At 62.3% G+C, this 57,671-nt stretch carries 49 protein-coding genes and 2 tRNA genes (1 of these 51 running past the window's edge); 30 read left to right on the forward strand and 21 right to left on the reverse strand.

Annotation, left to right across the window (positions count from 1 at the left end):
* Positions 1-171: 171 nt before the first annotated feature.
* The 3 genes from dld to ACN0X6_RS20985 all read right to left on the reverse strand — a co-directional run bounded on the left by dld (position 172) and on the right by ACN0X6_RS20985 (position 4,805).
* Entirely contained in the window at positions 172-1,884 is a 1,713-nt protein-coding gene (gene dld / locus ACN0X6_RS20975) for a D-lactate dehydrogenase (protein WP_417706957.1), read from the reverse strand.
* A 4-nt stretch (positions 1,885-1,888) separates the two neighbouring features.
* Entirely contained in the window at positions 1,889-3,028 is a 1,140-nt protein-coding gene (lldD, locus tag ACN0X6_RS20980; protein ID WP_192980665.1) for an FMN-dependent L-lactate dehydrogenase LldD, read from the reverse strand.
* A gap of 82 nt (positions 3,029-3,110) precedes the next feature.
* Complete coding sequence (locus ACN0X6_RS20985; protein ID WP_417706960.1) at positions 3,111-4,805, reverse strand: L-lactate permease; 1,695 nt, start codon at positions 4,803-4,805, stop codon at positions 3,111-3,113.
* 295 nt (positions 4,806-5,100) lie between these two features.
* On the opposite strand from ACN0X6_RS20985, the gene ACN0X6_RS20990 reads away from it, so the two are divergent.
* Positions 5,101-5,874, forward strand: coding sequence for an FCD domain-containing protein (locus tag ACN0X6_RS20990; protein ID WP_417706962.1), 774 nt, complete (start codon positions 5,101-5,103; stop codon positions 5,872-5,874).
* Between the two features lie 219 nt (positions 5,875-6,093).
* On the opposite strand, the gene smpB is transcribed toward ACN0X6_RS20990, so the two are convergent.
* Positions 6,094-6,576, reverse strand: a complete 483-nt coding sequence (gene smpB, locus ACN0X6_RS20995; protein ID WP_017675350.1) for an SsrA-binding protein SmpB — start codon at positions 6,574-6,576, stop codon at positions 6,094-6,096.
* Positions 6,577-6,714: 138 nt separating this feature from the next.
* On the opposite strand from smpB, the gene ACN0X6_RS21000 reads away from it, so the two are divergent.
* From ACN0X6_RS21000 to ACN0X6_RS21010, 3 genes are read left to right on the forward strand one after another with little or no spacing between them, the layout of a single operon-like run.
* On the forward strand, positions 6,715-8,118 hold the full coding sequence (locus ACN0X6_RS21000) for a sodium-dependent transporter (RefSeq protein ID WP_417706964.1): 1,404 nt from the start codon (positions 6,715-6,717) through the stop codon (positions 8,116-8,118).
* Positions 8,119-8,553, forward strand: a complete 435-nt coding sequence (locus ACN0X6_RS21005) for a type II toxin-antitoxin system RatA family toxin (protein WP_160017270.1) — start codon at positions 8,119-8,121, stop codon at positions 8,551-8,553. It begins immediately after the preceding gene.
* On the forward strand, positions 8,546-8,866 hold the full coding sequence (locus tag ACN0X6_RS21010) for an RnfH family protein (protein WP_417706966.1): 321 nt from the start codon (positions 8,546-8,548) through the stop codon (positions 8,864-8,866). The genes ACN0X6_RS21005 and ACN0X6_RS21010 overlap by 8 nt, the downstream gene beginning before the upstream one ends.
* A gap of 69 nt (positions 8,867-8,935) precedes the next feature.
* Here the strand turns inward: ACN0X6_RS21010 and ACN0X6_RS21015 are convergent, their stop codons facing one another.
* Positions 8,936-9,454, reverse strand: a complete 519-nt coding sequence (locus ACN0X6_RS21015; RefSeq protein WP_417706968.1) for an outer membrane protein assembly factor BamE — start codon at positions 9,452-9,454, stop codon at positions 8,936-8,938.
* A 94-nt stretch (positions 9,455-9,548) separates the two neighbouring features.
* On the opposite strand from ACN0X6_RS21015, the gene fur reads away from it, so the two are divergent.
* Positions 9,549-9,953, forward strand: coding sequence for a ferric iron uptake transcriptional regulator (gene fur, locus ACN0X6_RS21020; protein ID WP_003240531.1), 405 nt, complete (start codon positions 9,549-9,551; stop codon positions 9,951-9,953).
* A gap of 109 nt (positions 9,954-10,062) precedes the next feature.
* On the opposite strand, the gene recN is transcribed toward fur, so the two are convergent.
* Positions 10,063-11,739 carry a DNA repair protein RecN gene (recN, locus tag ACN0X6_RS21025; protein ID WP_417706970.1) on the reverse strand — a complete coding sequence of 559 codons (1,677 nt, stop codon included), beginning with the start codon at positions 11,737-11,739 and terminating at the stop codon, positions 10,063-10,065.
* A 19-nt stretch (positions 11,740-11,758) separates the two neighbouring features.
* Between recN and grpE the strand changes: the two genes are divergently transcribed.
* The 8 genes from grpE to ACN0X6_RS21065 all read left to right on the forward strand — a co-directional run bounded on the left by grpE (position 11,759) and on the right by ACN0X6_RS21065 (position 22,084).
* Positions 11,759-12,466 carry a nucleotide exchange factor GrpE gene (gene grpE, locus ACN0X6_RS21030; RefSeq protein ID WP_417706971.1) on the forward strand — a complete coding sequence of 236 codons (708 nt, stop codon included), beginning with the start codon at positions 11,759-11,761 and terminating at the stop codon, positions 12,464-12,466.
* A gap of 99 nt (positions 12,467-12,565) precedes the next feature.
* A complete protein-coding gene (gene dnaK / locus ACN0X6_RS21035; protein WP_417706973.1) occupies positions 12,566-14,482 on the forward strand; it encodes a molecular chaperone DnaK in 1,917 nt (638 codons plus the stop codon).
* 135 nt (positions 14,483-14,617) lie between these two features.
* Positions 14,618-15,745: a molecular chaperone DnaJ gene (gene dnaJ / locus ACN0X6_RS21040; RefSeq protein ID WP_021489335.1), complete on the forward strand. Its 1,128-nt coding sequence runs from the start codon at positions 14,618-14,620 to the stop codon at positions 15,743-15,745.
* Between the two features lie 47 nt (positions 15,746-15,792).
* Complete coding sequence (dapB, locus tag ACN0X6_RS21045) at positions 15,793-16,596, forward strand: 4-hydroxy-tetrahydrodipicolinate reductase (protein ID WP_417706975.1); 804 nt, start codon at positions 15,793-15,795, stop codon at positions 16,594-16,596.
* Positions 16,597-16,786: 190 nt separating this feature from the next.
* Positions 16,787-17,935 (forward strand): glutamine-hydrolyzing carbamoyl-phosphate synthase small subunit, encoded by a 1,149-nt coding sequence (carA, locus tag ACN0X6_RS21050; RefSeq protein WP_417706977.1) that lies wholly within the window; start codon positions 16,787-16,789, stop codon positions 17,933-17,935.
* 36 nt (positions 17,936-17,971) lie between these two features.
* Positions 17,972-21,193: a carbamoyl-phosphate synthase large subunit gene (gene carB, locus ACN0X6_RS21055; protein ID WP_196473589.1), complete on the forward strand. Its 3,222-nt coding sequence runs from the start codon at positions 17,972-17,974 to the stop codon at positions 21,191-21,193.
* Positions 21,190-21,666 carry a transcription elongation factor GreA gene (gene greA, locus ACN0X6_RS21060; protein WP_417706980.1) on the forward strand — a complete coding sequence of 159 codons (477 nt, stop codon included), beginning with the start codon at positions 21,190-21,192 and terminating at the stop codon, positions 21,664-21,666. Before carB ends, greA begins: the two co-directional genes overlap by 4 nt.
* Positions 21,644-22,084: a DUF4149 domain-containing protein gene (locus tag ACN0X6_RS21065; protein ID WP_417706981.1), complete on the forward strand. Its 441-nt coding sequence runs from the start codon at positions 21,644-21,646 to the stop codon at positions 22,082-22,084. Before greA ends, ACN0X6_RS21065 begins: the two co-directional genes overlap by 23 nt.
* 72 nt (positions 22,085-22,156) lie before the next feature.
* Here ACN0X6_RS21065 and yhbY read toward each other — a convergent pair whose 3' ends face one another.
* Positions 22,157-22,468: a ribosome assembly RNA-binding protein YhbY gene (gene yhbY / locus ACN0X6_RS21070; RefSeq protein ID WP_417706983.1), complete on the reverse strand. Its 312-nt coding sequence runs from the start codon at positions 22,466-22,468 to the stop codon at positions 22,157-22,159.
* A gap of 90 nt (positions 22,469-22,558) precedes the next feature.
* Between yhbY and rlmE the strand changes: the two genes are divergently transcribed.
* The 17 genes from rlmE (at position 22,559) to ACN0X6_RS21155 (ending at position 38,908) form a co-directional block, all read left to right on the forward strand.
* Positions 22,559-23,182 (forward strand): 23S rRNA (uridine(2552)-2'-O)-methyltransferase RlmE, encoded by a 624-nt coding sequence (gene rlmE, locus ACN0X6_RS21075; RefSeq protein WP_417706984.1) that lies wholly within the window; start codon positions 22,559-22,561, stop codon positions 23,180-23,182.
* Positions 23,183-23,354: 172 nt separating this feature from the next.
* Positions 23,355-25,268 carry an ATP-dependent zinc metalloprotease FtsH gene (gene ftsH / locus ACN0X6_RS21080; RefSeq protein ID WP_059392582.1) on the forward strand — a complete coding sequence of 638 codons (1,914 nt, stop codon included), beginning with the start codon at positions 23,355-23,357 and terminating at the stop codon, positions 25,266-25,268.
* Positions 25,269-25,276: 8 nt separating this feature from the next.
* Entirely contained in the window at positions 25,277-26,128 is an 852-nt protein-coding gene (folP, locus tag ACN0X6_RS21085) for a dihydropteroate synthase (RefSeq protein WP_417706986.1), read from the forward strand.
* Positions 26,129-26,283: 155 nt separating this feature from the next.
* Positions 26,284-27,621, forward strand: coding sequence for a phosphoglucosamine mutase (gene glmM / locus ACN0X6_RS21090; RefSeq protein ID WP_417706987.1), 1,338 nt, complete (start codon positions 26,284-26,286; stop codon positions 27,619-27,621).
* A 65-nt stretch (positions 27,622-27,686) separates the two neighbouring features.
* A complete protein-coding gene (gene tpiA / locus ACN0X6_RS21095) occupies positions 27,687-28,442 on the forward strand; it encodes a triose-phosphate isomerase (RefSeq protein WP_417706988.1) in 756 nt (251 codons plus the stop codon).
* Between the two features lie 3 nt (positions 28,443-28,445).
* Complete coding sequence (gene secG, locus ACN0X6_RS21100; protein WP_004424408.1) at positions 28,446-28,823, forward strand: preprotein translocase subunit SecG; 378 nt, start codon at positions 28,446-28,448, stop codon at positions 28,821-28,823.
* A gap of 7 nt (positions 28,824-28,830) precedes the next feature.
* Positions 28,831-28,916 (forward strand) — tRNA-Leu (locus tag ACN0X6_RS21105).
* Positions 28,917-29,013: 97 nt separating this feature from the next.
* Positions 29,014-29,090: transfer RNA gene (locus ACN0X6_RS21110), tRNA-Met, on the forward strand.
* Between the two features lie 129 nt (positions 29,091-29,219).
* Positions 29,220-29,678 (forward strand): ribosome maturation factor RimP, encoded by a 459-nt coding sequence (gene rimP / locus ACN0X6_RS21115; protein ID WP_004424406.1) that lies wholly within the window; start codon positions 29,220-29,222, stop codon positions 29,676-29,678.
* 160 nt (positions 29,679-29,838) lie between these two features.
* Complete coding sequence (gene nusA / locus ACN0X6_RS21120; RefSeq protein ID WP_160017288.1) at positions 29,839-31,320, forward strand: transcription termination factor NusA; 1,482 nt, start codon at positions 29,839-29,841, stop codon at positions 31,318-31,320.
* A 27-nt stretch (positions 31,321-31,347) separates the two neighbouring features.
* On the forward strand, positions 31,348-33,834 hold the full coding sequence (gene infB, locus ACN0X6_RS21125; RefSeq protein ID WP_417706990.1) for a translation initiation factor IF-2: 2,487 nt from the start codon (positions 31,348-31,350) through the stop codon (positions 33,832-33,834).
* A 109-nt stretch (positions 33,835-33,943) separates the two neighbouring features.
* Positions 33,944-34,336: a 30S ribosome-binding factor RbfA gene (rbfA, locus tag ACN0X6_RS21130; protein WP_004424397.1), complete on the forward strand. Its 393-nt coding sequence runs from the start codon at positions 33,944-33,946 to the stop codon at positions 34,334-34,336.
* Positions 34,337-34,339: 3 nt separating this feature from the next.
* Positions 34,340-35,260 carry a tRNA pseudouridine(55) synthase TruB gene (gene truB / locus ACN0X6_RS21135; protein ID WP_004424396.1) on the forward strand — a complete coding sequence of 307 codons (921 nt, stop codon included), beginning with the start codon at positions 34,340-34,342 and terminating at the stop codon, positions 35,258-35,260.
* 170 nt (positions 35,261-35,430) lie between these two features.
* Positions 35,431-35,700, forward strand: a complete 270-nt coding sequence (gene rpsO, locus ACN0X6_RS21140) for a 30S ribosomal protein S15 (protein ID WP_075749474.1) — start codon at positions 35,431-35,433, stop codon at positions 35,698-35,700.
* Between the two features lie 171 nt (positions 35,701-35,871).
* Positions 35,872-37,977, forward strand: a complete 2,106-nt coding sequence (gene pnp, locus ACN0X6_RS21145) for a polyribonucleotide nucleotidyltransferase (protein WP_417706993.1) — start codon at positions 35,872-35,874, stop codon at positions 37,975-37,977.
* A 322-nt stretch (positions 37,978-38,299) separates the two neighbouring features.
* The gene (locus tag ACN0X6_RS21150; RefSeq protein WP_417706995.1) at positions 38,300-38,653 is read left to right on the forward strand and encodes a BON domain-containing protein; all 354 of its coding nucleotides are present in this window, start codon (positions 38,300-38,302) and stop codon (positions 38,651-38,653) included.
* 57 nt (positions 38,654-38,710) lie between these two features.
* A complete protein-coding gene (locus ACN0X6_RS21155) occupies positions 38,711-38,908 on the forward strand; it encodes a CsbD family protein (RefSeq protein WP_017675326.1) in 198 nt (65 codons plus the stop codon).
* 217 nt (positions 38,909-39,125) lie between these two features.
* On the opposite strand, the gene ACN0X6_RS21160 is transcribed toward ACN0X6_RS21155, so the two are convergent.
* The 14 genes from ACN0X6_RS21160 to ACN0X6_RS21225 form a co-directional block, all read right to left on the reverse strand.
* Complete coding sequence (locus ACN0X6_RS21160) at positions 39,126-39,428, reverse strand: DUF2845 domain-containing protein (RefSeq protein ID WP_417706997.1); 303 nt, start codon at positions 39,426-39,428, stop codon at positions 39,126-39,128.
* Positions 39,429-39,441: 13 nt separating this feature from the next.
* Entirely contained in the window at positions 39,442-39,750 is a 309-nt protein-coding gene (locus ACN0X6_RS21165) for a DUF2845 domain-containing protein (protein WP_417706998.1), read from the reverse strand.
* Positions 39,747-42,629: a DUF748 domain-containing protein gene (locus ACN0X6_RS21170; protein WP_417707000.1), complete on the reverse strand. Its 2,883-nt coding sequence runs from the start codon at positions 42,627-42,629 to the stop codon at positions 39,747-39,749. Before ACN0X6_RS21170 ends, ACN0X6_RS21165 begins: the two co-directional genes overlap by 4 nt.
* Positions 42,630-42,731: 102 nt before the next feature.
* Positions 42,732-43,748, reverse strand: a complete 1,017-nt coding sequence (locus tag ACN0X6_RS21175) for a class I SAM-dependent rRNA methyltransferase (protein WP_417707002.1) — start codon at positions 43,746-43,748, stop codon at positions 42,732-42,734.
* A 93-nt stretch (positions 43,749-43,841) separates the two neighbouring features.
* Complete coding sequence (locus ACN0X6_RS21180) at positions 43,842-44,714, reverse strand: oxygenase MpaB family protein (protein ID WP_417707003.1); 873 nt, start codon at positions 44,712-44,714, stop codon at positions 43,842-43,844.
* 70 nt (positions 44,715-44,784) lie between these two features.
* Positions 44,785-46,722 carry an acetate--CoA ligase gene (gene acs / locus ACN0X6_RS21185; protein WP_417707004.1) on the reverse strand — a complete coding sequence of 646 codons (1,938 nt, stop codon included), beginning with the start codon at positions 46,720-46,722 and terminating at the stop codon, positions 44,785-44,787.
* A gap of 158 nt (positions 46,723-46,880) precedes the next feature.
* A complete protein-coding gene (pgi, locus tag ACN0X6_RS21190) occupies positions 46,881-48,545 on the reverse strand; it encodes a glucose-6-phosphate isomerase (protein WP_417707006.1) in 1,665 nt (554 codons plus the stop codon).
* 80 nt (positions 48,546-48,625) lie between these two features.
* Positions 48,626-49,483: a pantoate--beta-alanine ligase gene (gene panC, locus ACN0X6_RS21195; protein WP_417707008.1), complete on the reverse strand. Its 858-nt coding sequence runs from the start codon at positions 49,481-49,483 to the stop codon at positions 48,626-48,628.
* On the reverse strand, positions 49,480-50,280 hold the full coding sequence (gene panB / locus ACN0X6_RS21200) for a 3-methyl-2-oxobutanoate hydroxymethyltransferase (RefSeq protein ID WP_417707009.1): 801 nt from the start codon (positions 50,278-50,280) through the stop codon (positions 49,480-49,482). Before panB ends, panC begins: the two co-directional genes overlap by 4 nt.
* 273 nt (positions 50,281-50,553) lie before the next feature.
* Positions 50,554-51,042: a 2-amino-4-hydroxy-6-hydroxymethyldihydropteridine diphosphokinase gene (gene folK / locus ACN0X6_RS21205; protein WP_417707011.1), complete on the reverse strand. Its 489-nt coding sequence runs from the start codon at positions 51,040-51,042 to the stop codon at positions 50,554-50,556.
* The gene (locus tag ACN0X6_RS21210) at positions 51,039-52,457 is read right to left on the reverse strand and encodes a polynucleotide adenylyltransferase PcnB (protein ID WP_417707013.1); all 1,419 of its coding nucleotides are present in this window, start codon (positions 52,455-52,457) and stop codon (positions 51,039-51,041) included. The genes folK and ACN0X6_RS21210 overlap by 4 nt, the downstream gene beginning before the upstream one ends.
* A gap of 769 nt (positions 52,458-53,226) precedes the next feature.
* Positions 53,227-54,660, reverse strand: a complete 1,434-nt coding sequence (locus ACN0X6_RS21215; protein ID WP_417707015.1) for a sigma-54-dependent transcriptional regulator — start codon at positions 54,658-54,660, stop codon at positions 53,227-53,229.
* A gap of 53 nt (positions 54,661-54,713) precedes the next feature.
* Positions 54,714-57,668 (reverse strand): sensor histidine kinase, encoded by a 2,955-nt coding sequence (locus ACN0X6_RS21220; RefSeq protein WP_417707017.1) that lies wholly within the window; start codon positions 57,666-57,668, stop codon positions 54,714-54,716.
* On the reverse strand, positions 57,652-57,671 hold the end of the coding sequence (locus tag ACN0X6_RS21225; protein WP_003244646.1) for a hypothetical protein. The gene runs 157 nt beyond the window's last position; only the last 20 of its 177 coding nucleotides appear in the window; its start codon lies off the right edge, out of view; it ends in the stop codon at positions 57,652-57,654. Before ACN0X6_RS21225 ends, ACN0X6_RS21220 begins: the two co-directional genes overlap by 17 nt.

Here is a 57,671-nt window from a genome sequence, read left to right on the forward strand (position 1 = left end):
CGCCGTCTGGCGTTCCGGAATACCCTTTGATCGCAATAGGATCGGACAACAGGCTTGCGGCCGAACATAGGATCTACGATCCTCGATCAAACCTGATTAGTAGGAGCGGGTTCAGCCGCGAATTTCTTCTCCTTCGCGGCTGAAGCCGCTCCTACGTAAAGCTTCAGCGTCTTAGCAGCAATTGCCCCAATGCTTCTTCTTCGAGGTATGGCCGATGCCGGGATTGAAGGTGTTGGTCGGGTCGAGCTCGCGGTAGAAGCCCGCCAGCGCCGGTTTTGCCACGTACAGGTGGCCGACGTTGTGCTCGGCCGGGTACTCGGCGCGGCGCGCGTCCAGCAGCTTCCACATGCGGTGCTCCATCTCGATCGGGTCGATGCCCTTCCTGACGATGTAGTCCTGATGGAACACATGGCAGAAGAAGTGCCCGTAGTAGAGCTTGTGGATGATCTGCTCTTCCATCTCGGCCGGCAGCGTCTCGACCCAGTCACGATCATTGCGGCGCAGGGCGATGTCCAGGGCGAGGATGTCCTCGACGCTGCTGCGGTGTGACTCGCGGTAACGGATCGCCGCACCGGCAATGGCGAAGCGATGCAGGAAGGCCTTGCGCCCTTCATCGGTATCGCACTCGAAGCAGGCGCCGCTGGCGCTGTTCGCGAAGTACTCGCTGAGGAAGCTGCGGGTCTGCTCCAGCGTGTCGTTGGAGACGCGCACCAGCAGGTGGTGCTCGAAGCGGTCGCGGTATTCGCGCATGCGCGCCGGCAGGTGGCTGGGCAGCAGGTTCATCAGGGTCTGGATCACCTTGTCGGTCACCCCGCGCAGGCCGAAACGCTCGAAGAAGCCATCGACCCGGCTCTTCATCGCGAAGGCGGCCGGTACCTTGGATGTGCCGAAGGTGTCGATCACCAGGAAGGTGTCCTTGCCGTATTTCTCGCCAATGTCGAAGGCCGTGCGGTGGATGTACTCGCCGGCAATCGGCAGGCGCGGCAGCCTGGCCAGCAGGTGACGGCGCACTTCGGTGAGGTCGTGCGGGTCGTTGCTGCCGATGTAGAACACCGTGCTCGGCTCTTTCGGGAAAGTGTCCAGGCGCACGGCGAACAGGCACAGCTTGCCGGCCGAACCGGAGGCCTCGAACAGGCGCGACGGGTCGGCGTTGAAGCGCGCTGGAGTGTCGGCATCGACGTCGCGCACGTGTTCGCCATAGCGAGCGTCGGAGGCCTTGGCGGTTGTCTCGTTGCGTACCTGCTGCGGTGTGTAGTCGCCGCTCTGCAGGCGGGTGAGGATTTCCTCCGGATCGTTGCCCAGCTCGATTCCCAGGTGATTGACCAGCTCCAGCGAACCGTCATCTTTTACCTGCGCATAGAGTGCCAGCTCGGTGTAGGCCGGGCCGCGACGCACCAGGGCGCCGCCGGAGTTGTTGCAGACGCCGCCCAGCACCGAGGCGCCGATGCAGGACGAGCCAATCACCGAGTGCGGTTCGCGATTCAGTGGCGCCAGCGCCTGTTCCAGGCGGTCGAGGGTGGCGCCGGGCAGGCACACCACCTGCTCGCCATCGTTGATCAGCTGTACGCCGGTGATGCGCAGGGTGCTGATCAGCACGATCTCGCGGTCGTAGTCGGCACCGTCGGGGGTGGAGCCGCCGGTCAGGCCGGTATTGGCGGCCTGCATGATGACGATGCGGTCGGCCGCTACGGCCGCCTGCAGGATGCGCCATTGCTCCAGCAGGGAGCCTGGGCGCACCACCGCCAGCACGTTGCCTTCCCCCGTACGGTGGCCCTTGCGGAAACGCCGTGTGGCTTGTTCGTCGGTCAGCACGTGGCTGCTGCCGACGATCTGGCGCATCTGCGCCAGCAGGGCGTCACGGGTGATGGAGGCGGCAGCAGTCATTGGCTCAGCGCTCCTTTACCAGCAGGTCCGGGGTGATTTCGGCGATGGACTTGGCGCCGGTCAGCACCATGGCCACACGCATTTCCTTCTCGATCAGGTCGAGCAGGTTGCTCACCCCGGCGCCACCGGCTGCGGCCAGGGCGTAGAGGAAGGCGCGGCCGAGTAGCACGGTGTCGGCGCCAAGGGCGAGCATGCGCACCACGTCGAGGCCGGTGCGGATGCCGGAATCGGCGAGAATCTTCAGTTCGCCCTTGACCGCGTCGGCGATGGCCGGCAGAGCGCGGGCGCTGGATAGTACGCCGTCGAGCTGACGGCCGCCGTGGTTGGAGACGATGATGCCGTCGGCGCCGAACGTCACGGCATCGCGGGCGTCTTCGGGGTCGAGAATGCCCTTGATCACCATCGGGCCGTCCCAGAAGTCGCGGATCCACTCCAGGTCCTTCCAGGAAATCGACGGGTCGAAGTTGGCGCCCAGCCAGCCGATGTAGTCGGCCAGGCCGGTCGGGTTGCCGCGATAGGCGGAGATGTTGCCCAGATCATGCGGCTTGCCCAGCAGGCCGACGTCCCAGGCCCACTGCGGGTGAGTCATGGCTTGCAGCATGCGACGCAGTGCGGCGTTCGGGCCGCTCATGCCGGAGTGGGCGTCGCGGTAGCGGGCGCCGGGTACGGGCATGTCGACGGTGAACACCAGCGTCGAGCAACCGGCGGCCTTGGCGCGCTCCAGTGCGTTCTTCATGAAGCCACGGTCTTTCAGCACGTAGAGCTGGAACCACATCGGCCGGTCGATGGCCGGGGCCACTTCCTCGATCGGGCACACCGAAACGGTGGACAGGGTAAAGGGAATGCCCTTGGCCGCTGCTGCCTTGGCGGCCTGCACTTCACCACGGCGCGCGAACATGCCGGTCAGGCCGACGGGTGCCAGGCCGACAGGCATCGACATCTTCTCGCCGAACAGTTCGGTGGACAGGTCCAGTTCGGACATGTTCTTCAGCACGCGCTGGCGCAGTTCGATGTCCGACAGGTCGGCGACGTTGCGGCGCAGCGTGTGCTCGGCGTAGGCGCCGCCATCGGCGTAGTGGAACAGGAAGGGCGGCAGCCTGCGTTGAGCGGCTGCGCGATAGTCGGTCGAGGCAGAAATGATCATGGGCTCATCCTGTTGCTGAAAAGGGGAAGCGTAGCCTGACGGCAAATGCCCCGACGATGTCGGGGCGGGTACTGCCGGTGGATCAGCGGGGCATCAGTGGATCGCTGACACCCAGCACGTAGATCGCGACCAGCGCGATGATGCCGGTGAACAGCAGGTAGTACAGCGTCGGCCAGATGGTCTTGCGCAGGGTACTGCCTTCGCGGCCGAGCAGGCCAACGGTGGCCGAAGCCGCTACCACGTTGTGGATTGCCACCATGTTACCGGCGGCGGCGCCTACGGCCTGGACCGCGACGATCAGCGCGCTGGAGATGCCCAGGCTGCTGGCGACGCCGAACTGGAACTGGCTGAACATCATGTTGCTGACGGTGTTGGAGCCGGCGATGAAGGCACCCAGGGCACCGATGCTCGGGGCCAGCAGCGGATAGATGCCGCCAACGCTGTCGGCCACCCAGCGCGCCATGAGGATCGGCATGCTGGCCAGCTCGGCGCCGTTGACGCCGGAGTTGATCAGGATACGTACCATCGGCACGGTGAACAGCAACACGAAGCCGGCGCTGAGCAATACGCTGGACGACTCTTTCACCGCCTTGCCCAGGTCACGTGCCTTCATGCCATGCAGGAAGAAGGTGGCCAGCACCACGGCAACCAGAATGCCGCCCGGCAGGTACAGCGGCTGGAAGTTGGCGCTGACGCCGGCTTCGCCCATCAGGTCCGGGAAATTCACCACTACCGCTTTCAGCGCGTTGCCCACTTCCGGGAATACACGGCTGATAACCAGCAGGGCGCCGACCAGCACATAGGGTAGCCAGGCGCGCAGTGCGCTCATCGGTTTGGCGGTCAGTTCGTCCAGTTTCATCTCGACGGTGCCCAGCCACTCGCTCGGCCATTTGTCCGCCGGGGCGAAGTCCCAGGTCTTCTTCGGCACCAGGAAGCCAAAGCGTGCGGCGCTGGTGACGATGGCCAGGCCGATCAGGCCGCCCAGCAGCGACGGAAATTCCGGGCCGAGGAAGACGCCGGTGAAGACATACGGTACGACGAAGGCCAGCCCGGCGAAAATCGCGAACGGCATGACCTCCAGGCCAGCTTTCCAGCTTTTCTCCTGACCGAAGAAGCGCGTCAGCATCATCGCCATGATGACCGGCATGACCACGCCAACGGTGGCATGGATGATCGCCACTTCACTGGTGATCAACTGCAGGAACTGCGCCCAGGACGAACCCTGCTCGACCAGCTGTGCACCAATGGTGGCGGTATCCAGGCCGGTATTGAGGCCGACGATGATCGGTGTACCGACGGCGCCGAAGGATACCGGCGTGCTTTGTACCAGCATGCCCATCAGCACGGCTGCCATCGCCGGGAAACCGATGGCCACCAGCAGCGGTGCAGCGATGGCGGCTGGCGTACCGAAGCCCGATGCGCCTTCGATGAAGCAGCCGAACAACCAGGCAATGATGATCGCCTGGATGCGCCGGTCAGGACTGATGGTGGTGAAGCCGGCACGAATGGCGGTGATGCCACCGGAGTGCTTGAGGGTGTTCAGCAGCAGGATGGCGCCGAAAATGATCCACAGCAGGCCGAGGGTGATCAGCAAGCCTTGCAGGGTGGAGGCCAGGACGCGGTTGAAGGTCATGTCCCAGGCGAACAGGCCGACAGCGGCAGTCACCAGGTAGACCAGCGGCATGGCGTGTTTGGCCGGCCAGCGCAGACCGATCAGCAGAACGGCAGCGAGCAGAATCGGCGAGAACGCCAGCAGGGCGAGAATTCCGTTGGACATTGAGTCTTACTCCACACGAACGCGCAGCTGGCGCGGCAGGGATGAGGCGTGATCGAACAGGCTTGCAGCGCGTAGGGCTGTCATGGCGTGACCTCGATGGTTTGTTGTTCTTGTTGGTTAAATTGGTAATACCAATTTACAAAACAGCGGGCTCAGGTTAAAAGTTGCTCAATGGACTGTCAAATCGGGAGGCTAAGACTTTGGTCGTAGTGTGCTTGCTTGTTCAGCGAAGAAGGGCGCTATAGGCTTGCCCTGTCGGGCCTTCAGCCTGGTCAAACCAATGGAGATGTGGGTGATGGAAGTAGGTCAGGTGCGGCAGCGTCGTCTCTCCGATGACATCGTCGCGCAACTGGAAACCATGATTCTCGAGGGCACCTTGCGTGCCGGTGAGAGACTGCCTGCAGAGCGTGCGCTGGCCGAGCAGTTCGGTGTATCTCGTCCGTCCCTGCGTGAAGCGATCCAGAAACTGGTGGCAAAGGGGCTGCTGGTCAGTCGTCAGGGTGGCGGTAACTATGTCGCCGAATCACTTGGCTCGACCTTCAGTGACCCGCTGTTGCAACTGCTGGAGCACAAGGAGGATGCCCAGCGCGACCTGCTGGAATTCCGTCACACACTGGAAGGCTCCTGCGCCTACTACGCGGCCAGGCGCGCCACGGATATCGACCGGCAGCGTCTCACCGAAGCGTTCGAAGCCTTGCAGGATTGCTACGCGCGAGTCGGCAAGGTGACTCGCGCCGAGGAGGGGGCGGCCGATGCGCGTTTTCACCTGGCGATTGCCGAAGCCAGCCACAACGCGGTGCTGCTGCACACCATTCGTGGTCTGTTCGATTTGCTCAAGCGCAACGTGGTGACCAACATCGGTGGCATGTATGCCCAGCGCGAAGAGACCCGCGACATGCTGATCGGGCAGCATCGCGCGCTGTACCAGGCGATCATCGAAGGGCGCGCGGAAGAGGCCCGCGAGCTATCCAATCAGCACATCGACTATGTGCAGGAAGTGCTGTCGGAGGTGCAATTGGAGGCGCGGCGGGTGGAACGGGCGCAGCGGCGCGGGGCTATCAGGCCGTAGGTACGCCCTGCGCACGGCTGCTGGCCCTCGTTGCGCTAATCCGGTTGTGACTCGAAGGGCGATTGGTGCGCATGGTGCACCCTCCGGGATGTTGCGGCCGAGGCCGCACGCACCGCACCGGCGGCGGCCTGCGTTGCGGCGGACTGTCTGCCTGCGTTTCGCTTCGCCCTGCGTCTTGAGCTTTTCTTGAGGCTTGCGGCTTGAAGCTTGCCGCTGCGTTCAGTCGTCCTTGCCCTTGCTGCGCATCGCGCGCTGAACCTCGCGGTCGGCGTCACGTTCCTTCTCGGTGTGGCGCTTGTCGAAGTCCTTCTTGCCCTTGGCCAGGGCAATCTCGCATTTGACCAGATGCTGCTTCCAGTACAGCGACAGCGCCACGGCGGTGTAGCCCTTCTGCTGTACGGAGCCGAACAGCTTTTCCAGCTCGCGTTTGTTCAACAGCAGCTTGCGCGTGCGGGTCGGGTCGGCGATGACATGGGTGCTGGCAGTTTTCAGTGGCGTGATGTGGCAGCCCATCAACCAGGCCTCATCGTCCTTGAGCAGCACGTAGCTGTCGACCAGCTGTGCCTTGCCGGCACGCAGGCTCTTCACTTCCCAGCCGGACAGCACCAGGCCGGCCTCGAACTTGTGTTCGATGAAATAGTCATGCAGCGCCTTCTTGTTCAGCGCGATGGTGCCTTGAGGATGTTTCTTTTGCTTAGCCATAGGGCACGCATTATAGGGAGTCGGCCGCGCCTGCGCTATGGGGCTCTCCTGGCCGGTTGCCGGCTTGCGCTTGAGCCTGCCGGATGAATCTCCGACAATGCGCGATCTTTTTTCCCGCAGTATGGGGTCTTGGCCGCAATGGCGAGCGACAACGTTTCGATTCATGGTGCCTGGGCCAGTCGCTGGGTGTTCATTCTGGCAGCGACCGGTTCGGCGGTCGGTCTCGGCAATATCTGGAAATTCCCCTACATGACCGGGGTCTACGGCGGCGGTGCGTTCGTCGTCATGTACCTGTTCTGCATCGCCCTGGTGGGGGTGCCGATCATGCTGGCGGAAACCCTGATCGGTCGTCGCGGCCGGCAGAGCCCGGTCAATGCGATGAAGAGCCTGGCGATCGAAGCCGGAGCCTCGAAGCACTGGTCGCTGGCTGCGCTGATGGGGATGGTCGCCGCGCTACTGATTCTGTCGTTCTACAGCGTGGTCGCCGGTTGGTCGCTGGATTACATCATCGGCATGGGCCGTGGCGACTTCACCGGCATCAGCGCCGATGGGGCTGGTGCGGCGTTCGGCGGTCTGACTTCCGATCCGTGGCGCCTGACCCTGTGGCATAGCCTGTTCATGCTGATCACCGCGTTCGTCATCGCCAAGGGGGTGGTGGCGGGTCTGGAGCGCAGCTTGCGTATCATGATGCCGCTGCTGTTCGTGCTGTTGCTGGTGCTGTTGGGCTACAGCTTTACCACCGGGCATTTCCGCGAAGGTTTCGACTTCCTCTTCCATTTCGACCCGAGCAAGGTGCAGGACGGCATTCTGGCTGCCATGGGTCATGCCTTCTTCACTTTGAGCGTGGGTGTGGGTTCGATCATGGTCTACGGCGCTTACATGCCGAAGAAGGCTTCGATAGGCGCTACGGTGCTGACCGTCGGTGTGCTCGATACCCTGGTGGCGCTGACGGCGGGTCTGGCGCTGTTCCCCATCGTCTTTGCCGCCGGCCTGGAGCCGGGTGGTGGCCCCGGACTGATGTTCGTCACCCTGCCGATTGCCTTCGGCAATATCGCTTTCGGTCAGGTGATGGGGCTGATCTTCTTCGTGCTGGTGGCTGTCGCAGCATGGAGTTCGTCGATCTCCATGCTGGAGCCGGCCGTGGCCTACTTCGTCGAGAAGACCGGGCGCAGCCGCGCGCAGGTAACCGCCGTGCTGGCGCTGCTGTGCTGGCTGCTGGGGATGGGCACGGTGCTGTCGTTCAATCTTTGGGCCGAGGCCAAGTTCTTCGTCTTTGCCGAAGACGGTTTCCATCTGTTGCAGTGGGGCGCCGAGGGCGGCAAGACGTTCTTCGACAGCATCGATTACCTCACCAGCCGTATCCTGCTGCCGCTGGGCGGGCTGTCTTTCGCCATGTTCGCCGGTTGGGTGCTGAGCCGTGAGGCTGTGCGTGAAGAGTTGTCCATCAGAAGCCCGCTGCTGTTCAATCTGGCCCTCTGGCTGATTCGCGTCGTGGCGCCAATCGGCGTGCTGATCGTTTTCATCGCGGAGCTGAGCAAGTAAATGGCTACTCGAATCCAGCGTTCGGCGTTGCTGCCGTACCCGGCTCAGGCACTGTTCGATCTCGTCAACGATGTGGCCGGTTACCCGCAGTTTCTGCCCTGGTGCAGCGCCAGTGAGGTACTGGAGGTCAGCGAAACGCACATGCTGGCCAGCCTCGAAGTGGCCAAGGGTGGCATCGGCCAGCGCTTCGTCACGCGTAATGTCCTGCAGCCTGGGCAGCGTATCGAGATGAACCTGCAGGAAGGGCCCTTCACCAGCCTGCATGGTGTCTGGGAATTCAAGGCGTTGGGTGACAAGGCGTGCAAGATCAGTCTGGACCTGACCTTCGACTATGCCGGGCCACTGGTGCGTGCCACGCTGGGCCCGTTGTTCAATCAGGCGGCCAATACCATGGTCGATGCCTTCTGCCAGCGAGCCAAGCAGCTGTATGGATAAGCCCAGTATCGCCATCGAAGTGGTCTACGCCCTTGCCGAACGGCAGAAGCTCCTGCGTCTGTCCGTACCAGTCGGCACCACGGTGCGCGAGGCCGCGCTGCGTTCGGGTATGCAGCAGTTCTTTCCGGAGCTGGATCTGAGCCAGGCGCCACTGGGTGTTTTTGGTAAGGCTGTAGGCAAGCCGCAAGAGCGAGTGCTGGAGGAAGGGGAGCGAGTCGAGATCTATCGGCCGCTGATCGCCGACCCGAAGGAGGTACGCAAGCAGCGTGCGGCCAAAGCCAAGGCCAGGGAGGACGGCGAAGAGTCGAGCTGACCCGTTTGGTCGTAAGGCGGTAGATATGAAAAAGCCCGGATTCGCTCCGGGCTTTTTCGTGTCCGCGTGTTACTGCGGATCGGTGTCCAGCGGCTCGGGAGTCGGGACCGGAACGGTTTCGACCTGATCCACCTCACGCTGAATCTGCTCCAGCAAGGAGCCTGGTGCCGGCGGAGTTTCGTCCTGTGGTTTGGCCTGCGGCTGCGCGCTGCTGGTGTCGCTGCCTTCGCCCAGGATGGCCTGGTCACGGCTGACGCCGGGCATGAAGTCACCGGCCAGACCGACCAGTTGGTCGCTGCCGTCGAATACCAGACTGACGCGTTCCTGCAGGCGCTGACCGCCGCCAGGCTGGAGGCTGTACAGATAATCCCAGCGATCGGCATGGAAGGTGTCGGTGATCAACGGGTTGCCCATGATAAACCGCACTTGGCGTCGGGTCATTCCCGGGCGCAGCTGGTCTATCATGTCCTGTGTCACGACATTGCCCTGTTGAATGTCGATCTTGTAAACCCCGGGGAATGAACAACCGGCGAGTGCGAAGAGCCCGGTCAGCGACAGGCTGGTCAGCAAGAGCTTGGTTTTTTGCATCGGAGGGTGACTTCCACTATCTTGGGCAACTTGAACCCCGGATCATACCCGTATTGAAGGGTGCTGCGAAGCAGCATCCATGAGAAAGCAGACCATGGTTGAAAATAACGAACTGCGCAAAGCTGGACTGAAGGTGACTCTGCCACGAGTCAAAATCCTGCAGATGCTCGACAACGCCGAGCACCGCCACATGAGTGCGGAGGATGTCTACAAGGCCCTGATGGAGGCGGGTGAGGACGTTGGCCTGGCCACCGTGTACCGCGTGCTGACTCAGTTCGAGGCCGCCGGCCTGGTGGTGCGTCACAACTTCGATGGCGGCCATGCCGTATTCGAGTTGGCTGACAGCGGCCATCACGACCATATGGTCTGTGTCGACTCCGGTGAAGTGATCGAGTTCTTCGACGCCGAGATCGAGAAGCGCCAGAAGGAGATCGTCAAAGAGCACGGTTTCGAGCTGGTCGACCATAACCTGGTGCTGTACGTACGCAAGAAGAGCTGATTCTTCTGCCGCTATGAGAAAGGCGACCCTCGGGTCGCCTTTTTGCTTGGCCGTAGCCGGATGCAATCCGGTGGCTTGGCGCTCGCGGATCGCATCCGGCTACGTTGCTTCAGGCAGCCTGGGCGCTGGTGACCATCTTGCGGGCGTGAGCCAGGGACTCTTCGGTCAGGTCGACGCCGCCGAGCATGCGGGCGATTTCCTCGACTCGGCCGCTCTCGTCCAGCTTGCTCACGGCGGTAGACGTGGCATCTTCGCCGCGGCGCTTGTGTACGAACAGATGCTGATGACCTTGCGCGGCGACTTGCGGCAGGTGGGTGACGCACAATACCTGGCCGCGCTCGCCGAGGCGGCGCAGCAATTGTCCGACCACTTCGGCAGTCGGGCCGCCGATACCGACGTCCACTTCGTCGAACACCAGGGTCGGTACGCGCGAGGTCTGTGCGGTGATCACCTGGATCGCCAGGCTGATACGTGACAGCTCACCGCCCGAGGCCACCTTGGCCAAGCCGCGCAGCGGCTGGCCAGGGTTGGCGCTGACCAGGAACTCCACTGTCTCCAGGCCACTGGCATGCGGTTCTTCGCTGCTCATGGCCTGGAGCTGGATGTTGAAACGACCGCCAGGCATGCCGAGTGCCTGCATTTCCTGCGCAACTGCAGCGGCCAGGCGTTCGGCAGCATTGCTGCGCAGTGCGCTGAGCTCGACAGCCTTTTCCTGGTAATGGCGTTCATAGGCGGCCAGCTCTTCGGCCAGGCGTTCGCTGGCCTGGTCGTCGGCATTCAGGCCTTCAAGCTCCTCGAACAACTGCTGCTGCAAGGCAGCCAGCTCGGTGGGCTGGATGCGGTGCTTGCGTGCCAGGGTGTAGATGCTGTCCAGGCGCTCTTCGAGAAACTGCTGACGCTCCGGGTCGGCGTCGAAGTGATCGAGGAAGCGATTCAGCTCGCCGACGGCTTCTTCCACCTGGATCTGCGCACTGGCCAGCAGGTTGCTGGCTTCGTTCAAGGCGCCGCCCTGGCCGCCAAAGGCGCCCAGGCGGTTGAGGCTGGCGGTCAGCGCCGACAGGACGTTGCCGGCATCGCTCTCGCTGCACAGGTCGAGCACCTGGCGACAGGCCGCAAGCAGCGCTTCAGCATTGCTCAGGGCCTTGTGCTCCTGTTCCAGCTGTTCCAGTTCGTTGTCGCCCAGCGCCAGATTTTCCAGCTCTTCCAGTTGGTAGCTGAGCAACTGGTGGCGCGCGCGCTGTTCGTCACCCTGGCTGGAAATACGTTCCAGCTCGTTGCGCGTCTGCTTCCAGCGCTGCGCGGCGAGTTGCACCTGGCGCGCGAGATCCTGGCTGCCGGCATATTCGTCGAGCAGGCGGCGATGGGTGTCGGTCTTGAGCAACGACTGATGCTCGTGCTGGCTGTGGATATCGATGATCAGCTCGCCAAGGGCCTTGAGGTCGGCCTGCGGGCAGGGGCTGCCGTTGATATAGCCGCGCGAGCGGCCTTCGGCGGTGATCACCCGACGCAGGATGCACGGGCCGTCGTTGTCCAGATCCCGCTCGGCGAGCCAGGTACGGGCTTCGGGAATGTCCGCCAGGTCGAAGCTGGCGAGAATGTCCGCCTTGTCCGCTCCCGGGCGCACCACGCCGCTGTCGGCGCGATCACCCAGGCACAGGCCGAGGGCGTCGAGCATGATCGACTTGCCGGCACCGGTCTCGCCGCTGATGGCGCTCATGCCGGCATCCAGCTCGAGGTCCAGGTGGTCGACGATGGCGTAGTTGTGAATGGACAGGTGCACCAGCATGGCGAACGCTCCCGAATTGATGTCTGGTTATTTATACAGTGTTTTTTCTTTCTCTGGCAATCCTCCCTATTGCCCCTTGAAACCTGTGGAATTGACTCCATATAGGCGGCAGGAGCGCGAGTCGGTATCGCGCCAGTTTTTTCGAGAGGAGAAAGGCATGGCTGACGAACAGACCCTGGATACGCAGAATTCCGAGGCGCAGGCAGCAGAGGCTGTGGTGCCTGGTGACGACCTGGCTGCTCGCGTGCAAACGCTGGAAGAGCAACTGGCCGCTGCGCAGGATCAGTCGCTGCGCATGGCTGCCGACCTGCAGAACGTGCGTCGTCGCGCGGAGCAGGATGTAGAGAAGGCGCACAAATTTGCGCTGGAAAAGTTCGCTGGCGATCTGCTGCCGGTAATCGACAGCCTGGAGCGCGGCCTGGAGCTGTCCAGCCCTGACGATGTGTCGATCAAGGCCGTGCGTGAGGGCATGCAGCTGACCCTCAAGCTGTTCCACGACACCCTGGCTCGCTACAACCTGGAAGCCATCGACCCGCATGGTGCGCCGTTCAACCCGGAGCATCACCAGGCCATGGCCATGGAAGAGAGCATTCATGCCGAGCCGAATTCGGTGCTCAAGGTGTTCCAGAAGGGCTATCTGCTCAATGGTCGCCTGCTGCGTCCGGCCATGGTCGTGGTCAGCAAGGCGCCAATGACGCCGCCGCCGAGTATCGACGAGCAGGCTTGAAATCAGCCGTAACGACCCCATTTTTAAGTCAAGCGTTTTAGTGCTGCCGGCGCCCGAGAAACGAGGCGACGGAAAAATCAAAGTTTCGGGAGAACATTCATGGGCAAAATTATCGGTATCGACCTGGGGACCACCAACTCCTGTGTCTCCATTCTGGAAAATGGCAACGTCAAGGTCATCGAGAACGCCGAAGGCGCTCGTACCACGCCGTCCATCATCGCTTACGCCAACGACGGTGAAATTCTCGTGGGTCAGTCGGCCAAGCGTCAGGCCGTGACCAACCCGCACAACACCCTGTATGCGGTGAAGCGTCTGATCGGTCGTCGCTTCGACGAAGAAGTCGTACAGAAAGACATTCAGATGGTGCCGTACAAGATCGCCAAGGCTGACAACGGTGACGCCTGGGTCGAAGTCAACGGCCAGAAGATGGCGCCGCCGCAGATCTCGGCTGAAATTCTCAAGAAGATGAAGAAGACCGCCGAGGACTACCTGGGCGAGCCGGTCACCGAAGCGGTCATCACCGTTCCGGCCTACTTCAACGACAGCCAGCGTCAGGCCACCAAGGATGCCGGTCGCATCGCCGGTCTGGACGTCAAGCGCATCATCAACGAGCCGACTGCGGCTGCGCTGGCCTATGGCATGGACAAGGCCAAGGGCGACCACACCGTGATCGTCTATGACCTGGGTGGCGGTACCTTCGACGTGTCGGTGATCGAGATCGCCGAAGTCGATGGCGAGCACCAGTTCGAAGTGCTGGCCACCAACGGTGACACCTTCCTTGGCGGTGAAGACTTCGACATTCGTCTGATCGACTACCTCGTCGACGAGTTCAAGAAAGAAACCGGCATGAACCTCAAGGGTGACCCGCTGGCCATGCAGCGCCTCAAGGAAGCTGCCGAGAAGGCCAAGATCGAGCTGTCCTCGAGCCAGCAGACCGACGTCAACCTGCCGTACATCACCGCAGATGCCACCGGTCCGAAGCACCTGAACGTGAAGATCTCCCGTTCCAAGCTCGAATCGCTGGTCGAGGATCTGGTGCAGCGCACCATCGAGCCTTGCCGCATCGCGCTGAAAGATGCCGGTGTCGACGTCGGTTCGATCAACGATGTGATCCTGGTCGGCGGCCAGACCCGCATGCCGCTGGTGCAGAAGCTGGTGACCGAGTTCTTCGGCAAGGAAGCACGCAAGGACGTCAACCCGGACGAAGCCGTGGCCATGGGGGCAGCCATCCAGGGCGCCGTTCTGGCCGGTGACGTCAAGGACGTGCTGCTGCTCGACGTATCCCCGCTGACCCTGGGTATCGAAACCATGGGTGGCGTGATGACTGCGCTGATCGAGAAGAACACCACCATTCCGACCAAGAAGTCGCAGGTGTTCTCCACTGCCGATGACAACCAGAGCGCCGTGACCATTCACGTGCTGCAGGGTGAGCGCAAGCAGGCCGCGCAGAACAAGTCCCTGGGCAAGTTCGACCTGGCCGAGATTCCGCCGGCTCCGCGTGGCGTACCGCAGATCGAGGTGACCTTCGACATCGATGCCAACGGCATCCTGCACGTCTCCGCCAAGGACAAGGCCACTGGCAAGCAACAGTCCATCGTGATCAAGGCCAACTCCGGTCTGTCCGATGATGAAATCGAGCGCATGGTGCGCGATGCCGAGGCCAACGCCGAGGAAGACCGCAAGTTCGAAGAGCTGGCCACTGCGCGTAACCAGGGCGATCAGCTGGTGCACGCCACCCGCAAGATGCTCACCGAAGCAGGCGACAAGGCCACTGCCGACGAGAAGGCGGCCATCGAGAAGGCCATTGGCGAACTGGAAGTGGCCGTGAAAGGTGACGACAAGGCTGCCATCGAGGCCAAGATGAACGCACTGTCCGAAGCCACCACGCCGCTGGCGCAGAAGATGTATGCCGAGCAGCCGCAGGGCGGTGCCGCCCAGGCTGACGCTGGCGACGCCAAGGATGCCGGTGACGACGTAGTCGACGCTGAGTTCGAAGAGGTCAAGGAGAACAAGTAAGGGATGCGGCCTGCTCGGCGGGCCGCCTCTTCTTTACGCTCCACCGTCGCTCGCGACGGGCAGGATTCGCCGCGCGGGAGCCTTCTCCCGCGTCGGCGTATCTGGAGCTCACGAATCTGAGAGTGCAGCACAACTATGGCAAAACGTGACTATTACGAGATCCTGGGGGTCGAGCGCGGCGCTAGCGAAGCCGAGCTGAAGAAGGCCTATCGGCGCCTGGCGATGAAATATCACCCGGACCGCAACCCGGACGACAAAGACGCCGAAGAGAAGTTCAAGGAGGCCAACGAGGCCTACGAAGTACTTTCCGACGCGGCCAAGCGTTCGGCCTACGACCAATACGGTCACGCCGGGGTCGATCCGCAGATGGGCGGCGGCGGTGGCGCCGGTTTCGGTGGCGCCAACTTCTCCGATATCTTCGGCGACGTGTTCAGCGACTTCTTCGGCGGCGCTCGCGGCGGTTCGCGTGGCGGCGCCCAGCGCGGCTCGGATCTGCGCTACACCCTCGAGCTGGATCTGGAAGAAGCGGTGCGCGGCACCACCGTGACCATCCGCGTACCGACCCTGGTCGGCTGCAAGACCTGCGATGGTTCAGGCGCCAAGAAGGGCACCAGCCCGGTTACCTGTACCACCTGTGGGGGTATCGGTCAGGTGCGCATGCAGCAGGGCTTCTTCTCCGTACAGCAGACCTGCCCGCGCTGCCACGGCAGCGGCAAGATGATCACCGACCCCTGCGGCAGCTGCCATGGTCAGGGGCGCGTGGAAGAGAGCAAGACGCTGTCGGTCAAGGTGCCGCCAGGTGTCGACACCGGTGACCGCATTCGTCTGTCCGGCGAAGGTGAGGCCGGTACGCATGGCGGCCCGGCCGGTGACCTCTATGTGGTGGTCAACGTCCGTGAGCATGCGATCTTCCAGCGTGATGGCAAGCATCTGTACTGCGAGGTGCCGATCAGCTTCGCGGATGCGGCGCTGGGTGGCGAACTGGAAGTGCCGACCCTCGACGGTCGGGTCAAGCTGAAGATTCCGGAAGGTACTCAGACCGGCAAACTGTTCCGTCTGCGTGGCAAGGGCGTGGCCCCGGTGCGCGGTGGTGCGGCGGGTGATCTGATGTGCCGCGTCGCGGTAGAGACGCCGGTCAACCTGAATAAGCGTCAGCGCGAGTTGCTCGATGAGTTCCGCAAGTCGCTGCAGGGTGACGATTCTCACTCGCCCAAGGCCAGTGGCTGGTTCGAGGGTGTGAAGCGCTTCTTCGGCGACGTTTAATCCCAAAGCGCCCCGGTGATGCCGGGGCGACAGCTTGGAGCTGATGTATGCAACGTATTGCAGTGATGGGCGCCGCCGGGCGTATGGGTAAGACCCTGATCGAGGCTGTCAGCCAGGCCGAGGGCGCCAAACTCAGCGCCGCCATCGACCGCGCCGATAGCAGCCTGATCGGTGCCGATGCCGGTGAGCTGGTGGGGTTGGGCAAGATCGGCGTGACCCTGGCGGGTGATCTGGCCGCAGTGGTCGATGATTTCGACGTGCTGATCGACTTCACTCATCCCTCGGTGACGCTGAAGAACCTGGAAGTCTGCCGCCAGGCGGGCAAGGCCATGGTCATCGGTACCACCGGTTTCACCGTTGAGCAGAAGCAGCAGCTGAGCGAAGCGGCCAAGCAGATTCCTATCGTCTTCGCCGCCAACTTCAGCGTCGGCGTCAACCTGTGCCTGAAACTGCTGGATACCGCTGCCCGTGTATTGGGTGATGACGTGGATATCGAGATCATCGAAGCCCACCACCGGCACAAGGTCGATGCGCCATCCGGCACCGCGCTGCGCATGGGTGAAGTGGTTGCTGATGCGCTGGGGCGTGATCTGCAGAAGGTCGCTGTCTACGGTCGTGAAGGTCAGACTGGCGCGCGTGAGCGCGAAACCATTGGCTTCGCCACCGTGCGTGCCGGTGACGTGGTGGGTGATCACACCGTGCTGTTCGCCGCCGATGGCGAGCGTGTGGAGATCACGCACAAGGCCTCCAGTCGCATGACCTTCGCCAAGGGCGCGGTGCGTTCTGCGCTGTGGCTGCAGGGGCGTGATGCCGCTCTGTATGACATGCAGGACGTGCTGGGTCTGCGCTGATGCGAATGTGTGGCTGAGGCGTCTTATCGGGTGGACCGAAAAAGGGTTTTCCTGTAAGCTTCCTGTTTTAGTGTGTCCACTAAAAGTTACGCAGAATGGCTCAAATAAAAAAGCGGGATGACCTTCACACGTCATCCCGCTTTTTTACAACCTGCGTTTGCTTCAAGCCTTGATCGAGACGGAGGTCTTCTTGACTAAGCCAGCCCCCAAACCTGCCATTTTGGCCCTTGCTGACGGCAGCATTTTTCGCGGCGATTCCATCGGGGCCGATGGCCAGACGATCGGAGAGGTGGTGTTCAACACCGCCATGACCGGCTATCAGGAAATCCTTACCGATCCATCCTATGCCCAGCAGGTCGTTACCCTGACTTACCCGCACATCGGCAACACCGGCACCACGCCGGAAGATGCCGAGTCCAACCGCGTTTGGGCCGCTGGCCTGATCATTCGTGACCTGCCGCTGATCTCCAGCAACTGGCGCGACAAGCAACCGCTGGACGAATACCTGAAGGCCAACGGCACCGTCGCCATCGCTGGCATCGATACTCGCCGCCTGACCCGCATCCTGCGCGAGAAGGGTTCGCAGAATGGCTGCATCCTGGTCGGTGACGACGCCACGGAAGAGAAAGCACTGGAGCTGGCGCGCAGCTTCCCGGGCCTCAAGGGCATGGACCTGGCCAAGGTGGTCAGTTGCACCGAGCGCTACGAGTGGCGCGAAAGCACCTGGAACCTGCAGTCCGACAGCCATCCGGAAATTCCGGCCAGTGAGCTGCCTTACCACGTGGTCGCCTACGACTACGGCGTGAAGCTGAACATCCTGCGCATGCTGGTCGAGCGTGGCTGCCGCCTGACTGTGGTACCGGCACAGACGCCAGCCAGCGACGTGCTGGCGCTCAATCCTGATGGTGTGTTCCTCTCCAACGGTCCTGGCGATCCCGAGCCGTGCGACTACGCGATCAAGGCGATCAAGGACGTTCTGGAAACCGATATCCCGGTATTCGGCATCTGCCTCGGCCATCAGTTGCTGGCCCTGGCTTCCGGTGCCAAGACCCTGAAAATGGGCCACGGCCACCACGGCGCCAACCACCCGGTGCAGGATCTCGACAGCGGCGTGGTGATGATCACCAGCCAGAACCACGGTTTCGCTGTGGACGAAAGCAGCCTGCCAGGCAATCTGCGTGCGATCCACAAGTCGCTGTTCGATGGCACCCTGCAGGGCATCGAGCGTACCGACAAGGACGCCTTCAGCTTCCAGGGCCACCCTGAGGCGAGCCCGGGCCCACACGATGTCGCCCCGCTGTTCGACCGCTTCATCGAAGCCATGGCCAAGCGCCGCTAAGCCCGCCGACTGACCCAAGGATTCGAGAGAGAAAAAATGCCAAAACGTACAGACATCAAAAGTATCCTGATCCTCGGCGCCGGCCCCATCGTCATCGGTCAGGCCTGCGAGTTCGACTACTCCGGCGCCCAGGCATGCAAGGCGCTGAAGGAAGAAGGTTTCCGCGTCATCCTGGTGAACTCCAACCCGGCCACCATCATGACCGACCCGTCGATGGCCGACGCCACCTACATCGAGCCGATCAAGTGGGCCACCGTGGCCAAGATCATCGAGAAGGAGCGCCCCGACGCCCTGCTGCCGACCATGGGTGGCCAGACCGCGCTGAACTGCGCGCTGGATCTGGAGCGCCATGGTGTGCTGGAGAAATTCGGCGTCGAGATGATCGGTGCCAACGCCGACACCATCGACAAGGCTGAAGACCGTTCGCGCTTCGACAAGGCGATGAAGGACATCGGCCTGGCCTGCCCGGTATCCGGTATCGCCCACAGCATGGAAGATGCCTACGGCGTACTGGAGAAGGTCGGCTTCCCGTGCATCATCCGGCCGTCCTTCACCATGGGTGGCACCGGTGGCGGCATCGCCTACAACCGTGAAGAGTTCGAAGAAATCTGTGCTCGCGGTCTCGACCTGTCGCCGACCAGCGAGCTGCTGATCGACGAGTCGTTGATCGGCTGGAAGGAATACGAGATGGAGGTGGTCCGCGACAAGAAGGACAACTGCATCATCGTCTGCTCCATCGAGAACTTCGACCCGATGGGCGTGCACACCGGTGACTCGATCACCGTCGCGCCGGCACAGACCCTGACCGACAAGGAATACCAGATCCTGCGTAACGCATCCTTGGCGGTGCTGCGCGAGATCGGCGTGGAAACCGGCGGCTCCAACGTGCAGTTCGGTATCTGCCCGAACACCGGCCGTATGGTCGTGATCGAGATGAACCCGCGCGTCTCCCGCTCCTCGGCGCTGGCTTCCAAGGCCACCGGTTTCCCGATCGCCAAGATCGCCGCCAAGCTGGCTGTCGGTTACACCCTTGATGAACTGTCCAACGACATCACCGGCGGTCGCACCCCGGCGTCGTTCGAGCCGGCCATCGACTACGTGGTGACCAAGGTGCCGCGCTTTGCCTTCGAGAAATTCCCGAAAGCCGACGCCCGCCTGACCACCCAGATGAAATCCGTGGGCGAAGTCATGGCCATCGGCCGTACCTTCCAGGAGTCCATGCAGAAAGCCCTGCGCGGCCTGGAAGTAGGTGTTGCCGGCTTCGATCCGAAGCTCGACCTGAACGATCCGGAAGCCGAAAGCACCCTGCGCCGCGAACTGACCGTGCCCAGTGCCGACCGCATCTGGTACGTGGCCGATGCCTTCCGTGCCGGCAAGAGCGTTGCCGAGGTGTTCGAGCTGACCCGTATCGACGAGTGGTTCCTGGTGCAGATCGAGGATCTGGTCAAGGACGAGGCCACCGTGCAGACCCTGGGTCTGTCGGCCATCGATCGCGACCTGATGTTCAAGCTCAAGCGCAAGGGCTTCTCCGATGCGCGTCTGGCCAAGCTGCTCGGTGTGTCCGAGAAGAGCCTGCGTGCCCATCGCCACAAGCTCAAGGTGCTGCCGGTGTACAAGCGCGTGGACACCTGCGCCGCCGAGTTCGCCACCGACACCGCCTACATGTACTCGACCTACGAGGAAGAGTGCGAGGCCAATCCATCGAGCCGCGAGAAGATCATGATCCTCGGTGGCGGCCCCAACCGTATCGGTCAGGGCATCGAGTTCGACTACTGCTGCGTACACGCCGCGCTGGCCATGCGTGAAGACGGTTACGAGACCATCATGGTCAACTGCAACCCGGAAACCGTCTCCACCGACTACGACACGTCCGACCGCCTGTACTTCGAGCCGGTGACCCTGGAAGACGTGCTGGAAATCGTCCGCGTCGAGCAGCCCAAGGGCGTCATCGTCCAGTACGGCGGCCAAACCCCGCTGAAGATCTGCCGCGCGCTGGAAGAAGCGGGTGTGCCGATCATCGGCACCAGCCCGGAGGCCATCGACCGCGCCGAAGACCGCGAGCGCTTCCAGCAGATGGTGCAGCGCCTGAACCTGCGCCAGCCGGCCAACGCCACGGCGCGCAGCGAAGACGAAGCGCTGGCCTTGTCGAAGAACATCGGTTACCCGATGGTGGTGCGTCCGTCCTATGTGCTGGGCGGCCGGGCGATGGAAATCGTCTACCAGGAAGAAGAGCTCAAGCGCTACATGCGCGAAGCGGTGAAGGTCTCCAACGACAGCCCGGTGCTGCTCGATCGCTTCCTCAACTGCGCCATCGAGGTGGACGTGGATGCGGTGTGCGACGGCGAGACCGTGGTGATCGGCGCGATCATGCAGCACATCGAGCAGGCCGGCGTGCACTCCGGTGACTCCGCCTGCTCGCTGCCGCCGTACTCGCTGCCGATGCACATCCAGGACGAGATCCGCGACCAGGTCAAGAAAATGGCCCTGGAACTCGGCGTGGTCGGTCTGATGAACGTGCAGATGGCCGTGCAGGGCGAGGACATCTACGTCATCGAAGTGAACCCGCGCGCCTCGCGCACCGTGCCGTTCGTCTCCAAGTGCGTCGGCGAGTCGCTGGCCAAGGTGGCTGCGCGCGTCATGGCCGGCAAGAGCCTGGCCGAGGCCGGTTACAGCAAGGAAATCATCCCGCCGTTCTTCAGCGTCAAGGAAGCGGTATTCCCCTTCGCCAAGTTCCCGGGCGTCGACCCGATCCTCGGCCCGGAGATGAAGTCCACCGGTGAAGTCATGGGTGTCGGTGACACCTTCGGCGAAGCCTTCGCCAAGGCCCAGCTGGGTGCCAGCGAAATCCTGCCGAACTCCGGTTGCGCCTTCATCAGCGTACGTGAAGATGACAAGCCGGAAGCCGTTCAGGTCGCCCGTGATCTGGTCGCGCTGGGCTTCGAAGTGGTTGCCACTGCCGGCACTGCCAAGGTGATCGAGGCGGCTGGTCTGCCAGTTCGCCGAGTGAACAAGGTGACTGAAGGTCGTCCGCATGTCGTCGACATGATCAAGAACGACGAAGTGACCCTGATCATCAATACCACCGAGGGGCGTCAGTCGATTGCTGACTCCTACTCGATCCGTCGTAACGCCCTGCAGCACAAGATCTACTGCACCACCACCATCGCGGCGGGGCAGGCGGTCTGTGAAGCGCTCAAGTTCGGCCCGGAGAAGACTGTGCGCCGGCTGCAGGATCTGCATGCAGGAATCAAGGCATGATCAAATACCCAATGACCGTCCAGGGCGCTCGCGCCCTGGAAGAAGAGCTGGCGCACCTGACCAAGGTGGTTCGCCCGAAACTCAGTCAGGACATCGGTGAGGCCCGCGAACTGGGTGATCTCAAGGAGAACGCCGAGTACCACGCTGCACGTGAGCAGCAGGGCATGGTCGAGGCGCGTGTGCGTGATATCGAAGGTCGTCTGCAGAATGCAGTGATCATCGATGTCACCACCATCGAGCACACCGGCAAGGTGATCTTCGGCGCCACGGTGGAAATCGCCAACGTCGAGACTGACGAAAGCGTGACCTACCAGATCGTTGGCGAGGACGAAGCCGACATCAAGCAGCGCAAGATCTCCGTCGGCTCGCCCATCGCCCGTGCCCTGGTCGGCAAGAGCGAGGGTGACGTAGTCGCGGTGCAGACCCCCAGTGGCCTGATCGAGTACGAAATTGTCGAAGTCCGTCATATCTGAACCGCAACAACCGTCTCGGGCGGCTGCCGTCAGTTGGCAGCTGGCCCAGACCCTCTGGGTGGGCGGCTTGTGGCTGTTGCAGTTCGTCATTCTGCCGGCCATCGGCCAAAGCGGTCTGGCGCCTCTGCTGGTGCAGGAGATAGCCACGCGGCTGGTGCCGCTGCTGGTCGGTCTGACGGCGGTGTGCGTTGCGCTGCAGGCTTTTGCCTTGCTGCGCAGCGAAGGTCTGTCGAGCCTGTTGCGGGATATGCGTGGGCAACTGCTGCTGACCGTTGCGGTCATGGCCCTGAGCTACTTCGCTGTGTTGCGCTACTGGCCCGAGGTCGAATACTGGCTGCGCTTCAGCTATCTGGTGATGGCATTTTGCGGGTTGTTGCTGGTGCTGCAGCCCGTGCCCGGTGCGCCGGTCAGGCGCTAACGACGCTTTCACGCGCGAATTGATTCGCGATCAGGGCACGCCATGCTTGCCCGTGATCGCGATGCAAGCGCCTCACCCCTGGTAACGGATAACGTTGGACAGGTTGCGATTCGCCTTGGGGTTCTTGCGATAGAGCAGGGCGACCTTGCCGATCGACTGGACCAGTTCCGCGCGTCCGTTCTCGCACAGGGCTACAATGGCCGCCTGGCGATCCTCGCGTTCAGTGAGGCGCAGCTGTACCTTGATCAGCTCGTGATCGTTCAGGGCGCGGTCCAGTTCGGCCAGCACGCCCTCGGTCAAACCATTGTCAGCCACGATCAATACAGGTTTCAGGTGGTGGCCGATAGATTTGAATTGTTTCTTCTGCTCTTGAGTGAGCGGCATAATCGTTAGTACCTAATTCGGTCTGGAAAACGGCGCCTATCTTACCCGAGCCCGCGCAGTTATTCATGACCCGTTGAGTCAGAGGTTTCAGTGGCACGTTCCAAGACCAGCCAGCGTTGGCTGAAAGAACATTTCGATGATCCATACGTGAAGATGGCGCAGAAGGACGGCTATCGTTCGCGCGCCAGCTACAAGCTGCTGGAAATCCAGGAGAAGGATCGCATCCTGCGCCCGGGCATGACCGTGGTCGACCTTGGCGCGGCGCCAGGCGGCTGGTCGCAGGTCACCAGTCGGGTGATCGGCGACAAGGGGCGGCTGATCGCTTCCGACATCCTGGAGATGGACAGCATTCCCGATGTCACCTTCATTCAGGGTGATTTCACCGATGACGCTGTCTTCGCGCAGATTCTCGAGGCCATCGGCGAAAATCCGGTGGACCTTGTTATTTCCGATATGGCCCCCAATATGAGTGGGGTAAGAACCGCCGATCAGGCGCGCGCGATGTATCTGTGCGAGCTGGCGCTGGACCTGGCCGGGCGTGTGCTGCGTCCAGGTGGCGATTTTCTGATCAAGATTTTCCAGGGTGAAGGTTTCGACGCCTACCACAGGCAGGTGCGTGAGACCTTCGACAAGGTGCAGATGCGCAAGCCGCTGTCCTCGCGTGATCGCTCCCGTGAGCAATATATGCTGGCGCGTGGCTTTCGCGGCGTATGAGTTGAAACGGTTGTCCGCCCTGTCGATCTCAGTGGCAGAAACCTCATAAAGGGTTACAGACGGCGCCTGCGGGACGCGGGCGTTTGGTGTAAGTTAGTCGGTATATCATTGGTCGTCATGGGAAGCCCGCTTCGCCACGAGGCCTGCTTCAGAGGGTAGCTAATTGAACGACATGGCAAAGAATCTGATTCTGTGGCTGATCATCGCGGCGGTGCTGGTTACCGTGATGAACAACTTTTCCAGCCCGAGCGAGCCGCAGACCCTGAGCTACTCGCAATTCATCGAACAGGTGAAGGAAGGGCGCGTCGAGCGCGTGACCGTCGATGGTTACGTGATCACCGGCAAGCGTACCGACGGTGAGGGTTTCAAAACCATCCGTCCGGCGATTCAGGACGGCGGCCTGATCGGCGACCTGATCGACAACAACGTGGTCATCGAAGGCAAGCAGCCTGAGCAGCAGAGCATCTGGACTCAGTTGCTGGTCGCCAGCTTCCCGATCCTGGTGATCATCGCCGTATTCATGTTCTTCATGCGCCAGATGCAAGGTGGCGCCGGCGGCAAGGGCGGGCCGATGAGCTTCGGCAAGTCCAAGGCACGCCTGCTCTCCGAGGATCAGGTCAAGACCACCTTCGCCGACGTTGCCGGTTGCGACGAGGCCAAGGAAGAAGTCAGCGAGCTGGTCGAATTCCTCCGTGATCCGGGCAAGTTCCAACGCCTGGGCGGTCGTATCCCGCGCGGCGTGCTGATGGTCGGCTCGCCGGGTACCGGTAAGACCCTGCTGGCCAAGGCCGTTGCCGGCGAAGCCAAGGTACCGTTCTTCACCATTTCCGGTTCCGACTTCGTCGAGATGTTCGTCGGTGTGGGCGCCAGCCGTGTTCGCGACATGTTCGATCAGGCCAAGAAGCACGCGCCGTGCATCATCTTCATCGACGAGATCGACGCCGTGGGTCGCCATCGTGGCGCCGGCATGGGCGGCGGTCACGACGAGCGTGAGCAGACCCTCAACCAGTTGCTGGTGGAGATGGACGGCTTCGAAATGAACGATGGCATCATCGTCATTGCGGCCACCAACCGTCCGGACGTTCTCGACCCGGCGTTGCTGCGTCCTGGCCGTTTCGACCGTCAGGTCGTCGTGGGTCTTCCGGACATTCGCGGTCGCGAACAGATTCTGAAAGTGCACATGCGCAAGGTGCCGATGGGCGACGACGTCAATCCGGCGGTCATCGCGCGCGGTACCCCGGGTTTCTCCGGTGCCGATCTGGCCAACCTGGTCAACGAAGCTTCTCTGTTCGCCGCTCGCGCTGGCAAGCGCCTGGTGGAAATGAAGGAATTCGAGCTGGCCAAGGACAAGATCATGATGGGCGCCGAGCGCAAGACCATGGTCATGTCCGACAAGGAGAAGCTCAACACCGCCTTCCACGAGGCAGGCCACGCTATCGTTGGGCGTCTGGTGCCCGAGCATGACCCGGTCTACAAGGTGTCCATCATTCCGCGTGGTCGTGCCCTCGGTGTGACCATGTTCCTGCCGGAAGAAGATCGTTACAGCCTCAGCAAGCGCGCCCTGATCAGCCAGATCTGCTCGCTGTTCGGTGGCCGTATCGCCGAAGAAATGACCCTGGGTTTCGATGGTGTCACCACGGGCGCCTCGAACGACATCATGCGCGCCACCCAGTTGGCCAAGAACATGGTCACCAAGTGGGGCCTGTCCGAGAAGCTGGGCCCGCTGATGTATGCCGAAGAAGAGGGTGAAGTCTTCCTGGGTCGTAGCATGGGCAGCCAGGCCAGCAATGTGTCCGGCGAGACTGCCAAACTGATCGACGAGGAAGTGCGTCGCATCATCGATGAATGCTACGCCACGGCCAAGAAGCTGCTGGTAGAGAACCGTGACAAGCTCGATGCCATGGCCGAAGCGCTGATGAAGTACGAAACCATCGACGCCGAGCAGATCGACGACATCATGAATGGTCGCGAGCCTCGTGAGCCACGCGGCTGGGATGGTGGCGGTGACTCCGGTGCTCCGCAGGCCAAGGTCGACGAGCCCGATCGTTCTGAAAAGCCCATTGGCGGGCCGGCGGCCGAGCACTAAGGTTTCATATGTCTCAAGCGCTACACCCGAGCCGGCTACCCTGTGGTAGCCGGCTTCTTGATTTGTCCCGTCCGCAAGTGATGGGCATCCTCAATGTCACCCCCGATTCCTTTTCCGACGGTGGGCGCTTCACGGCGCGCGATGCTGCATTGCGTCACGCCGAGCAGATGGTCGCCGCAGGTGCGACGTTGATCGATATCGGCGGTGAATCCACCCGTCCCGGGGCGCGAAGCGTTTCGCCGACCGAGGAGCTGGAGCGGGTCGCGCCGATGGTCGAAGCCATCGCCCGTGAGCTCGACGTGATCATTTCCGTGGATACCTCGACGCCCGCAGTCATGCGCGAAAGCGCAAGGCTGGGCGCTGGGCTGATCAATGATGTGCGTTCGTTGCAGCGTGATGGCGCTCTGGATGCAGCGGCAGATACTGGTCTGCCGGTGTGTCTGATGCATATGCGCGGTGAGCCCGGCAACATGCAGGATGATCCGCAGTATCCGGACGTCGTCGCTGAGGTGCGTGACTTTCTCGTCGAGCGCATGGCTGCCTGTGCGACAGCCGGTATTCCCGCTGAGCGGATCCTGCTCGATCCGGGCTTTGGTTTTGCCAAGACCCTGGAGCACAATCTCGCCCTGTTCAGGCGCATGGGTGAGCTCTCTGCGTTGGGGCGGCCCTTGCTGGTTGGCGTTTCACGCAAGAGCATGATCGGCAAGGTGCTCGGTCACGAGGTTGGTGGCCGCCTCTACGGCAGCCTGGCCTTGGCGGCTCTGGCGTTGACCAAGGGCGCACATATTCTACGTGTGCACGATGTCGCCGAAACGGTGGATGTGGTGCGCATGATCGCTGCGGTTGAAGCTGCGCAATAGCAGGCCTTTGAACACGTAGACCAGGCGGTCTGGGTTAGGCAAAAACAGCCGAGAAAGCGGAGTCTACGTGTTGTAAATGAGCATTTTGAGGCTGTTTTTAACGACGGCCAGACAACGCAGGTAGTTTTCAATGGCCTGCTAACAAGGAAAGCGTTATGGCTAGAAAGTACTTCGGCACCGACGGTATTCGTGGTCGCGTCGGCCAGTTTCCCATTACTCCGGATTTCATGCTCAAGCTCGGTTGGGCGGCTGGCATGGCGTTTCGCAAGCAGGGCAAGTGCCGCATCCTGATCGGCAAGGACACGCGTATTTCCGGCTACATGTTCGAGTCCGCCCTCGAGGCGGGGCTGGCTGCCGCAGGTGCGGACGTGCAGTTGCTCGGGCCGATGCCGACGCCAGCCATTGCCTATCTGACGCGCACCTTCCAGGCCGATGCCGGTATCGTAATCAGTGCTTCGCACAATCCGCATGACGATAACGGCATCAAGTTCTTCTCCAGCGAAGGCACCAAGCTTCCGGACGATGTCGAGCTGATGATCGAAGAGTTGCTCGATCAGCCGATGACCGTGGTCGAATCTGCCGGTATTGGCAAGGCTTCGCGGATCAACGATGCCTCTGGTCGCTACATCGAGTTCTGCAAGGGCAGCGTGCCCAGCGGCACCAGCTTCAAAGGCCTGAAGATCGTCATCGATTGCGCCCATGGTGCTGCCTACAAGGTTGCGCCTAGCGTGTTTCGCGAGCTGGGTGCGGAGGTTCGGGTCATTGCGGCGCAGCCCGATGGTCTCAATATCAATGATGCATGTGGCTCCACCCATATTGCAGCGCTGCAGGCCGAAGTGGTCGCGCAGCAGGCTGATCTGGGTATCGCCTTCGATGGCGATGCCGATCGCGTGCTGATGGTCGACCAGTATGGTGCGGTGGTCGATGGTGATGAACTGCTGTTCATCATTGCGCGTGATCTGCAGGAGCGTGGGCGGCTGCGTGGTGGTGTGGTCGGCACGCTGATGAGCAATCTCGGGCTGGAACTGGCTCTGGCCGATCTGAACATCCCATTCATTCGTGCCAATGTGGGAGATCGCTATGTGATCGCTGAATTGCTGGCGCGCAACTGGCAGCTCGGTGGCGAGAATTCGGGGCACCTGGTGTGCTTCCAGCACACCACGACTGGCGATGCGATCATTGCAGCCCTCCAGGTGTTGATGGCGCTCAAGCGCCGTGGCCAGAGCCTGGTCGATGCGCGCAGTGGTCTGAAGAAGTGTCCGCAGGTGCTGGTCAATGTGCGTTTCTCCGGTGCGCTCGATCCGCTCGAACATCCTTCGGTGAAGGAAGCCTGCGCGCGGGTTACCGAGAGCATGGCTGGGCGTGGTCGAGTGCTGCTGCGCAAGTCCGGTACCGAGCCGTTGGTGCGGGTGATGGTCGAAGGCGACGAGGAAAGCTCGGTTCGCGGCTATGCCGATGAATTGGCTAAGATTGTTGCCGAAGTCTGTGCTTGATTGAGCTTGCTACCGAGGGTGCTCTTGGGTAACATCTGCGCCCTCTTTGATCGACGAGGCAAAACATGCGTCGCACCTTGGTCGCTGGTAACTGGAAAATGCACGGTACCCGCGCAAGCGTCGCAGAGCTGATCGAGGGGTTGCGTCGGCAGGAGTTGCCTGCTGATGTGGATGTCGCAGTGTTTCCCTCCAGTCTGCACATCGCTCAGGTCGTCGAAGGCCTGGCTGCTAAAGCGGTGAAGGTTGGAGCGCAAGATTGTGCGGCGCAGGTAGAGCAGGGTGCCTTGACCGGTGAGCTGGCAGTCAGTCAGCTGGTCGATGGTGGCTGTGAGCTGGTGCTGGTTGGTCACTCGGAGCGTCGCCTGATCCTGGGTGAAAGTGATGAGGTGGTCGTGCGCAAGTTTGCGGCAGTACAGGCTGCAGGTCTGACGCCTGTGCTCTGTGTGGGTGAAACCCGCGAGCAACGTGAAGCGAATGCAACGCTGGGTGTGGTGGGTGGCCAGTTGGCCGCAGTGATCGATGCATTGAGTGTCGGTGCGCTGAAAAACGCCGTAGTTGCCTATGAGCCTGTATGGGCCATCGGCACCGGGTTGACCGCTACACCCGAGCAGGCTCAGGAAGTGCACGCAGCGATCCGCGCGCAAGTCGCGCAGCTCGATGCGGGTGTTGCGAGTGAGTTGAGAATTCTTTATGGCGGCAGTGTGAAGGCCGCCAGTGCTGTCGAGTTGTTCGGCATGCGGGATATCGATGGGGGGCTCGTAGGTGGCGCCTCTCTGAATGCGGATGAATTCGGTGCGATCTGTCGCGCTGCAGGAAACTGAAGAATGCTGGAAACAGTCATTGTTGTTCTGCACCTGCTGGGTGCGATCGGGATTGTAGTGCTGGTGCTGTTGCAGCAGGGTAAGGGTGCTGACGCGGGTGCGTCGTTCGGTTCGGGTGCTTCGGCAACTGTATTCGGAAGCCAAGGTTCCTCTACCTTTCTGAGTAAGTTTACTGGTATACTCGCCGCGGCTTTTTTCATTACCAGCTTGGGTTTAGCGTTCTTTGCTAAAGAAAAAGCTGATGCACTGACTCAGGTTGGTCTGCCAGATCCAGCGGTTCTGGAAGTTCAACAAAAACCGGCTGTCGAAGACGTGCCGGTGCTCGAAGAGCAAGCGCCAGCGTCCGATGCTTCGGACGTGCCGGAGGCTCCAGAGCAGTAACAGTTTTGCCGAGGTGGTGGAATTGGTAGACACGCTACCTTGAGGTGGTAGTGGCCATAGGCTGTAGGGGTTCGAGTCCCCTCCTCGGTACCATACTCAAGAAAGCCCGCAGTTCGCGGGCTTTCTTGTTGCTGGAGTGTTTGGTTGACCCTCGCCAGGGGGTGGCCGTATAATTCCGGCCCAGCTTTGACGCGGGGTGGAGCAGTCTGGTAGCTCGTCGGGCTCATAACCCGAAGGTCGTAGGTTCAAATCCTGCCCCCGCAACCAGTTTCAGCAGGCCCCTTTTCAGGGGCTTTTTGTTAGCTGAAAGACAGTGTCCGTTGGTATTTACGGCGGATTGAAGGGATGGGCGTTTCGCCCATTTTTTATTTGCACAGCATGCACGAGGGCCGTTAAGTGTCGAGCAAGCTAGAACAGTTGCAGGCCTTGTTGGCCCCGGTAATCGAGGCGCTCGGTTACCAATGTTGGGGCATCGAGTTCCTGTCGCAGGGGCGTCATTCGCTGCTGCGTGTCTATATCGATAAAGCCGATGGCATCCTGATCGATGATTGTGAAATCGTCAGCCGTCAGCTCAGTGGTGTACTCGATGTCGAGGATCCGATTACCTCGGAGTACACACTGGAAGTTTCTTCTCCTGGCATGGATCGTCCGTTGTTCACCCTCGAACAGTTTGCGACGCATGCCGGTGAACAGGTGAAGATCAAGCTGCGTTCGCCTTTCGACGGGCGTCGTAACTTCCAGGGCCTCCTTCGCGGTGTGGAGGAGCAGGACGTGGTAGTTCAGGTGGATGACCACGAGTATCTGTTGCCGATCGACCTGATCGACAAGGCCAATATCATCCCCCGATTTGATTGAGACGCGGACTCTGTGGCGCTGCTGGACTGCCGATTGTCGGCGCAGCGCGAGCGACACAGATGGCGCGAAGGTAGCGCGGCAGCGTGCGTAGACAGCGCCAATGGCGTGAACGTGACGCGGACTGCGCAGAACCAATGGATTGCGAAAGGCGAGGCGTACGATGAGCAAAGAAGTACTGCTGGTTGTTGAGTCGGTATCCAACGAAAAGGGTGTACCGGCCGGCGTGATTTTCGAGGCGCTGGAGCTGGCTCTGGCGACCGCCACCAAGAAACGTTTCGAGGACGAAGTCGATCTGCGCGTGTCGATCAACCGTCAGAACGGTAGCTACGAAACTTTCCGGCGCTGGACCGTGGTCGATGAGTCCGAGTTCGAGGACCCGGCCTACCAGGTGACCGAAGATATGCCGCAGGCCGTCGAGGCCAACGCCAAGATCGGTGCTGTGCTCGAAGAGAAGGTCGACTCCATCGAGTTCGGGCGCATCGCCGCGCAGACCGCCAAGCAGGTCATCGTGCAGAAAGTGCGCGAGGCCGAGCGTGCTCAGGTCGTCGACGCCTACCGCGAACGCCTGGGCGAGATCATCTCCGGCACCGTGAAGAAGGTCACCCGCGACAACGTCATCGTTGATCTGGGCAACAACGCCGAGGCGCTGCTGGCACGTGAAGACATCATCCCGCGTGAGACTTTCCGCGTGGGTGTGCGTCTGCGTGCTCTGCTCAAGGAAATTCGTACCGAGAACCGCGGTCCGCAGCTGATCCTGTCGCGTACCGCTCCGGAAATGCTGATCGAGCTGTTCCGCATCGAAGTACCGGAAATCGCCGAAGGGCTGATCGACGTCAAGGCTGCTTCCCGTGATCCGGGTTCGCGCGCCAAGATCGCCGTGCGCTCCAAAGACAAGCGTATCGACCCGCAGGGCGCCTGCATCGGTATGCGTGGTTCGCGCGTCCAGGCCGTTTCCGGCGAGCTGGGCGGTGAGCGCGTCGATATCGTGCTGTGGGACGACAACCCTGCACAGTTCGTCATCAATGCCATGTCGCCGGCTGAAGTGGCTGCGATCATCGTCGATGAAGATGCCCATGCCATGGACATCGCCGTTGGCGAAGACAACCTGGCCCAGGCCATTGGTCGTGGCGGTCAGAACGTGCGTCTTGCCAGTCAGTTGACCGGCTGGACCCTGAACGTGATGACCGAAGCGGACATCCAGGCCAAGCAGCAGGCAGAAACCGGCGACATCATGCAGTCCTTCGTCGACGAGCTGGAAGTCGATGAAGAACTGGCTCAAGTCCTGGTCGAAGAGGGTTTCACCAGTCTCGAAGAGATTGCCTACGTACCCATGGAAGAAATGCTCAGTATCGATGGCTTCGACGAGGAGATCGTCAATGAGCTGCGTGCACGGGCCAAGGATCGTCTGCTGACCAAGGCGATCGCCAACGAGGAGAAGTTGGCCGATGCCCATCCGGCAGATGATTTGCTGGAGCTGGAAGGCATGGACAAGGCGCTGGCTCTAGAGCTCGCGCTGCGCGGCGTGATTACCCGTGAAGACCTGGCCGAGCAGTCGATTGACGACCTGCTCGACATCGACGGCATCGACGAAGAACGTGCCGGCAAGCTGATCATGGCCGCCCGAGCCCATTGGTTCGAATAAGCGGTTGCGGCCTGAGGAGAAAGATGCATGACGCAAGTCACGGTTAAAGAACTGGCCACAGTGGTCGACACCCCGGTTGAGCGCCTGCTGCAGCAGATGCGTGAAGCTGGCCTGTCCCATGACAGTGCCGAACAAGTAGTGACCGATAGTGAGAAACAGGCCCTGCTGGCCCATCTCAAGAGCAGTCACGGCGACAAGGTCGAAGAGCCGCGCAAGATCACCTTGCAGCGCAAGACCACCAGCACCCTGCGCGTTGCTGGCAGCAAGACCATCAGTGTTGAAGTGCGCAAGAAGAAAACCTTCGTCAAGCGCAGCCCGGAAGAGATCGAAGCCGAGAAGCAGCGCGAGCTGGAAGCGCAGCGCGCCGCTGCCGAGGCCGAGCGCCTGAAGGCCGAGGAAGAAGCCAAGCGCAAGGCCGAAGAAGAAGCCAAGCGCCAGGCTGCCACTGCTGCTACCGATCCCGCAGCACCAGCTGCCACGCCGACGCCTGTCAGCGAGCCGGTGGTTGCCGCTCCGGTCGTCGAAGTCGAGCGCAAGAAAGAAGAAGTGCGTCGCCCCGAGAAGGCACGCACTGATGAAGACGAGCGTCGTGATCGTAAGCACACCCAGCATCGCCCTGCTACCAAGGAGAAGGCGCCGGCTCCGCGCGTCGCTCCGCGTAGCGTCGATGAAGAAAGCGACGGTTTCCGTCGTGGTGGCCGCGGCAAGTCGAAGATGAAGAAGCGCAACCAGCATGGCTTCCAGGCTCCGGCCGGTCCGGTGGTGCGTGAAGTAGCCATTGGCGAAACCATCACGGTGGGCGATCTGGCTCAGCAGATGTCGGTCAAGGCCGCCGAAGTCATCAAGTTCATGTTCAAGATGGGCACCCCGGCCACCATCAACCAGGTGCTGGATCAGGAAACTGCCCAGCTGATCGCCGAAGAGCTGGGCCACAAGGTCAAGCTGGTCAGCGATACCGCCCTGGAAGATTCGCTGGCCGAGTCGCTGAAGTTCGAAGGCGAGGCCATGTCCCGTGCGCCGGTGGTGACCGTCATGGGCCACGTCGACCATGGTAAGACCTCGCTGCTCGACTACATCCGTCGCGCCAAGGTGGCTTCCGGTGAAGCGGGTGGCATCACCCAGCACATCGGTGCTTACCACGTCGAAACCGAACGTGGCATGGTCACCTTCCTCGACACCCCCGGTCACGCCGCGTTTACCGCCATGCGTGCACGTGGCGCCAAGGCGACCGACATCGTCATCCTGGTCGTTGCAGCTGACGACGGCGTGATGCCGCAGACCCAGGAAGCCGTACAGCACGCGAAAGCGGCTGGCGTGCCGATCGTGGTTGCGGTGAACAAGATCGACAAGCCCGATGCCAACCCGGACAACATCAAGAACGGCCTGGCCGCTCTCGACGTGATCCCGGAAGAGTGGGGCGGCGATGCACCTTACGTGCATGTGTCGGCCAAGATGGGTACCGGCATCGACGAGCTGCTCGAAGCCGTACTGCTGCAGGCTGAAGTTCTCGAGCTGAAAGCCACTCCGTCGGCCCCGGGCCGTGGTGTGGTGGTCGAATCGCGTCTGGACAAGGGCCGTGGCCCGGTGGCCACCGTGCTGGTTCAGGACGGTACCCTGCGTCAGGGCGACATGGTCCTGGTCGGCGTCAACTATGGCCGTGTGCGTGCCATGCTTGACGAGAACGGCAAGCCGATCAAGGAAGCCGGTCCGTCCATTCCGGTCGAGATCCTCGGCCTCGATGGCACGCCGGATGCCGGTGACGACATGACCGTGGTCGCCGACGAGAAGAAGGCCCGCGAAGTTGCCCTGTTCCGTCAAGGCAAGTTCCGCGAGGTCAAGCTGGCCCGTGCTCACGCCGGCAAGCTGGAAAACATCTTCGAGAACATGGGCCAGGAAGAGAAGAAAACCCTCAACATCGTGCTCAAGTCCGATGTGCGTGGTTCTCTGGAAGCCCTGCAAGGCTCGCTCAGCACCCTGGGCAACGACGAAGTGCAAGTGCGCGTGGTCGGTGGCGGCGTCGGTGGTATCACCGAGTCCGATGCCAACCTGGCGCTGGCTTCGAATGCCGTGCTGTTCGGCTTCAACGTCCGTGCTGACGCCGGTGCGCGCAAGATCGTCGAGGCCGAAGGCCTGGACATGCGCTACTACAACGTCATCTACGACATCATCGAAGACGTCAAGAAGGCGCTCACCGGTATGCTCGGCAGCGATGTTCGCGAGAACATCCTGGGTACCGCCGAAGTGCGTGACGTGTTCCGTTCGCCGAAGTTTGGCGCGGTTGCCGGTTGCATGGTCATCGAAGGCACTGTCTTCCGTAACCGTCCGATCCGCGTCCTGCGTGAAGACGTGGTGATCTTCGAAGGTGAGCTGGAATCGCTGCGTCGCTTCAAGGACGACGTCGCCGAAGTGCGTAACGGCATGGAGTGCGGTATCGCGGTGAAGAGCTACAACGACGTCAAGGTCGGCGACAAGATCGAAGTGTTCGAGAAAGTCCAGGTGGCTCGCAGCCTGTAATCGCGAGTCGCAACACGCAACGCCCGGCCCCGCATTCGCGCGGCCGGGCGTTTGCCGCTTTTGAGTCCGCTGGCGAACAGACAGCGGACGAAGTAAAGGTAAGTAGAAAATGGCCAAAGATTACAGCCGTACCCAGCGTATCGGCGACCAGATGCAACGCGAACTGGCCCAGCTTATCCGGCGTGAGGTCAAGGACCCGCGTCTGGGGCTGGTGACCATCACCGCAGTCGACGTCAGTCGCGATATCGGTCACGCCAAGGTCTTCATCACCGTCATGGGGCAGGATGATGCCGAGGCGATCAAAGAGAGCCTCAAGGTACTCAACGACGCGGCCGGTTTCCTGCGCATGCAGCTGGGCAAGGCGATGAAGCTGCGCAGCGTGCCACAGCTGCACTTCCACTACGACGAGAGCGTCCAGCGCGGTGCTCACCTGTCGGCACTGATCGAGCGTGCCGTGGCGGAAGATCGTCTGCACGACGACACCGCAGGTTCCAAGGAGTAAGGCGTGGCGCAGGTCAAACGTATTCGCCGCAAGGTCGACGGCATCATCCTGCTCGACAAACCGCACGGTTTCACGTCCAACGCCGCGCTGCAGAAGGTGCGTTGGCTGCTCAATGCCGAGAAGGCCGGCCATACCGGCAGCCTCGACCCCTTGGCCACCGGTGTGTTGCCGCTGTGCTTCGGTGAGGCAACCAAGTTCTCCCAGTATCTGCTCGACGCTGACAAGGGCTACGAGACGGTCGCTCAGTTGGGCGTCACCACGACCACTGGCGATGCCGAAGGCGATGTTATCGAACGTCGCCCGGTGACCGTCGGTCGCGCCGAGATCGAGGCGCTGCTGCCGCGTTTTCGCGGTGAAATCAAGCAGATACCGCCGATGTACTCGGCGTTGAAGAAGGATGGTCAGCCACTCTACAAGCTGGCGCGTGCCGGGGAAGTAGTGGAGCGCGAAGCGCGTTCTGTTACTATTGCGCGCCTGGAACTGCTGGCCTGCGAAGGCGAGCAGGCCCGTCTGGCGGTTGATTGCAGCAAAGGCACCTATATTCGTACGCTGGTCGAGGATCTCGGCCAGTTGCTCGGCTGCGGTGCGCATGTCGCCGAGCTGCGCCGTACCAAGGCGGGGCCATTCGACCTGACGCGTACCGTGACGCTGGAAGAGCTGGAGGCCGCACACGCCGAAGGTGGCAACGAGGCGCTGGATCGCTTCCTGCTACCGGCCGATAGCGGTCTGCAGGACTGGCCGCTGCTGCAGTTCTCCGAGCACAGCGCGTTCTACTGGTTGCAAGGGCAGCCGGTGCGCGCGCCGGAAGCGCCGAAGTTCGGCATGGTGCGGGTGCAGGACCACAATGGTCGCTTCATCGGGATCGGTGAAGTGAGCGACGATGGGCGTATCGCCCCGCGTCGATTGATTTATACCGGTGCGTAGCACCGAACGGTTCGGCCGAGAGGGCTGAAAGCCTGATGCTGACGATGTCGTCATCAGGTACTGCGAGGGTGGCTGTTAGTAGGCACGGTCATACCTCTTTTTAAAACACGGGAAGCGATTTCCGGCCTATTGAGACTGCTTCGGCAGTTTCCAGATGAGAGGAAGCCAACATGGCACTCAGCGTTGAAGAAAAAGCCCAGATCGTTAACGACTACAAGCAAGCTGAAGGCGATACCGGTAGTCCGGAAGTGCAGGTTGCCCTGCTGACCGCCAACATCAACAAGCTGCAAGGTCACTTCAAGGCCAACGGCAAGGATCACCACAGCCGTCGTGGTCTGATCCGTATGGTTAACCAGCGTCGTAAGCTGCTGGATTACCTGAAGGGTAAAGACGCCAGTCGTTACAGCGCCCTGATCGGTCGCCTGGGCCTGCGTCGTTAATAGACGCGAGCTGCACAAGTTGGAAGCTGGGAGTTCGGCGTCGCGAGTGGGGAGTGATCCTCACCTCGCGGCGCCGGGCTTCCAGCTTTTGGCTTTTCGAGGGATGCACCGGGTCCGATTCCCGCGCCTCTTTCCAATTTCCCCCAAGGCAACAAAGAGAAGGAAAACACCGTGAACCCGGTAATCAAGAAATTCCAGTTCGGTCAGTCGACCGTTACCCTCGAGACTGGCCGTATCGCCCGTCAAGCCTCCGGCGCAGTGCTGGTCACCGTTGACGACGACGTCAGCGTGCTGGTTGCCGTAACCGGCGCCAAGACTGCCGACCCGAGCAAAGGCTTCTTCCCGCTGTCCGTGCACTACCAGGAAAAGACCTACGCTGCCGGCAAGATCCCAGGTGGTTTCTTCAAGCGTGAAGCGCGTCCTTCCGAGAAAGAAACCCTGACCTCGCGTCTGATCGACCGCCCGATCCGTCCGCTGTTCCCGGAAGGCTTCCAGAACGAAGTGCAGGTCATCTGCACCGTGGTTTCCACCAGCAAGAAGACCGATCCGGACATCGCTGCGATGATCGGTACCTCGGCTGCCCTGGCCATCTCCGGTATTCCGTTCAGCGGCCCGATCGGTGCTGCGCGCGTCGCCTTCCACCCGGAAACCGGCTACCTGCTGAACCCCAATTACGAGCAGCTCAAGGCTTCGAGCCTGGACATGGTCGTGGCCGGCACCAAGGACGCCGTGCTGATGGTCGAATCGGAAGCCAAAGAGCTGACCGAAGACCAGATGCTGGGCGCCGTGCTGTTTGCCCACGAGGAGTTCCAGGTTGTCATTCAGGCTGTCGCCGAGCTGGCTGCAGAAGCCGGCAAGCCGACCTGGGACTGGCAGCCGAAGCCGGAAAACACCGCTCTGCTCAACGCCATCCGTGGCGAGTTCGGTGACGCGATTTCCCAGGCCTACACCATCACCATCAAGCAGGACCGCTACGCGCGTCTGGGCGAGCTGCGTGATCAGGTCGTCGCCAAGTTCTCCGGTGAAGACGGCCAGCCTAGCGCTGGTGAAGTCAAAGACGCCTTCGGCGAGATCGAATACCGCACCGTGCGCGAGAACATCGTCAACGGCAAACCGCGTATCGATGGCCGTGACACCCGCACCGTGCGTGGCCTGAACATCGAAGTCGGCGTACTGGACAAGACCCACGGCTCGGCGCTGTTCACCCGTGGTGAAACCCAGGCGCTGGTCGTTGCCACCCTCGGTACCGCCCGCGATGCGCAGCTGCTCGACACCCTCGAAGGCGAGAAGAAAGACCCCTTCATGCTGCACTACAACTTCCCGCCGTACTCGGTCGGTGAGTGTGGTCGCATGGGCGCCACTGGCCGCCGCGAAATCGGCCACGGCCGTCTGGCCCGTCGTGGCGTTGCCGCCATGCTGCCGAGCGCTGACGAGTTCCCGTACACCATCCGCGTGGTGTCGGAAATCACCGAGTCCAACGGTTCGTCCTCCATGGCTTCGGTCTGCGGCGCCTCCCTGGCGCTGATGGACGCCGGTGTGCCGATGAAGGCACCGGTTGCCGGTATCGCCATGGGTCTGGTGCTGGAAGGTGAGAAATTCGCCGTTCTGACCGACATCCTCGGCGACGAAGACCACCTCGGCGACATGGACTTCAAGGTAGCCGGTACCGCCAAAGGCGTCACCGCGCTGCAGATGGACATCAAGATCCAGGGCATCACCGAAGAAATCATGGAGCAGGCACTGGAGCAGGCGCTGGAAGCTCGCCTGAACATCCTCGGCCAGATGAACCAGGTCATCGCCCAATCGCGCAGCGAGCTGTCGGCCAACGCGCCGACCATGCTGGCGATGAAGATCGATCAGGACAAGATTCGCGACGTGATCGGCAAGGGTGGCGCGACCATCCGTGGTATCTGCGAAGAAACCAAGGCCTCGATCGACATCGAAGACGACGGCTCGATCAAGATCTTCGGCGAAACCAAGGAAGCGGCCGAGGCTGCCAAGCAGCGCGTACTGGCCATTACCGCAGAAGCCGAAATCGGCAAGATCTACGTCGGCAAGGTCGAGCGCATCGTCGACTTCGGCGCCTTCGTCAACATCCTGCCGGGCAAGGACGGTCTGGTGCACATCTCCATGCTGAGCGATCAGCGCGTGGAGAAGGTCACCGACGTGCTGCAGGAAGGCCAGGAAGTGAAGGTGCTGGTACTGGACGTGGACAACCGCGGCCGTATCAAACTGTCGATCAAGGACGTAGCGGCTGCCGAGGCCTCTGGCGTCTAAGCACGGTTCGCCTGTTCGAACGAGAAGGGCTCCTGCGGGAGCCTTTTTTGTGCGCGATCGTCAGGGGGCCTCACCGGTTCCCCGGGGTGTGCCCCCGCTGCATTCGTGGATTTACCCGGTTATCGGATCATGCAAATTGCCCGAGTGTTTTGTTGCGACTCGGCGAAATGCAATCAAAAGCAGTAATGCGATTTTAGTTAAGTTTTTGTTTTTAAAGGTATTTATTTTATTGAAAAACCTGGCACAGCCCCTGCAACAGTACTGCTGAACCTGCAACCAGGAGTTGGTTTGCAGATTGTCTGGAATGTACAGGAGTCGAATCATGAAACAGCCAATCAACCGTTTTGCCGCTACCACCCTGACCGCTGCCGTGCTGAGCATGTCGCTGGCCTCGGCGGCCTTCGCCGCAGAGTCGACCATGCTGGCGGCCAATGACACTGTGGATAAAGCCGAGCAGGCGGTATCCGACACCTGGATCACCAGCAAAGTGAAGTCCACCTTCGTCGCTGACTCTAACCTCAGCGCCCTGGACATCAAGGTCGAGACCAATCAGGGCGTGGTTTCCCTGTCCGGCGTGGTAGCGACCGACGCCGAGCGTGATCTGGCTATCGCCAAGACCAAGGAAATCGAGGGTGTGCGTGACGTGTCCGCCGATGCCCTGAAAACCGCTGACTGATAGCCGAGCCGGCCGGGCTAGCGCCCGGCCTCACCTTCTGTCACTGGGAGAATGACCATGAATAGCGACATCATCAAAGGCAAATGGAAGCAGCTCAGCGGTCGCATGAAGGAGCGTTGGGGCAACCTGACCGACGACGACCTGGACGTCGCCGAGGGGCACAGTGAATACCTGGCTGGCAAGCTGCAAGAACGTTACGGCTGGACCAAGGAAAAGGCCCAGCAAGAGCTGCGCGATTTCAGCGACAAGCTCTGAGGACGGATTACCGGGCAAGGATGCCGCACAAGCATGGACAGGTTCAGAAACGGATATCTCTTGCGCACGGATGGCTGCGGGCAGGACGCCTGATCAGCACGGACAGCGACAAGCATGGATGCGCGAAGGCCCCGCCGGTGTGACCGGCGGGGCCTTGATTTTTTGTGCCGGGCGTTCGAGCCGCTTCAGGAACCTGCGTCCTGCATGCAGTCTCGCGTCAGCTGCCGCGCTTGCTGCGGATCTCGGTCAGGCGGCCGCCCTCGAAGCGGAGAAAATGGTACATGCCGCTTTTCGGGCCGTAGATCCACTCCTCGACGCTCACTTCGCTGCGAAAACCGTAGCTGTCGACCACCTCCTTGTAGCCGAGAAAATCGCGGCTGGAAGGTTCGCCACATTTGTTCAGCACCTCGGCGCTGGGCGCTGTCTTGCTGACCAGGGCGCTACCGCAGCGGTAGGTCGAGGACGCCTCAGCCATCAGTGGCAGGCACAGCAGGGTGAGCAGACAGGTGGATGTACGCATGACAACCTCCCGCTCAGCGCTCGCGACGACGTTCGATGGCGGTCAGACGGTTACCCTCGAAGCGCAGGATGCTGAGCATGCCGTTGCTCGGGCCGTATACCCATTCCTCGATCATGTACTCGCGACGATCATAGGAGCCCAGCGTGTAGCCGACCGGATCACGGTGCACTGGCGCGCCACATTTGCGCTCGACCTCGAACGTGCGGTCACCGAGGCTGACCAGGGAGCTGCCGCAACGCAGCGTGTCGGCCTGCGCGCCGATGCTGATCAGGCCGGCAACCAGGGTGGTGAGCGTGGTGATGGATAAGCGGCGCATGATCATTGGCTGTCCAAGTGCAAGGTGGTGAACACGCGGCCATCGGCTTCGGGTTCACCCAGGTTGGCATCGATCAGGTAGACGCGTTCATCGTACAACCCACCTTGTTCAACCAGATAATCCTTGATCGTTGCAGCACGTTGCTGAGCCAGTTGGCGCAACAGCAGCTTGCTTTGAGCCCAGGAGTCCAGCACCGCCTTGCGCATGTTCTGCTGGCGTTGCTCGCTGTCCAGTTCGCTCCATTCGGCAGGCGGCTGCTGCTTGAGCCGCGTGCGATAGATGCCTTCGAGCAGCGCGGCCTGTTCGTCTTCGGCGACCGTCAACTCATCGGGGCTGGCGGGCACCTTGTCACCGCGGCGTTGCAGCACCTTGTACCAGGTTTCGCGAAATTCGCGTTGCAGACGCTGTTCGGCCAGCAGCGGGCCGTCGGCACTCTGCGCGGCCTGGCCTTCAACCTCCAGGCGCAGATTCGGGCGTTCCTCGAGCGCTTTGGCCAGCGTGTCCAGCGCCTGGCGCGCGTCGTCCTGCAGCTCTGCAGAGCCGGCGACGAAGGGCACGGTGCTGAGGTCGACATTGCTGCCGCCGACCAGCCCGGCGATGAACGTGAATGGCGCCTGGGCTGCGCGTAACACCAGATTGCGCAGGGTCTGCCAGACGATGGGCATGACGCTGAACTGCGGATTGTTGAGATCACCCTGTACCGGCAACTCGATGGCGATGCGCCCCTGGGTGTCCTTGAGCAGGGCGACTGCCAGGCGAATCGGCAGGTCCACTGCGTCGGGGCTGTCGACGCGTTCGCCCAGCTGCAGGTTTTCCACCAGCACCTTGTTCTCGGCATTGAGCTGGCCCTTCTCGATGCGGTAGTGCAGGTCGAGGTTGAGGCGGCCCTTGCGGATGCGATAACCGGCGAATTTGCCGGAGTAGGGGGTGACGGTGGTCAGCTCGACATTCTTGAAGCTGGTGGCGATGTCCAGGCTGTTGAGCGGATCGAACGGCGTCAGCTTGCCCTTGATGCTCATTGGCGCGTAGCGGTCGACCTTGCCCTGGATATCGACGCTGGCGGCTTGCGGCTGCTGATTATCGAGTACGCCGATGCGCCCGTTCATCTGCTGAACGGCAGTGGCGAAGCTGGGGGTCAGGCTGAAGTCGGCGAAGTTGGCCGAGCCGTCATTGATGGCTACGCCGCCGATGCGAATCGCCAGCGGCTTGCCCGCATCGGCCTTGCTCTCCTTCGGTGCCGCCGGCTGCGGCACGATCAGCTCGCTGACGTTGGTGGTGAGGTTCTCGTTGATCACGAAGCGTGCATAAGGCTGATCCAGTTCGACGCGCTCGATGGCCAGGCTTTCACCGTGGCGATAGTCGAGGCCATTCACCCGCACCTGTTTCCAGCGCACGAAATCACGTTCGCGCAGGGTATCCAGGGTATGCAACTGATCGACCCTGGCGCTGCCGGTGACGCTGAGCGCCAGGGGGTCGGTGCTCTTGAGCTGCACGTCGAGGTCAGTGCCGAGCAGGCCGCTGCGCAGCTCCAGGCGAATGAAGGGGCTCAGATAGGCCTGCGCCAGGCGCAGGTCGATGTCTTGCGTAGCGATCTGGAGCTGAGCACTGGTCGGGCTCAGTTGCACGTTGCCGGCTGCCTGCAGCTTGCCCTGCTTGCCCAGGCCGGTGTCGAGCCTGAGGTCGAAAGGTTTGTCGCCGAGGCTGTCGAAATTCTTCAGGTCGAGGTTCAGCGGGCCGACCTCCACGGCCACTTCCTGCTGCGGTACGCGGTCGGCCAGGTGGGCCTTGTAGTCGCGCAGCTGCACATCCTGCAGCAGTACCTGCCAGGGCTTGCTTGCGCCGGCCTGCTCCGTGGAGGCGGGGGCCTCGCGCTGGGGGCTTTCGGGTTTGGCGAACAGTTTCTGCCAGTCCAGTTGGCCGTCGGCTTCGCGCGCCGCCCAGGCCTCCAGACCCTGGCTGCGCACCTGGCCGACCACCACCTGCTGCTTGGCCAGGTCGAGGCTGGTGTTGTCGATATCCAGGCGTTGCAGGCGTACCAGCGGTTTGCCTTGCGCATCGTCGATGGCGAAGGGGGCCAGCTGCACCTTGATCTTGCTCAGTTGCAGTTCGGTGCCGCTGGACAGGTCGAGGCGATAGTCGCTACTGAGATCGACCTGGCCCTCCTTGAGCACCAGCGGCAAAACGTCGCGCACGTAAGGCCAGAAGGTGCTCAGGCGACCATCGCTGACGCTCAGGCTGCCGCTGGAGGTGATCGGCGTCAGGCTGACCTGGCCGCGCCAGTCGATCCTGGCGCCGTGCGGGCCGCTGGCGGTCATGGTCATTTCGGCGTTGTCGCCGGCCAGGGTGCTGAGGTTGTTGAGTTCAAGGTCGAGTGCGTCATAGGCGAATTCCACCGCCTCGCTCGGGCGCAGGTCCTGAAAACGCAGTGACTTCTCACGCAGACGGATGCTGTCGATGCGCAGCGGGAAAGGCTCGCTGCTCTCTGTCTTGGGTTCCGCCTGGCTTTCCGGCAGTCGGAACAACTGGGTGAGATTGAGCGTACCGTCCTTGGCGAACAGTATTTCGGTGCGCGCGCCGTCGAGCTCGACGTCACTCAGGTGCAGGGCACCGCTCCACAGGCTGTCGCTCTGCAGATTGGCGTAGAGGCGCTGGAAGCTGAGCTGCTCCTGGTCAGTCTCGCCGACACGCAGGCCCCAAAGGCTCAGCTCGAGCGTGAAGGGGTTGAGCTGCACGCGCTGCAACGAGGCGGGCACCGTGGCGTACTGCGCCAACTGCTGATTGGCGACACGCAGGGCGATGCCCGGCAGAATCAGAAAGCCGATCAGGCTGTAGAGGAAAACGGTGATCAACAGTGCGCTCAGCGCGCGCTTCAGTCCTTTGGGCATGGCTTGGCGTCATCTATCCAGACGAGGAGACGATTTGGAGTATGGCACGACGGTTCAGTTCCGGTCGTTATAGCCGTATTCGCAGTGAATGTTTTTCCCGTTTCACAGATGCAGGATCAGGGTTTTCAGGGGCGGTTTGGCGTCTTGCGAAGGGAAGTCCGGCGCAGGGACTATCACCTGGCAATCCTGCACCGGGCGGCCGAGCTTCTCGGCGCAGCGCAGCACCTGCGCGCGCCAGTCGTTCATCTCCACCTTCGCCAGGTTGTTGCTGCACACCAGGGTGCCGCCTTCGGCAGTGGCCAGGAGTGCGGGTTTGAGCAGGCTTTGATAGTCGCGCAGCAAATCGACGGTGCCAAAAGCGCTCTTGGCCCAGGCGGGCGGGTCGAGGAACACCAGGTCGAACTGGCGCGGCTGCAGGCGCGGATAGCTCGGCAGTTTTTGCCCGCGTCGACTGCTGATCGGCAGATCGGCCAACTGACGAATCGCCGGGAAATAGTCGGACTGGATGAACTGCATGGCGGGTAGCTCGGGATTGAGAGCGCCGTTCTCGCGGCCCACGGCGAGGTTGCCCTGGGCGAAGTCGAGGTTGCTTACCTCGCGTGCACCGCCCGCTGCGGCGCACAGACCGACGCCGCAGGTATAGGCGAACAGGTTGAGCACGGACTTGCCGACGCTGTTGGCCTTGATCCAGCCCCGGGCGTTGCGCAGGTCGAGAAACAGCAGCGGGTCCTGTCCGGCATGCCGACCGCGTACGCGGTAATTCAGCCCCCATTCGCGGCCGACCATATCCTCCAGTGCAGCATCGTCGGCCTGGAACAGGCTCGGATCGCGATCGATCCGCGAATTGCCCCTGGAGCGGTCGTTGTAGACCGGTAGCAACGGCTGTCCCAGATGGGTTTCGACGCTGCCGACGATGCTGTGCAGATCACTGGCTGCAAGCGGCTGATGAAAGCTCTGCACCAATAGCTGCGGGCCGTAGCGGTCGACGGTCAGGCCGGACGCGCCTTCCTGACTGCCGTGGAACAGTCGGTAGCAGTCGGTGCCTTGGGCATGCAGGTCTGCGAGCAGGTTTTCGCGAGCGGCGAGGGCGGCGCGCAGCGCCTGGTCAAGAGAAGGCATGCGCGGCGTCTCGGAGAAAGGAAGACCGGCAGTTTATCAAGAAAAGCCGCTGCTCGAGAGCGTGGCGCATGCTGGCGGCGAGTTGCACCCGCCCTACGAGATTGGCAGCAGACGACGGTGGGCGCGCTGTGCGGCGCTGTTGCGAATCGCCCAGCGCAGCAGCCCGGCTGTGCGTTGCACGCTGCTGCGAATCAGCGGACGGCGCCAGGGAGCCTGATGCTCGCCGAGCAGATCGCTGGCCCAGTCCGGCAGCAGCTCAACGCCGGCCTGCATCATCAGGTTGCCGAAGGGCTTGGCGAGCATGTTGGGCATCGGTGCGGCATACAGCAGTCGCACCACTTCGCGGGTGCGCTCGTCACACAGCAACTGCGCACGCATGCGCTCGAGGTAGTCGCCGATGGCCTGGCGCGACGTGGGCACGTCCTGTGCGCCGAGGCGCTCGGCGATCAACGCCACTTCGCGGTAGTAGCGATCCTGTTCGGCCATCGCTAGCTGCGGGTCGACATAGCGCAGGTAACCGGCGAGAAACTGGCTGACCTCGGAGACATGCACCCAGGTCAGCAGCTCGGGATCGCTGGCGGCATAGGGGCGGCCGTCCGGCGCGCTGCCGACCACCTGCAGATGGATGGTGCGCACCTTGTCGATCAGTCGCTCGGCATCGTGCAGGCCGCCGTAGGTGGTGCCGGCGATGAACAGGCTGGTGCGGCGCAGGCGGCCGAGCATGTCCTGGCGAAAGGTGGAGTGGTCCCACACGCCGGCCAGTGCCAGCGGGTGGAGCATCTGCAGGAGCAGGGCGGAGATGCCGCCGACCATCATTGCGGTAAAGTCGGCATGGACTTTCCAGACCATCGACTCGGGGCCGAACAGGCCGGCATCACCGCGCGGCTGGTCAAGATCGAGCACACCCAGCGAAGCGCCGGTGAGGCTGTGCACCTGTTTTTCGATCTGACGACGTAGGCTTTCCATGGCGCGCAGTTTCGGCGCTTGGCAGGCACAAGACAAGATGCGCCCGGCCCTTTCAGGCCGGGCGCGAGTCTCAGCGGTTGAGGCGCTGATCGATCAGGCTGTCGACCACGCTCGGGTCGGCCAGGGTCGAGGTGTCGCCCATGTTCTCCAGCTCGTTGCAGGCGATCTTGCGCAGGATGCGCCGCATGATCTTGCCCGAGCGGGTCTTGGGCAGGCCCGGCGCCCACTGGATCAGCTCCGGCTTGGCGAAACTGCCGATCTCCTTGCCGACCAGGCTCAGCAGATCCTTCTTCAGCTCGTCGGACGGCTCCTGGCCATTCATCAGGGTGACGTAGGCGTAGATGCCCTGGCCCTTCACGTCGTGCGGGTAGCCGACCACTGCCGCCTCGGCCACGGCATCGTGCAGTACCAGCGCACTTTCCACCTCGGCGGTGCCGATACGGTGACCCGAGACGTTGATCACGTCATCCACGCGGCCGGTGATCCAGTAGTAGCCGTCCTCGTCGCGGCGCGCGCCGTCACCCGTGAAGTAGTAGCCGGGGTAGGGCTTGAAGTAGGTGTCGATCATGCGCTGATGATCGCCGTAGACGCTGCGGATCTGGCTCGGCCAACTGGCCTTGATGGCCAGCACGCCGCTGCCGGGGCCGTCGATCTCCTTGCCCTGTTCGTCGAGCAGCACCGGCTGCACGCCGAAGAAGGGGCGGGTGGCCGAGCCCGGCTTGAGGTCGGTGGCGCCGGGCAGCGGGGTGATCAGGATGGAGCCGGTTTCGGTCTGCCACCAGGTGTCGACGATGGGGCAGCGGGTATCGCCCACCACATGGAAGTACCACTCCCAGGCTTCCGGGTTGATTGGCTCGCCCACCGTGCCGAGCAGGCGCAGGCTGCTGCGCGAGGTGCTCTTGACCGGCGCCTCGCCTTCGCGCATCAGCGCGCGCAGGGCCGTGGGGGCGGTATAGAAGATGTTGACCTGGTGCTTGTCGATCACCTGCCAGAAGCGCGAGGCGTCCGGGTAGTTGGGCACGCCTTCGAACATCAGCGTGGTGGCGGCGTTGGCCAGCGGACCGTAGACGATGTAACTGTGCCCGGTGACCCAGCCGACATCGGCGGTGCACCAGTAGATGTCGCCCTCGTGGTAGTCGAACACGTACTTGTGGGTCATCGCCGCGCCGAGCAGGTAGCCGCCGGTGGTGTGCAGCACGCCCTTGGGCTTGCCGGTGGAGCCTGAGGTGTAGAGGATGAACAGTGGGTCCTCGGCGTCCATCGGCTCGGCCGGGCAGTCCGCACTGGCTTCCTTGAGCGCCTGGTGGTACCAGAGGTCGCGACCTTCAACCCAGGCGACGTCACCCTGAGTGCGCTCGACCACCACCACGGTGGACACGTCCGGGCAGCTCTGCAGCGCCTTGTCGACGTTGTTCTTCAGCGGGATGTACTTGCCGCCGCGTACGCCTTCGTCGGCGGTGATCACCGCACGGCAGTCGGCATCGAGAATGCGGTCGCGCAGGGCGTCCGGGGAGAAACCGCCGAACACCACCGAATGCACGGCGCCTATGCGCGCGCAGGCGAGCATGGCGTAGGCCGCCTCGGGAATCATCGGCATGTAGATGCATACCCGGTCGCCTTTCTTCACGCCACGGCCCTTGAGCACGTTGGCCAGGCGACTGACGTTGTGGTGCAGCTTGTTGTAGGTGATGTGCGCCGACTCGGCCGGGTTATCGCCTTCCCAGATGATGGCGATCTGTTCGCCGCGCTGCTCCAGGTGACGGTCTATGCAGTTGTAGGCGACGTTGAGCTGGCCGCCCTTGAACCACTCGGCGTGGCCCTGTTTCAGGTCGCTGGCATGCACCTGATCCCAGGGTTTGAACCACTGAAGAAAGGCCTTGGCCTGCTCGGCCCAGAAGGTTTCGGGCTGCTCGACGGACTGCTGGTACAGGCGCAGATAGGCATCGTTATCCAGGTGTGCACGCTGGCGCACCGCGTCGGTCACGGGGTGACGGGTGATCTCGAACATGGCGGGGTCCTTGTAATTGTTTGTCCGCAACAGGCACAAGGGTGCACCCAGGCAGGTGCTTGGTTCAAGGGGCGATGTTCCAGGGAAGGGGAGAGTCGAGGCGACGAAAGCAGGGACGCAGCCCAGCGCTTGGCGCCGGGCTGCGACAATAGGTGGGATCAGCCGCGATGATGCTCGCGGAAATGGGCGATCAGACCCTGGGTCGAGGCATCCGATGCGTTACTGTCGAGCTGGCCCGTCAGGCGCTGATAGACCTCCTTGCCCATCTCCTTGCCCAGCTCCACGCCCCACTGGTCGAAGGCATTGATGCCCCAGATCGCGCTCTGCACGAATACCTTGTGCTCGTACAGCGCGACCAGCGCGCCCAGCTCGAACGGCGCGATGCGATTCATCACCAGGATGTTGCTCGGACGGTTGCCGGGGATCACCTTGTGTGGCGCCAGGCGCTGCACCTCGTCTTCGCTCAATCCCTTGGCGCGCAGTTCGGCTTCGGCCTCTGCGCGCGTCTTGCCCTGCATCAACGCCTGGGCCTGCGACAGGCAGTTGGCGAACAGCCACTGGTGATGGTCGGAGAGCGGGTTGTAGCTGTTGACCGGGACGATGAAGTCCGCCGGGACCAGCAGGCGGCCCTGATGCAGCAACTGGTGGTAGGCATGCTGGCCGTTGCAGCCGACGCCGCCCCAGATGATCGGCCCGGTGGCGATGTCCAGTGACGTGCCGTCCTGGCGCACGCTCTTGCCGTTGGACTCCATGTCCAGCTGCTGCAGGTGCTTGGTGAAGTTACGCAGGTAATGATCGTAGGGCAGGATCGCATGGCTCTGCGCGCCCCAGAAGTTGGTGTACCAGATGCCCAGCAGGGCCATCAGCACGGGCATGTTCTCGGCCAGCGGCGCCTGGGTGAAGTGCTGGTCCATGGCGTAGGCGCCGGCCAGCAGTTCCTTGAAGTTGGATACGCCGATGGCCAGGGCGATGGGCAGGCCGATGGCCGACCACAGCGAATAGCGCCCGCCGACCCAGTCCCACATGGGGAAGATGTTCTCTTCGCCGATACCGAATTCGATGGCGGCCTTGCGGTTGCTGGTCACCGCGATGAAGTGGCGGTGCAATTGCTCTTCCGGGCCGCCCATGGCCAGGTACCAGTCGCGCGCGGCCAGGGTGTTCTTGAGGGTTTCCAGGGTGCCAAAGGACTTGCTGGAAACGATGAACAGGGTGGTTTCCGGATCGAGGCGGGCGGTCAGCTCGCGGAATTCGCTGCCGTCGATATTGGCCAGATAATGGCAGCGCACACCGCGTTGGGTGAACGGACGCAGCGCTTCGGAAACCAGTTGCGGGCCGAGGAACGAGCCGCCAATGCCGATGTTGACCACTTCCTTGATCGGTTTTTCGCTGTAGCCGCGCCACAGCCCGCTGTGAATGCGACTGACCAGCTCGGTGACCTGATTCAGGACGCGATGGACCTCGGGGATGATGTCGTTGCCGTCGACCAGCAGGCGGCGGCCGATCGGGCTGCGCAGCGCCGTATGCAGCGCGGCGCGGCCTTCTGAAGCATTGACCTGCTCACCGTTGTACAGGTTGGCGATGGACTCCTGCAGGCCGGCCTGCTCGGCCAGTTGAATCAGCAGCTCGAGGCCGCGCTCATCGATCAGGTTTTTCGAGTAATCCAGCAGCAGTCCGCAACTGTCGAGAGAAAAACGCTGGTAGCGCCTTGTGTCCGCAGCGAAGGCCTCGCGCATGCTGAAACCGGCCATCTCGGCACGATGTTGCTGCAGGGCCTGCCAGGCGGGCAGGGTGGTGACGTCTTGAGGCTGCTGGTAATAGGCCATCGGAGCTCCTGATCCACAAAAGCAAAAGGCCCGGATCGATCCGGGCCTTCGAGAGTGTAACCGGCTGCCTTTGCAGGCAGCTACTGGCGTGGCAGTTCAACCACCAGATTGTCGATCAGGCGGGTGCTACCCAGCTGCGCGGCGGTCAGAATCACCAGGTGATGGTCGTCGAGCTGTGCCGGACGCAGATTCACCGCATTGCGGATTTCCAGGTAGTCGGGGATGAAACCAGCGGCGCGTTGCTGCGCCTGAGTGCCGTCGATAAGCCGTGCGTAGTCGCGAGCGCCACGGCGCAGTTCTTCGGCAATCGTTTGCAGGCCCCGATACAGCGCAGGGGCGGTGGCGCGTTGTGCGTCGCTGAGGTAACCGTTGCGCGAGGACAGGGCAAGGCCGTCCTCGGCGCGTTGAGTCGGCGCACCGATGATCTGGATCGGCATGTTCAGGTCCTGCACCATCGCGCGGATTACCGCCAGTTGCTGGTAGTCCTTCTCGCCGAACACGGCCAGATCAGGCTGGACCATGTTGAACAGCTTGGTCACCACCGTCGCGACGCCTTCGAAATGCCCCGGACGACTCGCGCCGCAGAGGCCTTCGGAAACGCCGGGAACGCTGACGCGGGTCTGGTCACCCATGCCGTGCGGGTAGATTTCCGCGACATCGGGGTGAAACAGCAGGTGGCAGCCGGCCGCCAGCAGTTTTTCCTGGTCGGCGGCGAGGGTACGCGGATAGGTGTCCAGATCTTCGCCGGCACCGAACTGCAGCGGATTGACGAAGATGCTGGCAACCACGAAGTCGGCGCGTTGGGCAGCGATTTCCACCAGCGACACGTGACCCGCGTGCAGATTGCCCATGGTCGGCACGAAGCCGATCTGCTTGCCCTCGGCCCGTGCCTGGGCGACGGCTGCGCGCAACTCGCGCAGGGTTTTTACCGTGTTCATGCGGAAAAGCCATGTTCGGCTGCAGGGAAACTGCCGTCCTTGACTGCCTGTACGTAAGCGCTGAAAGCACCCTGAATGCTGCTCTGGCCTTCCATGAAGTTGCGCACGAACTTCGGTGCGCGGCCCGATAGCGACAGCCCGAGCATGTCGTGCTGCACGAGGACCTGACCATCGGTGGCGCTGCCGGCGCCGATGCCGATCACCGGAATCTTCACTGCCTGGGTGATTTCCGCGGCCAGTTCGCTCGGCACGCATTCGAGCAACAGCATGGCAGCGCCGGCCTGCTCCAGAGCCATGGCATCGGCGCGCATCTGCCGTGCCTGCGCCTCCTGGCGGCCCTGAACCTTGTAGCCACCGAGAATGTTCACCGCCTGCGGGGTCAAGCCCAGATGCGCGCAGACCGGTACGCCACGTTCGGCCAGCAGACGGATCGGCTCGGCCAGCCAGCCGGCGCCTTCCAGTTTGACCATGTGCGCACCAGCCTGCATCAGCCTGGCGCTGTTGTGCAGGGCTTGCTCGGTGGTGGCGTACGCCATGAACGGCAGATCGGTGACGATCAATGCGCCTCGGTTGCCGCGTTTGACGCAGGCAGTGTGGTAGGTCATTTCCTCGACGCTGACCGGCAGGGTGCTGTCGTGGCCCTGCAGGACCATGCCCAGGGAGTCGCCGACCAGCAACACGTCGACACCCGCCTGGCAGGCTGCATCGGCGTAGGTGGCGTCATAGCAGGTCAGCATGGCGATCTTTTCACCGTTCTGCTTGAGGCTCTGCAGGGTGGTCAGGGTAACGTCAGGCATTTCAAAGGTCCTCGCTCAGGCTCGGTATACCGCTTCTATCCGGCTGCAATCCGGCCTGGATTGGCATCAAAGGTGCGTCCGGCGCAGGGCGACGGGACGCCTATAGTCCTGATGGGGGGGCGTGAAGTCAATTGCAGGTGTTACCGCTCTGTTACTGGCGTTACCGCCAATGCGCGGGATGTCGGGTTGCGCAAGGGATCGCCCTGTCGGGGGCGTTTGAGCGGCGAGCTTGTCGGAGCGCGGCTGAGGCCCCTGCCACAGAGGCCGGTTGGGCTACTCGGCCAGGCGTTCCAGGCCGGTAAAGGGGCAGTCTTGCAGCATTGCATCGAGGCGGCGGCCATCCGGCAGTTGCAGCTCAGCGGCCAGTTCGGCCAGCGGATAGAGCACGAAGGGGCGCGCCTGCATGTGGTAGTGCGGCACGGTCAGGCGCTCATCGTCGATCAGGCGCTCACCGAACAGCAGGATGTCCAGGTCCAATGTGCGCGGCCCCCAGCGCTCGGCCTTGCGCACGCGGCCCTGCTCCTGCTCGATGCGTTGCAGTGCATCGAGCAACTGCCAGGGCTGCAGCTCGGTATCCAGCGCCGCCACGGCGTTGACGTAACGCGGTTGATCCGCCGGGCCAAGTGGATCGCTGATGTAGAACGACGAATGCGCCTGCAACTGGCTGTGCGGCAACTGCGCGATGGCATGCAAGGCCGCGCGCAGCTGTTGCAGCGGTTCGGCCAGGTTGCTGCCGAGGCCGATGTAAACCCGCTCCATCATTCGCCGCCGCTTTCGCCGCCGCTTTCGCCGCCGCTTTCGTCGCTGCGCTTACGGCGATTGTTGCTGCTGCGGCGACGTTTGCGCGGCGCGTTGCCGGTGCTTTCGCCTTTGCCGGCGAGGTCGCGAATCATCTGCCGCCGCTCGCTGTCGTTGGCGTCCTGATAGTCCGTCCACCATTCGCCCAGGCCGCCGGTGTCTTCCCCGGCCAGTTCGCGCAGCAGGAGGAAGTCGTAGCCGGCGCGGAAACGCGGATTTTCCAGCAGCAGGTCGGCGCGTTTACCGCTGCGGCGCGGCAGGCGCTCCTGCATGTCCCAGATCTCGCGAATCGGGATGGTGAAGCGCTTGGGTACGGCAATGCGCCGGCACTGCTCGGCGATCAGTTCATGGGCGGCTTCCTGCATCGCCGGAATCGGCGGCATGCCCTTGTTCTGTAGTTGCAGTACGCGGGCCGGAAGCGCAGGCCACAGCAGCGCGGCGAAGAGAAAGGCTGGCGTGACCGACTTGCCATCGTGGATGCGGTCGTCGGTGTTGATCAGCGCCTGGCGAATCAGCTTCTCGGTGTACTGCGGATTCTGCTTGAGCGCCGCGCCGCTGGCCGGGAAGAGCTGGGCAAACAGATCGTGCTCGAGCAGCAGGTCGAAGGTGTACTCGGCGTAACCGGCGAGGAACAGCTTGAGCACTTCGTCGAACAGACGCGCCGAGGGAATGTCGCGCAGCATTGGCGCCAGACGGCGAATCGGCGCGGCGCTGTGCTTCTCGATCTCGAAGTCGAGCTTGGCAGCGAAACGCACCGCACGCAGCATGCGCACCGGGTCTTCCAGGTAACGCTGTTCCGGGTCACCGATCAGCCGCACCAGATGGTTGCGCACATCGTGCATGCCACGGGCGTAGTCGAGGATATGTTCCTGGGTCGGATCGTAGTACAGCGCATTGATGGTGAAGTCGCGGCGCTGGGCATCGTCTTCCAGCGTGCCATAGACGTTGTCACGCAGAATGCGGCCGCTCTCGTGGCGCGACGCCAGATTGCTGTTCTCTTCCTCGTCACCCTGGGGGTGATTGGCGCGGAAGGTGGCCACTTCGATGATCTCGCGACCAAAGTGAACGTGTACCAGCTTGAAGCGGCGGCCGATCACCCGTGCGTTACGGAATTCGGCGCGGACCTGCTCGGGCGTGGCACTGGTGGCCACGTCGAAATCCTTGGGGTCGATATCCAGCAGCAGGTCGCGTACGCAGCCGCCGACCAGATAGGCCTGGTAGCCGGCCTTCTGCAGGCGCTCGACCACGCTGATGGCATGACGGCTGATTTCGTTGCGCTTGAGCGGGTGTTGACGACTGCTCAGCACTTCGGGAGTGCTGCGTGGGCGTGGGGCACGGCGCAGAGGTGAGTGGAAAGATTTGAACAGCTTTTTCAGCATGGGATGCACTGTTTGGAGTAGTGGTCGGCCTGCTGCGCATGCGCTTGAAAATCAAAATGCGTGAGCATCACGGCGTTGAAAGCAGTTTGCTTCGGCAAGGTTTTTCAACTGCATGCGAAACGATGACCGCATGTTTGCAGCGGATTCTAGCATCGTGTAGGGAGAAGGTGTGTAGAAGGGCGGCAGGCGGGGAGTCGAGGAGCGGAAGCTACTGGGGGAGCCGAAGCTCCCCCCCAAGTTGGTGCGTGCTATGTTTTTATTGTTATTGAGGGCCTGTTGTTTTTGTTGTTCGGCCCTTCCCGGCTTGCCGTGGCTTACCGGGTGCTCCCCAGAGAGGGGAGCCAATAGCAAACGGATTTCTTTGGACGCTGATGCTGCCTTAATCAACCAGTTCCGGCGCTGCCTTGAGGCAGTTTTATTGTTCTCAGTCTGGTCGCTGGGGCGAACCCCTCGCGGCAACTCCTCTCCAAAAGAATCAGTTAGCTGCGCCTCCGTACCTTGTTGTTTTTGTTGTTCTGGAGTCGTTACGTCTTGTTCTTATTGTGTGGGGCATTGCTTGTTATTGTTGTTGTGCCAGAGATAAAGCAGATGCCGTGCCAGTTTTTGCGAATCCTTGTAAATCAAAGGCTTGCGGCAATCATGGGGGTTCGGTGGGGGAGAAAAAGGCCGGGTTTTCGTTACCGATAGACCCGGCCTTTGTTACGAGATATTGAAACGGTAACAACTTGTGGAACCCGTGCGCGGGCAGGTTGTCACCGCGGCGGTGCCGTCAAGGGCCGCTGGTCACGCCGGATTTGCGTCGCGGAATGCCCAGGCGCTGGCGGCGTTCCCACAGGCATTTGCGACTGATGCCCAGCTTGCGGGCCAGCTCGGTCTCGGTCATGTGATCCTGGTGCTCGAGCACGAAGTGCTGGAAGTAGTCCTCCAGTGACAGATCCTCGGTAGGTTCGTGGCTGTTGCCATTGCTCTGCCCGGCAGTCGTCGGCAGGCCGAAGTCCTCGTCATCCAGATCGTCGAGCTCGATGTCGATGCCCAGCAGGTCTGCGGAAATTTCCGCACCCTCGCAGAGAATCACCGCGCGCTCGATGGCGTTCTCCAGTTCACGCACGTTACCCGGCCAGGAATAGTGGCGGATCGCCTGCTCGGCGTCATGAGCGAAACGCAACGGCTCGCGGCCCATGCGGGTGTACTGGCGCACCAGGAAGGCCTGGGCGATTTCGATCACGTCGCTGCCTCGTTCACGCAAGGCTGGTAGCTTGAGTGCGATGACGTGCAGACGGTAATACAGGTCTTCACGGAACTGGCCGGTCTTGGCCAGCGTCTTCAGGTCGCGGTGAGTGGCGGCGATCAGGCGCACGTCGACCTTCTGCGACTGCACCGAACCGACCCGGCGGATTTCGCCTTCCTGCAGTACGCGCAGCAGGCGCGCCTGGGCTTCCAGCGGCAACTCGCCAATCTCGTCGAGGAACAGCGTACCGCCATCGGCCGCTTCGACCAGGCCGGCGCGTCCGGCACTGGCGCCGGTGAAGGCGCCTTTCTCGTGGCCGAACAGTTCTGATTCGATCAGGGTTTCCGGAATGGCGGCGCAGTTCACCGAAATCAGCGGGGCCTTGGCGCGCTTGGAAAGGTTGTGCAGGGCGCGCGCAACTAGCTCCTTGCCCGTGCCGGACTCACCTTGCACCAGCACATTGGAGTCGGTGGGGGCTACCTTGCGAATCTTGCTATAGAGCTCCTGCATGGCCGCGCAGGAACCGATGATGCCGATCTCGCCGTTGGCGTTGTCCACCACCTTTTCGGCATTGCCGCTGCGCGCGTTGCTGGCGGCAGTCGGTGCTGGTGCGCTCTTGGCTTCCTGGCGGTCGCGCAGGATGCGGGCGACGGCCTGCAGCATTTCATCGTGGTCGAAAGGCTTGGCGATGTAATCGACCGCGCCCATCTTCATCGAGTCCACCGCCGAGCGCAGGCTGGCGTAGCTGGTCATGATCAGCACCGGGGTGCCTTCGGCCAGTTTGATCAGTTCGGTGCCCGGCGCGCCGGGCAGGCGCAGGTCGCTGACGATCAGGTCGAAGGTGGGAATGCTGTAGCGTTCCTGGGCTTCCTGTACCGAGCCAGCTTCGCTGACCTGGTACTGATTGCGTTCGAGCAGGCGGCGCAAGGCAGAGCGGATAATGGTTTCGTCTTCGACGATAAGAATATGTGGCATCAATTCGGTCTCTCGACGGTCACGGAGGTGCCATTGGCAGCCTCTCTCGCTGTTTACATCGCTACGGACGTCGCCTCGACATGCCTTGGCAGGGTGACCCGAATTCGAGTGCCCAATTGGCGCTCGGGGTCAGCCGGGCTGTCGATTGTTATCTGTCCATAATGCTCTTCCACGATCGAATAGACCAGCGCGAGGCCCAGGCCGGTCCCCTCGCCGGGGTCCTTGGTGGTGAAGAAGGGTTCGAACAGGCGGTCGATGATCGCTTTGGGAATGCCGCTGCCTTCATCCTCGACGATCAGGTCGACGGTATGTTCGCTGGCTTCGCTGCGCACGCGGATGGCGCCGCCCGGTGGTGAGGCGTCGCGGGCGTTGGACAGCAGGTTGATCAGCACCTGAGCCAGGCGCTGCGGATCGCCGCAGGCCCAGTGCTGCGGATCGCAGAGGTTGTAGAACTGGATGTCGAAGTTGCGTTTGTTCAGCGACAGCAGGCCGATGGCGTCCTGCGCCACGTCGGCCAGGCACACCGGTTCGTCGCTGCGTTGGTGGCTGCCGGAGTGGGCGAAGCTCATCAGCGACTGGACGATGCGCGACACACGTTTGGTCTGTTCGAGGATCTGCCCGCTGATTTCGGTCAGTTCGGCGTCGGTCTCGCGTTCTTCGCGCATATTTTGCGCCAGGCAGGCGATACCGGTGATGGGGTTGCCGATCTCGTGGGCCACGCCAGCGGCCAGGCGGCCGATGCTGGCCAGGCGCTCGGAGTGCACCAGTTTGTCTTCGAGCATCTGGGTTTCGGTCTGGTCCTCGACCAGCAGCACCAGGCCGCTGTTACCGGGCGCCAGCGGTTCGTTGATGGCTGCCTTGTGCAGGTTGAGCCAGCGAATCTGGCCGTCGAGCGCCAGGTGCTGTTTATGCAGGTGCTGGTCCGGGCGTTCGATGAAGTCCTGCAGCAGGCTCTGCCAGGGTTCGCTCAGGGTGCTCAGGCGTGAGCCGACGATACGTTGCGCGGGAATATCGGTAAGCTCTTCCATGGCCCGGTTCCACATCAGGATTTCCTGGTCCTTGGCCAGCGAGCACACGCCCATTGGCAGCTCCTGCAGTGTCTGGCGGTGGTACCGGCGCAGGGCATCGAGCTCGGCGGCGAGGCCGGTGAGGCGCGACTGGTAGTCTTCCAGGCGGCTTTCGATGAAATGGATGTCCTCGGTGACATAGCCCTCGCTGCCGGATTTGTAGGGCAGGAAGGTTTCCACGATGTCCTGTGCCACGCTCGGCCCCATCAGGCCGGACAGGTTGGCCTCGATGCGGTCGCGCAGGCGGCGCAGGGCGTAGGGGCGGCTCTCGTCGAAGGGCAGATGCAGATCGCGCAGGGCCTGTTCGACTTCGCGTTGCGCGGTCTTGGCGCCAAGCGGCTTGGCCAGTTGCGCGGCAAAGTCCTGCGGCGACACGGCGACCAGCTCACGCCGTTGCGGGCGGCGCACGTTGTCCACTGCGCAGGCTTCGGCAGCGCTCTTTTCCTCGGGGCTGGCTTCGGTGAACAGCGACACCAGGGTGAACACCAGCACGTTGGCGGCGAGCGAGGCGATGGCTGCGAGGTGCCAGCTGGCGTCGTCGAGTACATAGATGACGTTGAACAGTGGCAGGTAGAAACCTTCCAGGTTGCCCAGCAGCGGCAGCAGCATGGTCAGCGCCCAGACGCTGATGCCGGCCAGCAGGCCGGCGATGAAGCCGCGGCGATTAGCCGTTTGCCAATACAACACCGAGAGCACGCCGGGCAGGAACTGCAGGGTGGCGACGAAGGCGACGATACCCAGATTGGCCAGGTCCTGCTGGGCGCCCAGCAGCAGGTAGAAGCCGTAGCCGGCCATGATGATGCAGGCGATCAGCGTGCGGCGGGTCCACTTCAGCCAGCGGTAGATATTGCCTTCGGCCGGTGGCTGATACAGCGGTAGCACCAGGTGGTTCAGCGCCATGCCCGACAGTGCCAGGGTGGAAACGATGATCAGCCCACTGGAGGCCGACAGCCCGCCGACATAGGCGAGCAATGCCAGGGTCTCGCTGTTGACCGCGATGCCCAGGCCCAGGGTGAAGTATTCGGGGTTGGTGGTCGCCCCGAGCTTGAGGCCGGCCCAGAGGATCAGCGGCACGGCCAGGCTCATCAGCAAAAGGAGCAGCGGCAGGCCCCAGCTGGCACTGACCATTGCGCGCGGGTTGAGGTTCTCGGTGAAGGTCATGTGATACATGTGCGGCATGACGATGGCCGAGGCGAAGAACACCAACAGCAGGGTGCGCCACGGGCCTTCCTGCAGCGGCGTGTGCAGCGTGGCCAGTGCCGCCTGGTTCTGTACCAGCCACAATTCCAGCTCACGCGGGCCACCGAACACCTGGTACAGCGCGTACCAGCCGATCACGCCCAGGGCGACCAGCTTGACCAGCGACTCGAAGGCGATGGCGAATACCAGGCCCTCGTGTTTCTCGCGCGTGGCGATATGGCGCGCACCGAACAGGATGGTGAAGAGGATGATCAGGCCGCAGTAGCTCAGCGCGACCTTTTCCTGCAGCGGCTCGCGGCTGAGGATGCCGATGGAGTCGGCCACCGCCTGGATCTGCAGAGCCAGCAGTGGCAGCACACCGATCAGCATGAATAGCGTGGTCAGGGCGCCGGCCCAGGTGCTGCGAAAGCGGAAGGCGAACAGGTCGGCCAGCGATGACAACTGGTAGGTGCGGGTGATGCGCAGGATCGGGTAGAGCAGCACCGGCGCCAGCAGGAAGGCCCCGGAGACGCCGAGGTAACTGGCGAGGAAGCCGTAGCCGTACTGGTAGGCCAGGCCCACCGTGCCGTAGAAGGCCCAGGCGCTGGCGTAGACGCCCAGCGACAGGGTGTAGGTCAGCGGGTGGCGGATGATCCAGCGGGGGATAAGACCGTGTTCACTGACCCAGGCGACGCCGAACAGCACCAGCAGATAGCCGGCGCTGATCAGGATCAGTTCGCTCAGGCTAAAGCTCGTCAGCATCGC

Origin of the sequence: Pseudomonas sp., from assembly GCF_048269965.1 — a bacterium.
Lineage (GTDB): Bacteria > Pseudomonadota > Gammaproteobacteria > Pseudomonadales > Pseudomonadaceae > Aquipseudomonas.

Coding starts and splice junctions, on each gene's coding strand:
- ACN0X6_RS21005 (WP_160017270.1), top strand. CDS start 8,119: ATGGCTACTCGAATCCAGCGTTCGGCGTTGCTGCCGTACCCGGCTCAG.
- rbfA (WP_004424397.1), top strand. CDS start 33,944: ATGGCCAAAGATTACAGCCGTACCCAGCGTATCGGCGACCAGATGCAA.
- grpE (WP_417706971.1), top strand. CDS start 11,759: ATGTCTGGTTATTTATACAGTGTTTTTTCTTTCTCTGGCAATCCTCCC.
- ACN0X6_RS21170 (WP_417707000.1), bottom strand. CDS start 42,629: ATGCCCAAAGGACTGAAGCGCGCGCTGAGCGCACTGTTGATCACCGTT.
- tpiA (WP_417706988.1), top strand. CDS start 27,687: ATGCGTCGCACCTTGGTCGCTGGTAACTGGAAAATGCACGGTACCCGC.
- ACN0X6_RS21160 (WP_417706997.1), bottom strand. CDS start 39,428: ATGCGTACATCCACCTGTCTGCTCACCCTGCTGTGCCTGCCACTGATG.
- smpB (WP_017675350.1), bottom strand. CDS start 6,576: ATGGCTAAGCAAAAGAAACATCCTCAAGGCACCATCGCGCTGAACAAG.
- greA (WP_417706980.1), top strand. CDS start 21,190: ATGATCAAATACCCAATGACCGTCCAGGGCGCTCGCGCCCTGGAAGAA.
- yhbY (WP_417706983.1), bottom strand. CDS start 22,468: ATGCCGCTCACTCAAGAGCAGAAGAAACAATTCAAATCTATCGGCCAC.
- ACN0X6_RS21165 (WP_417706998.1), bottom strand. CDS start 39,750: ATGATCATGCGCCGCTTATCCATCACCACGCTCACCACCCTGGTTGCC.
- folK (WP_417707011.1), bottom strand. CDS start 51,042: ATGATGGAGCGGGTTTACATCGGCCTCGGCAGCAACCTGGCCGAACCG.
- folP (WP_417706986.1), top strand. CDS start 25,277: ATGTCTCAAGCGCTACACCCGAGCCGGCTACCCTGTGGTAGCCGGCTT.
- panB (WP_417707009.1), bottom strand. CDS start 50,280: ATGCCTGACGTTACCCTGACCACCCTGCAGAGCCTCAAGCAGAACGGT.
- ACN0X6_RS20990 (WP_417706962.1), top strand. CDS start 5,101: ATGGAAGTAGGTCAGGTGCGGCAGCGTCGTCTCTCCGATGACATCGTC.
- ACN0X6_RS21180 (WP_417707003.1), bottom strand. CDS start 44,714: ATGGAAAGCCTACGTCGTCAGATCGAAAAACAGGTGCACAGCCTCACC.
- recN (WP_417706970.1), bottom strand. CDS start 11,739: ATGCTGGTGCACCTGTCCATTCACAACTACGCCATCGTCGACCACCTG.
- ACN0X6_RS20985 (WP_417706960.1), bottom strand. CDS start 4,805: ATGTCCAACGGAATTCTCGCCCTGCTGGCGTTCTCGCCGATTCTGCTC.
- fur (WP_003240531.1), top strand. CDS start 9,549: ATGGTTGAAAATAACGAACTGCGCAAAGCTGGACTGAAGGTGACTCTG.
- ACN0X6_RS21000 (WP_417706964.1), top strand. CDS start 6,715: ATGGCGAGCGACAACGTTTCGATTCATGGTGCCTGGGCCAGTCGCTGG.
- dnaK (WP_417706973.1), top strand. CDS start 12,566: ATGGGCAAAATTATCGGTATCGACCTGGGGACCACCAACTCCTGTGTC.
- ACN0X6_RS21150 (WP_417706995.1), top strand. CDS start 38,300: ATGAAACAGCCAATCAACCGTTTTGCCGCTACCACCCTGACCGCTGCC.
- lldD (WP_192980665.1), bottom strand. CDS start 3,028: ATGATCATTTCTGCCTCGACCGACTATCGCGCAGCCGCTCAACGCAGG.
- ACN0X6_RS21210 (WP_417707013.1), bottom strand. CDS start 52,457: ATGCTGAAAAAGCTGTTCAAATCTTTCCACTCACCTCTGCGCCGTGCC.
- ACN0X6_RS21015 (WP_417706968.1), bottom strand. CDS start 9,454: ATGCAAAAAACCAAGCTCTTGCTGACCAGCCTGTCGCTGACCGGGCTC.
- secG (WP_004424408.1), top strand. CDS start 28,446: ATGCTGGAAACAGTCATTGTTGTTCTGCACCTGCTGGGTGCGATCGGG.
- rpsO (WP_075749474.1), top strand. CDS start 35,431: ATGGCACTCAGCGTTGAAGAAAAAGCCCAGATCGTTAACGACTACAAG.
- glmM (WP_417706987.1), top strand. CDS start 26,284: ATGGCTAGAAAGTACTTCGGCACCGACGGTATTCGTGGTCGCGTCGGC.
- acs (WP_417707004.1), bottom strand. CDS start 46,722: ATGTTCGAGATCACCCGTCACCCCGTGACCGACGCGGTGCGCCAGCGT.
- carB (WP_196473589.1), top strand. CDS start 17,972: ATGCCAAAACGTACAGACATCAAAAGTATCCTGATCCTCGGCGCCGGC.
- dld (WP_417706957.1), bottom strand. CDS start 1,884: ATGACTGCTGCCGCCTCCATCACCCGTGACGCCCTGCTGGCGCAGATG.
- dnaJ (WP_021489335.1), top strand. CDS start 14,618: ATGGCAAAACGTGACTATTACGAGATCCTGGGGGTCGAGCGCGGCGCT.
- infB (WP_417706990.1), top strand. CDS start 31,348: ATGACGCAAGTCACGGTTAAAGAACTGGCCACAGTGGTCGACACCCCG.
- ACN0X6_RS21155 (WP_017675326.1), top strand. CDS start 38,711: ATGAATAGCGACATCATCAAAGGCAAATGGAAGCAGCTCAGCGGTCGC.
- nusA (WP_160017288.1), top strand. CDS start 29,839: ATGAGCAAAGAAGTACTGCTGGTTGTTGAGTCGGTATCCAACGAAAAG.
- ACN0X6_RS21175 (WP_417707002.1), bottom strand. CDS start 43,748: ATGCCTTCTCTTGACCAGGCGCTGCGCGCCGCCCTCGCCGCTCGCGAA.
- panC (WP_417707008.1), bottom strand. CDS start 49,483: ATGAACACGGTAAAAACCCTGCGCGAGTTGCGCGCAGCCGTCGCCCAG.
- ACN0X6_RS21220 (WP_417707017.1), bottom strand. CDS start 57,668: ATGCTGACGAGCTTTAGCCTGAGCGAACTGATCCTGATCAGCGCCGGC.
- ACN0X6_RS21215 (WP_417707015.1), bottom strand. CDS start 54,660: ATGCCACATATTCTTATCGTCGAAGACGAAACCATTATCCGCTCTGCC.
- ACN0X6_RS21010 (WP_417706966.1), top strand. CDS start 8,546: ATGGATAAGCCCAGTATCGCCATCGAAGTGGTCTACGCCCTTGCCGAA.
- ftsH (WP_059392582.1), top strand. CDS start 23,355: ATGGCAAAGAATCTGATTCTGTGGCTGATCATCGCGGCGGTGCTGGTT.
- dapB (WP_417706975.1), top strand. CDS start 15,793: ATGCAACGTATTGCAGTGATGGGCGCCGCCGGGCGTATGGGTAAGACC.
- pgi (WP_417707006.1), bottom strand. CDS start 48,545: ATGGCCTATTACCAGCAGCCTCAAGACGTCACCACCCTGCCCGCCTGG.